We start from the raw sequence: 57,671 nt of genomic DNA on the forward strand, positions 1-57,671 counted from the left end.
CGGTAGAAAGCTATTCAGATTTCTCTTTGGAAGAACTTGAAGTTCATCTTGAATTTTTCCAGCGGATGAAAAACTATTATGTCGACGATAAAAACCGACTGTTTATTCACGCAGGCTATTCGTCCATGCACGGTCCCGAAAAAGAAGTGTATTCCAGCAATTACCGTTGGGACAGAACATTGTGGGAAACAGCCGTTGCAATGGACAAAACTTTGGCGAAAGACTCCGAATTCTATCCGAAAAGGCTGCTTTTATACCACGAAATTTTCATCGGCCATACACCAACGCTGCATTTGGGAAGTAAAGAACCCATCAACAAAGCGAATGTCTGGAATTTAGATACCGGAGCTGCCTTCACCGGAGCATTAACGATTATGGATGTCGATTCCAAAGAATTCTGGCAAAGCGATTCCCTTCCGTCATTATATCCCGATGAAAAAGGCAGAAATAACGATACTGTTAAACCGAAAAACCGATAAATATCTTCTCTAAATTGGGAAGATATTTTTTTTGATACTTAAAATCAGCGCCATCAGCAAAATCAGCGGGAGCAAAATACACATTGGTCATGTCATTAAGAATATAAACCGCATTTTTACGAGCGTAGTTCAGAAGGAGAGTGAAAAAGCTTATTCAGAGATAGATCCTTTCTTCATGAGATTTAGTAAAGTGAATGACAATTCTGGAAAGCAACATCTTTGCTGAGTAAAACGCCTTTGCGAACGAAGAATATTTTCAAATTTTTTAATAAAATCTTTACGGTCTCCGCGTTAAAAATAATAGTTTTCACAAACTTTAAGTAATTTTAAAGCCCAAAATACCACTCAATGAAACTGAAATATCTTTTCCTGCTGCTTACTTCTTCATTTCTTTTTGCCCAGAATCAATTTCAGACCCCTTTTGAAAAAGGAAATGGAAATCAGACCGTTACTTATGATGAAATGAACAGCTATTATCAGAATTTAGCTAAAAATTTCAACACCATTCAGTATCTTAAAAAAGGAGAAGACGACAACGGAAAAGCAATATATGTGGTCATTTACAATCCTTTTCCCGAAAAAGACCTTGATAAATTGAGAAAAAACAAAGCCGTTTTGTTCATCAATAACGGAATTCATCCCGGCGAACCGGACGGAATCGATGCGACTATGATGTTGATGAAAGATCTGGCAACTCAGAAAATCAAAACACCACAGAATTTCATTGTCGCAGCCATTTCAGCGTATAACGTAAGCGGAATGCTCAATCGCGGATCGTTTTCCAGAGCCAACCAGAATGGTCCGGAACAGTATGGTTTCAGAGGAAATGCCAGAAATTATGATCTGAACAGAGATTTCATTAAAGCTGATACTAAAAATGCCAGAAGTTTTCAGGAAATTTATCAGTGGCTGAAACCGGATGTTTTCATTGACAATCACGTAAGTAACGGAGCAGATTATCAATATACATTTACTTATATTTCTACCTTTAAAGAACGTCTGGGAAATATTTTGGGCGAATATTTTTATAACAGCTATCAGGCGAAAAATTTAAACGACTTAAAAAAACAGGGTTACGAAAGTACGCCTTATGTCAATATTCATGGTGATATTCCGGAAGTTGGCTTTGCTTCGTTCGAAGATTCTCCGAGATATTCTACAGGATATACTTCGCTGTTCAATTCCTTGGGAACCGTTCCTGAAACGCATATGCTGAAACCTTACGACAAAAGAGTGGATGCAACGTACAAATATATGCTGGTGAATCTTCAGAATTTAGATCAGGATTACCAGAAAATAAAGCAGCTCCGAATCGAAAACCTGAAACAGTACAAGGCCGGGAAACAGTACGGAATCCGCTGGAAAATCGATTCTGCAAAATACACGACCATGGATTTCAAAGGTTTTGAAGGCGTGTACAAACCCAGTGAAATTTCCGGAAAACCGAGACTCTATTACGACAGAAGTAGACCCTTCACGAAAAACATCAGGCTGTTTACAACTGCAGTTCCTACAGGTTACATCACCATTCCGAAATATTATGTCATTCCACAGTCGCAATATCTTGTTATTGAGGAATTTAAAAGAAATAAAATTGAGATGAAGCCGATTCAGAAAGACAGCACGATTGCAGTGGAATCTTACAGAATCAATGATTTTAAAACCGTTAAAAATCCTTACGAAGGTCATTATCTCCATTTTGAAACAACCGTAGATAAAGCGAATAAAAAGATAACTTTTTCAGCAGGTGATTATATGGTTTCGACCGATCAGGAAGGCGTAAAATATATTATTGAAACCCTTGAACCGGAAGCGCTGGATTCCTTTTTCAACTGGAATTTCTTCGACGGGATTTTAGCCCAGAAAGAATATTATTCTGCTTACATTTTCGAGGATACCGCCGCAGAATTGCTGAAAAAAGATAATGATTTAAAACAGAAATTCGAAGCCAGAAAAGCAGCCGATAAAAAGTTTGCGGACGACGGAACTGTCCAGCTCGACTGGATCTACAGAAATTCTCCCTACTTCGAAGAAAAAACATTCAGACAATATCCGGTTTACAGAATCTTATAAATTTCGAAAATTGATTTAATTTATTGATAATCAGTATCTAAATTCCGTATTTTTCCCATGTAAAATTGTTGTTTTTACGGACTGGATTTCATTTTTATAAATCGAAATTTGGTAAACAAAACCAATAAAAACGACAATTATGGCAACCAAAAAACAATTTTTCGTTTCTCTTGAAGGCGTAGACCTTACCGACGAACAATTAAAAAACATCGACAAGGGAATTCAGAATGTAGTGCTTTCCGAACTGTCTAAAGTAGACAACACTCAGGCTTTCGGCGCGCACAGAAATTTCAGAGAACTGACTAAACCCTTAAAAGTGAAAGACTGGTTTCCATGGGGAATCATTATTTTCAAACCAGGAATTGATATTACCAAGCAGGTTACAGACATCCATAATCAGATAAAAGCTTATGGAGGCTAGTTTTAACTCTTCAAAAAAGATGTGTCCCAGCTACGTTGGAAAAGTTGGGGCGCAGCTTTTCGGAGTCGTCAATAAAGACGGGAGAGTTCAGTTTATAACCCCTCTTACCGTTACAGAAGAATTTATCGAGCAGAATGAAAATCTGGAACAGCGATTCCGTTTCACCGGAAAATGTGTAGAAAAAGGATGCGGACAATGGAATAATGAGGAATCAAGATGTTCTTTATCCAAAAAAGTTCAGGATCTGAATTTTCCAAAAAATACAGAACTTAGCTTTTGCCCGATCCGTTCGCAGTGCCGATGGTTTTCTCAGGACGGCAAAGAAGCCTGTTTTTCCTGCAATGAAGTCACCCGAAATATGGAAGAATTGCTTGTTAACAGTTCAGCACAATAAAAAATCCAACGATAAAATTGGCGGCATATACTTTGAATAGTTGATTATTAAGATTTTATCTGAACATCAATTTTTCAAACTTACTATGAGGAAACTTCTAACCGCAGGTATCGCAGGAATTTCAGCATTTGTTGCTGTCGTTCTCCTTTCGGGACACGGATATATTTTTAAAGCTTTAGCCATCAATTTAAAAAAAGGACCTTTTACTCCTTCAATAGACGATGAGGAAAAATTTCCTTCACGGATTATTCGCAACAGACATCCGAAACGATGGAAGAAACACATCAGTTACAATAAAAAGGAACTTTCAGGACGAGTTTTGGACGAGCTAAAAAAGACAAGGGCATCTTCTCTTCTGATAATTCACGACGGAAAACTTCTTCACGAAGAATACTGGAAAGATCATGATGCTTCTTCTTTAATGAATTCCTTTTCAATGGCGAAAGGCGTTCTTTCAATCTTAACGGGTTGCGCGATTGATGAGGGATATATTGAATCTGAAAACCAGTTGATTTCCACCGTTTTTCCACAATACCAAAACAGCCGTTTCGGAAAATATCTCACCTTTAAACATTTGATGACGATGCAGGCGGGATTGGATTGGGAAGAAGAATACCATCATCCTTTTGCAGAGAATTCCAGACAGTATTTTGTAGACGATCTTGCGGAGCAGGCTTTCGGAATTGGGTTCAAGGAAATGCCAGGCGAAAAGTATGAATATCAAAGTGTTGCTGCGCAATTATTAGGACTTGCGTTAAGAGAAGCAACGGGAAAAGATCTTGCTGTTTATCTTTCAGAAAAAATATGGCAGCCTTTAGGAATGGAATTACCTGCAAAATGGAGCATCGACGAAAAAGGCGTTGAAAAAGCGTTCTGCTGTATCCATGCAATACCAAGAGATTTCGCAAAACTCGGACAGCTTATCATGCAGAAAGGAGAATGGGAAGGAAAACAGCTCATCAGTAAAGAATATTGTGAAAAACTTTTATCGCCCACAATAGAGAACGATGCATTTTGCTACACCATTTGGGCAGATGACGAAAGTGATCATCAATACAGATTTTTTTACGGCTTTTTAGGACAGTTCATTATCATGGTTCCCGAAAAAAAGATGGTGATCGTGAAAACCGGATTTTACAACAGGTTGGATGTCGATAAAAAGAAAAGACCGCTTCAGGTAAAGCTTTTAGTAGAAGAACTTACAAAACTGATATAAAAAATTAAGCTGCAGAATTTCTGCAGCTCATTTTTTTGATAGTAAACTTAGAATGAATCTCTGTAGTTTAGATTTCCTGTTGCTCCCTGTGGAAGAAAAACAACTTTTCTTTTGATGCTTTTTGCTTTTTCCAGAGCTTTAAGTGCTTTTTGACGTTCAACTTCCCTGTTGAAGTGAGAGTTGATGTTCTCAGATTGTGCAGTTGCTTTCATATATGTATATTTTTGGTGTGTTACAGTGAGCTAATCTAAAAATATGCCGTTTTTAGGGTAAATCTTCTAATGAGGTATCAAAAACAAAAAAAATATTTTTTTTCAGTTCTTTCTTATTCTTGGCATAGTAGTTGAATACCTAATTGCAACTATTAAAAAATAAACAAATAAGGGATCTTAAGTATTTCCCGGAGCAATTCGGGAATATTTTTTATCACTCTTCAAAGAGAAAACACCAATCACTATAAATATTAATACTTTTGACTAAATCCTTGGTTATTCCGGGGATTTTTTCTTATGCTTTTATTTGATACCTTTACAGAAAAATAGTTCATGGCTTATATAATTAAAACAACATCAGACGGTTTGATCTATGTGAAAGCGTCGAACGTTATCCACGTAAAAAAGCCAAATGCACTGGAAGGAGCAAAGGTTATGGGACAGCCATTGGTTATTAATGTGAATCATATTGGCTTTCTGAGCTACAATATCGAAGGTCATGTTACATTCTTTATGGCAAGCGGGTTTGAGATCTCAATGAAAATATTTTACGAAGAAGCAGAAGAAGCTTTTAACTGTGCAAAAGGAAATATTGAGAAAATAATCAGGTAATTTTAATCAATAAAAAAAACGTTTCAGCCGAAACGTCTTTTTTTATCTTGGTAAGCCTCTTTTCAGGGCGATTTCTGCTCTTTTTACAGCGACTTTTTCCTTCCAGTCCATGTATTTCTTCTTGAAGTTCTTCTTCATGATATCATCAAATTTACGCTGCACGGTAAGATTCCATAAAGAATGTGCCTTCACCGCCCAAGATTTGTCCCATGCTCTCAGCGAGATAGAAAAACTTCCGTCCAGATATTTCATCCAGTGCCACCATCCGGTTGGCATAAATAAAGTGTCTCCGTGCTCAAGATAGCATTCAATACCTTCTACGCCGTCTAAAGCAGGGAATTTTGTGAAGTCAGGATTTTCAATATCATAATCTTCCAGCGCATATGTTGCGTAAGGAATCTGGTATAGTCTTTCTTTCCATTTGTAATCGAAAAGGAGAATATGTTTTCTTCCGTTAAAGTGGGTATGGAAAATATGCGCCATATCAATATCAAAATGCAGGAACGTTACAGAACCTTTACCTCCGAAAAACATATTGGGATATTTGTCCAGAAATCCGCCCATGAGTTCTTTAGGAGAAATATAATCTTCAAGAAGTTTTGGAGCAAATTTTATAGGGTCAAAAAGAAAAATTCTAAGATCGGTAGGTTCTCTCTGGATAAGATCGATGTAATCTCCGAATTTCATCTTGGCTGCAGAAGCATTAATGGGAGCTGCAGGATCTGCCTTCGAACTGTCATACAACGGAACTTCCACATCTCCTACTACTTCTTTCATGTATTCCATAGTCCATTTCTGGTACGCGGGCCATTTTCTTGCCATGTTCTTAATGACAACAGGTTTTCTCGGCTTCAGATATTTTTCAATGAATTCTTCCTGAGTAATATCATCTACAATATCTATAGGCTTTAAATTAATTCCCATTTCTTAAAATTTAATGTTACAAAATTATTAAATAAAAATATATGTTAACAGATTTAAGCTTTTTTTAATCTATGATTCAAATCATTTTTAACTATTTAGACTAAGATAAAGTAATGCGAAATATTTCTATAAGCACAATTTTTTTAAAAAAACACCCTGCAAAAAAGAATTGCAGGGTAAAAACACAATTTGATGAATAAAAATTCATTTCTTCCGGCTAAAATAAAAAAATATTTATAACTGGTTTTTACCCTGAAGAGAATAATATAAGGGAAAAGATAGAATTTTTTCTATCTCATTCTAAAAAAGCAATGAAAGGTATTCAATTATAAAACGCAAAATAAATTTTAATGAATTTTATTAATTTTTAAAATAAAATTTTTTTTGTCATGCCTAAAAAATGAGGCTTAATTTGCCGATTTTCTTATGCAATAGTTTTACATTATTATTCATAGTTTTGTGATATGACACAAATGGAAATTCGCGAAACATTTTGTGATACGAGCGCAGAATGTATTTCTTTAAAGTCATAATGATGCATCATCCGAACTGTACATTTATTCTAGGCAAAATTGTATAGTTAGGGAAAAATTAATTATTAACGATTCTAAAAGAAAACAAATTTTATGAAAAAGAAAATTTTATTCAGCGCCATGATGGGTATTTCAGTGATGGCGTTTGCGAAAACACTTCAGGCTGTTTGGACTTCAACCTGCGGAGTGAAACATTATACAACATTTACCGGAGATTGGAGTCAATCTGATATGGCTTTATGGATTGCAGAAAAGAATGCAGACGAGTGTGGTAATTATCCTTCAAGTGTAACTTTTAATCCTTAAATTAAAAACTCTGTCTCAAATTATTATTTTGGGACAGAGTTTCCAAATTATTACATCATGAAATCAAAAAAAATATTTCTTTTACTTGCCATCTTTTTTAGTTTTTTTTCTTTTTCACAAAAAATTTCTTTTGTTCCTTCTATAAGAGTTACATATGACTCCGCTTTAAACTTAGGAGAAAATTTTAAAAAAGAACAAAGATTTGTTTTGATAGGAAATTCACAGGATTATTATTTTGGAGCAAATCAAAATTATTTAAATGATACAGGACAATACGAAAGTAAAGGTGTTGATCTGAGAGCAATCAGCGATTATTTTCAAGAAAGGATTATTGGGAAAAGCGGAATAATCAATACCTTTTTAACAGTTACCGAAAATAAAATAAGATATCAGGAGGCTTTAAAATTACAATGGGTTCTTTATTCTGATACAAAAGTGATAAATGGAGTCAAATGCCAAATGGCGGCAACAAACAAATTCGGAAGACGATGGATTGCGTATTTTTCTAAAGAATATTCTCAGTCTTTAGGTCCCTATAAATTTAATGGATTGCCGGGTTTAATTTTTGAATTGTATGATACCCGGGATGATTATCATTTTACAGCATCTAAAGTAGAGAAGTTTGATGATGAATTTAGTTTTAATATAGGTGCATTTAAAAGATATAACAAACAAGATTACTTAAAAGCTTCTTTTAATCTCAGGTTTACATCAGCTTCTTTACCTGTTTTGCAGGGAGAAATGAGAAAGGAGTTTGATGATATGATGAAAAGAAAGCAAAAAAGATTTAACAATCCTCTCGAATTAAAACCTTTTGAATAATACTTTACATTCCTACAAAAGATAAAAAGAAAAGAGCCCTAAAACTAATGCTCAAAACACAAATGTACCGACTTATCTTTTCAAAATTTTTATCAGTTCTTCAAGCTGAGAACTGATTACTCTTGCTGCTTCAGAATCTGTGATATTGATAATAATTCCCTGTTGAAAATCTTTTTGACCAATCGAATTATCGTGCATTTCAAAATTGTCCTGTGAATTTGAAACTGTTGATTTTTGACCATCTTCAAAAAGGTCTTGAATTTTCACCTGAAAAATTTCAGCAAGTTTCGGAATATATTGAGACTTAATATCGGTAATTTCATTTTCCCAGTTGGTGTATGTATTTCTGTCTAATCCCAACATATCGGCAATTTGCTGTTGAGAAAATTTGGTTTTGCTTCTCAGCCTTTTAAGATTAGTTCCCACTCCCATAAGTGAAATTGTTTTTACGAATGTATAGATTTAGCCAAAGAATTAATAATAAAAAACCTCAAAAAGTCAGTTCTTTCGTGAAATATGGCTTGATAACAAAATCCAAAGAAAATTTTTCATTCGGGAAAAATTTTTCCTTTAAAAAATAAAGCTCAACACATCAAAAATATCACTATGTTTGTAGTGATAAAAAAGAGGTTTAACTTTTGGGCTTAAATACAATCTTTATACTCGTGTAACAAAACGCTTTAACCATTAACTAATTAAGCAAATAATAAATTATGAAAAAGAGAATATCTTTATTCCTGATGATTTTTTTCTCTGTGATCGTTTTTGCACAGAAAACGGTTTCGGGGAAGATCACGGATGAAGACGGGGTTGGAATCCCAAGTGCAAGTGTAACGGTGGAAGAGCCGGGAAAAGATGCCATTCTTGCCTATGGAATTACCAACTCGAAAGGAGAATACAAAGTCACCTTCACTTCAGGAGAATCCAATGTAGACCTTAAAGTAAAGGCTTTTAACCAAAGACCTTTAACGAAGCAGATCAGCAACAGCGATCAGACGCTCAACTTCAAAATGGATTCTGAGGCTACGGAAATTAAGGAAGTGAAACTTAAAACAAAAATGGTTACGGCAAGAGGAGACACCATTTCCTACGATCTTAAAGCGTTCGACAGCAAGAGCGACAGAACATTAGCCGATGTTTTGAAAAAAATGCCGGGAATTGAAGTTAATACAGATGGAACGATTCTTTATCAGGGAAATGCGATCAATAAATTCTACGTCAACGGAAAAGATTTAATGGAAGGAGGATATGGAACCATCAACAACTCACTTCCGAAAGATGCAGTACAGAAAGTTGAGGTACTGGAAAATCACCAACCCGTAAAAATCTTACAGGATAAAGTGCCTTCCGATCAGGCAGCCATCAATATCAAGCTGAAAAATTCTGTTACCATGACGGGAAGAGGAGAAGTAGGAGTAGGAGGAAGTCCGCTTTTATGGAATGTAAAACTTACGCCGATGTTCTTCGGGCAGAAAAGTCAGTGGGTAGTTAACTACAAATCGAATAGCGAACAGGTAGAAAACGAAGGGAATATTCTGTCTTTTGGAAACAGATTCGAAGGAAGAAGAATCAACGCAACCCAAAACGACTGGCTGAATGTAGAAAATGCAAGTACCCCGAATCTTCCGGTAAAAAGATATCTGATGAACAGCGTTCACTACGTATCTGCAAATTACCTGACCAATATCGACAAGAAAAAAGAATGGGAACTGAAAGCCAACGCCAATTATACGAATAATGCGGTGGAAAGAGAATCTTATAATGAGCAGGAGCTTTTTGCAACTCCCAACAGACAGGCATCTACTATATTGCAGAATATCCACAATAATTTTTATACAGATAAAGCAAAAGGAGAATTAATCTTTACCAAAAATGCAAAAAAAGGATTCTTTAAAAATACCACAAGTTTTTCTCAGTACTGGAATGCAGACAGAGGGATTGTAGACAGAACCGTTAGAGGCTCTGCAAGTAGTTATACCGCACATGGAGATGAAGCGGTGGAATCGCCTACAACATCTTTCCAAAACTCATTGAGTACTATAGTTCCCTGGAAAGAAAAAATGGTAAATGTATTATCGTATATCAGTTATCAGACAGACAGACAGACTTTGGATGTTTCACCGGCTTCCTATCTCGCAATTCCTGGCTTTCTTCCTACTTCTACAGATTTTGTGAGACAGAATTTAAGACTTAAAACTTTTGAGGCGAATCATTCTGCCAATATTGGTTTTTCTACAAAAGGATGGACGTTTACTCCGGAAGTTGGATTTAATTTTAAATCGACCGATTTAGTTTCTGGTTTGTCAAATATTATAACAAATCCTTTTACCAGTCCAAATCCTACACCCGCTTCACAGTATAGTAATGATTTGAAGTATACTACCGCAACACCTTATGGAAGTTTAGGGGTAAATTATAAAAGTGATTCGTGGATGTTGTATGCTAATTTCCCGGTGAACTCGAATAATATTAAAGCAGATGATCCGATAAGACTGGTTTCGAAAGAAGTAAATAAAGTGACATTTGAGCCAAGTATTTTTGCGCAATATACCTTTGCTTCTTTCTGGAAAGCTTCCGTAAATGCTAATGTTAATAATAATTTTGGAGAAATAAACACAGCCTATTCAGGGTTTTTAATGACTTCTCCGGCGGGAATCAGTGCGATGGATATTAATAATCCGATTCCTCAGAACAATAATAAATCTGCCGGAACGAGAATAGAATACAGAAATCCGTTAAATAATTTATTCTTTAACATCAACTACAGATTTTCTGATGCAAAAAGAAACTTAATTTCTAATCCTACGATCAATGAAGCAGGATATACTATCATGCAGTATAAAGAGCAGGACAACCATGTTTTAAATAATGGATATAACCTGGAAGTAGGAAAATATTTTCCGAAGTTTAAAACGAATGCTTCCGTCAGCTACAGCAATAATACAGCAAAATCTGATGCTTTTCTGGATAATGCTTCCTACACGAACAAGAATAACAGTCAGTCATTTGGCGTGAAATTTAACAATACCTATTTCAGTTGGATGAGCATTGATTATAATGCAAGTTTCTCAAGAACAAAGCAGACAAGTACAGGAAGAGTGGTTTCTGATGCTGCAAGAAAAGGATTCACCCATAATTTAGGACTTTTCTTCTATCCGATAGAAAACCATACCATCGGCTTCAACTGGGATCAGGTGAACACCAATGCAGTAGATCAGAAATACCACAACGGATTCTACGATCTTTCTTATCAGTTCACATGGGCTAAAAAGAAAATTGATTTTGAATTAAAATGGATGAATATCGCGAATAAAAGAGTATTTGAAACCTATGAAATTAATGCAACAAATACCAATTACACAAGAATTCAGCTTCGACCAAGTCAGGTCATGTTTACTGTAAAGTTCAACTTTAAATAAAATCAAAACCAGTCTTCAAAGGCTGGTTTTTTTATTTGATAAAAGAAAATTCAGAAACAAATTAAAAAAAATATGTAACAAAAATCTGAAACCGCTAACTAATTGTATAAACATTCTATTTAAAATGAAAAAACTATTTTCAATATTTCTGGTTGCATTTTTTGCATTGGTAAGTGCACAGGATAAAGACTCTAAAGAAACTGCCAACCGTTTTTTTTATGAACTTACTTTCAAGCCGAAAAGCGATTCTGCAAAACTGGAAAAAGTAATGACGGTTTTAGACATCGTTAAAGACAGATCCGTTTACAGAGATTATACCATGCTTGCTCAGGATTCTATCATGAAAGTTCAGATTGAAGCAATGCAGAAGTCGGGAGTATTCAAAGATATGTCGAAATCTATCAGAATGCCGAAATTCTCAGAAAAAGTGGTTAAAACATATCCTGATATGAAAATCCAGTACATCGAAAGAATAGCAAGCGGATTTTCACCAATGGGAATTGCCTACACAGAAACTCCGAAATTCGACTGGAAAATTTCTAACGAAAAAGAAAAAATAGGAGTTTACAATGCTCAGAAAGCTACGGCTGAATTCGGAGGAAGAAAATGGACAGCATGGTTCACCACAGAACTGCCTTTTCAGGATGGTCCGTATAAGTTTTCTGGACTTCCGGGCTTGATCGTTAAAATAGAAGACGATGCAAAAAACTATTCTTGGGTGCTTCAGGGAAACAGAAAGGTACAGAACTGGGAAGAACTTTCTTATGCAGAAAAAATTTCCAACATGAGCTTAAAAGTAACAGAAATGCCGCGGGAGAAATTCGAGAAAACATTTAACGAATTCAAGAAAGATCCTTTCGCCACGGCAAGACCAATGATGACGCAGGAGATTATGTCTAAAACAATTCCGGGAATGGACGGAACGATCGGTGATATGATGAAAAAGCAGGAGAAAATGTATAAAGATTTCTTCAACGCAAACAACAACCCGATCGAACTTACCCAGTCTGCTTCTACAGACAAAAAGAAAAAGTAACATTCATATTTACTAAATTATATTTGAATCAACCCAAATGCTATCACGCATTTGGGTTGATTTTTTTCATAGAATACGTTATTTAGATTAAATTTAAATAGCGTATATTTGCAGGTACAAAAATATCGGCTTTGAAACATAAGGATTTACATAAGTTGAGCGGATTTCCCAAAAACAGACTGGGGAAAATAGTAGGATATGATAACGACAGCCTGAAAATGCCCAACAAGATCATCGAAATGGGGCTTCTTCCGGAAACTTTCTTCAGGATTTTGTATCAGGCGCCGTTCAGTGGTCCGATGTATGTGGAATTTGGTGATGAAAAAAGCCGTATTGCTCTTCGTGAAGAAGAAGGAGATTATATCATCGTTGAAGAATTGAATTAATGCAGAGCGCTCACAAAAAACAGATCCTTTTAGTCGGGAATCCAAACGTCGGAAAATCTACGGTTTTCAATGCTTTAAGCAATAAAAAGCAAAAGACCGGAAATTACGCGGGAGTTACCGTAGCAAGCCATTCCGGAACATACAGTTATAAGAACGAAGAAGTTGAAATTATTGATTTACCGGGTTCTTACAGTATTTATCCAAGTTCGGAAGATGAGGCGATTTTTTCCAAATTTCTTATTGATGAACAGCAAAATTATGCCGGAGTTATCTATATTCTCGAAGCATTAAGCTTAAAAAGAGGATTGCTTTTATTTCAGCAGATTCAGGATCTGGGAATTCCAATGATTTTGGTCGTCAATCAGATTGATCAGGCAGAAAGAAGAGGAATCACGATCAATATCAATAAATTATCTGAGTCTTTAGGGATAAAAGTTTTTCAGACCAATGCCAAAGAACAGATCGGGATTGAAGAAATAAAAGAAGCCGTTCATCTTAATCAATTTGTAACAACCGAGAAAATTTCTTTTGAAACCCCTCCCGAACACAAAGATTTCATCAGAAAATTATCCCTTCATAAAGGATTTGAAAACGAATATAAAGCATGGATGAGCCTTTCTCTGGGAACAGATCTGGAGAAGCTGGAATCTATTGTAGGACTCATCAACGAGCCGGACTCAAAAAGTCTGGTTCCGAAAAGACTGCAGGTTCAGGAAACGGTAAGAAGATATCAGCATGCAGATAAAATTCTGTCTGATGTTATTTCTAAAAAACCGCAGTTCAAAGAACTTTTAACAGAAAAATTAGACAAAGTTCTGGTTCATAAATTCTGGGGATACGTCGTTTTCCTTTTGATTTTATTAATTATTTTCCAAAGTGTATTTTTCTTAGCCGAATATCCGATGAACTGGATCGACAGTTTCTTTTCTTGGTTAGCAGCTTTCACTTCAGAACATTTACCGGAAGGACCTGTCAATTCATTGGTTTCGAACGGAATTATTCCGGGAATCGGCGGAATTGTAGTGTTTGCACCACAGATCGGAATTTTACTGTACTTCCTTTATCTTTTGGAAGATTCGGGATATATGGCGAGAGTGGTTTTCCTGATGGACCGTATTTTAAGACCTTTCGGACTGAACGGTAAAAGTATTGTTCCTTTAGTTTCCGGAACAGCGTGTGCAATTCCGGCAGTTATCTCAACAAGAAATATCGAAAATTTAAAAGAAAGGCTGCTTACCATTTTGGTTACGCCTTTTATGACGTGTTCTGCGAGACTTCCGGTGTACAGCATCATTATCGGGCTTATTATTTCAGACGGAACGTTTTTAGGAATAAAATACAAAGCTTTGGTTTTAATGGGAATGTATTTACTTGGATTTTTAGTCGCATTATTTTCCGCAGCCATTCTCAAAAGATTTATCAAAAATAAAGGGAAAACCTATCTTGTGATGGATTTACCGACATACAAAAAACCGCTCTTTGCCTACGATTTTAAAATGGTTTTAGGCAAAGTATGGGAATTCATTACTGGAGCCGGAAAGATTATCTTCATTGTAAGCATCATCATCTGGTTTTTAAGCTATTTCGGTCCAAAACAGAAGCCGGATCAGTTTGTGGCAACCAATGTGGAACTGGATCATTCCTACCTTGCCAAAATGGGAAAAGGAATTGAGCCGGTAATTGCTCCTTTAGGCTACGACTGGAAAATGGGCGTCGGAATTCTGACAAGTTTCGTGGCAAGAGAAGTGTTTGTAGGAACTATGTCTACCTTGTACAGTCTTGAAGATGATGCTCCTGAAGTAAAAGTAATCGATAAAATGAGACGCGATGTAAAACCGAACGGTGAGAAAGTATTCAGCTTTGCAACCGGAGTTTCCGTCCTCTTATTTTACGCATTTGCAATGCAGTGCGTTTCTACACTTGCAGTAGTCTACAGAGAAACCAAAAGCTGGAAATGGACCGGCTTACAGGTGGCAATGATGACCGGTTTGGCATATTTTGTGTCGATGATAGCCTATCAGATTTTAAAATAATGGATACTTCCTTACTTTTACAATATGTCATTGTCTTACTGATCGTTGCATTCGCGTGCTACTCTTTATTCAAAATATTGAAAAAGAATTTTGCACCGAAAAAGTTCAGTTCCAAAAGAAACGGATGTGATAAAGATTGCGGGTGTTCGTAAAAAATAATGTTCTTTGTGGAAAATTAAATATTTTCTAAATTCAAAAATTACTTAATTTTGTGATAGTTGATACCACAATTAGTATGAAAAAAGAATTAATACAAGAGCTTTTTCTAAAATTCGAAAATGCATCACATTTATACAATGATATTGAATGTTGGAGCGCTAGAAACTTACAAGAAATTCTAAATTACAGTAAATGGGATAACTTTTTAAAAGTTATTGAAAAAGCAAAAAAGGCATGCCAAAACGCTGGGGGAGATGTATCTGATCATTTTGCCGATATCAGCAAAATGATCGATTTAGCAAAAGGAGCACAACGAGAAATATCGGATATAGCTTTAACTCGATATGGATGTTATTTGGTTGCTCAAAATGGAGATCCTTCAAAATCTGAAATTGCTTTTGCTCAAACATATTTTGCGGTTCAAACAAGAAAACAAGAAATTATTGAAAAAAGATTATTGGAAGTTGAGCGAGTAACTGCTCGAGAAAAATTATCAAAAACTGAAAAAAAGCTTTCAGGGATTATTTATGAAAGAGGAGTTGATGAAAAAAGTTTTTCAATAATTCGTTCTAAAGGTGATCAAGCTTTGTTTGGTGGCTTTACTACAAATGACATGAAAAAAAGATTAGGAGTTCCACAAACACGTCCCTTAGCTGATTTTTTACCAACATTAGCAATAAAAGCAAAAGATTTTGCAACTGAATTAACCAGTCATAATGTGGTTGAAAAAGATTTAAACGGAGATTCTCAAATTACTAATGAACATATTGAAAACAATTTAGCGGTAAGAAAAATTTTGGGAGAGAGAGGGATTAAACCTGAAAACCTTCCTGCATTAGAAGATATTAAAAAGGTTCAGAGAAAATTGGAAGGCGATGAAAAGAAAATATTAAAGCAAACAAAGAAAAAATAAAATGTCACTAATAAAAAGCATTTCAGGAATCCGAGGAACCATTGGCGGAAAAGTAAACGATAATTTAACGCCGCTTGATGTGGTAAAATTCGCTTCCGCATTCGGAACCTGGCTTCAGAACAATAAAAATAAAAAAGATTTAACCCTGGTTATCGGAAGAGATGCAAGAATCTCCGGACAAATGGTGTCTTCTCTGGTAACGGCAACTTTACAGGGACTTGGAATTAACGTAGTAGATTTAGGTCTTTCCACAACACCCACCGTTGAAATTATGGTTCCCGAACTGAAAGCAGACGGAGGAATTATTCTCACTGCTTCTCACAATCCAAAACAATGGAATGCTCTGAAATTATTAAATGATAAAGGAGAATTCATCAGCGGAGAAAACGGAGCTGAGGTTTTGGCTTTGGCAGAAAGCGAAGATTTCAACTATGCAGAAGTAGACGATTTAGGAAAATATGAGACAAGAGAAGATGCTTTTGATATTCATATTCAGCAGATTTTAGACTTGCCGATGGTAGCTGCAGAAGCTATTAAAGCTAAAAATTTCAAAGTAGTTTTGGATGCGGTTAACTCTACGGGAGGAATTGCAATTCCGATGCTTTTGGATAAATTAGGATGCGAAACAGTAAAATTATACTGCGAACCGACCGGGCATTTTCCCCACAATCCGGAACCGTTAAAAGAACATTTGGGAGACATTTGTGAGTTGGTAAAAAAAGAAGGCGCAGATTTCGGAATCGTTGTTGATCCGGATGTAGACAGATTAGCTTTAATAGATGAAAAAGGCGAAATGTTTGGCGAAGAATACACATTGGTTGCCGTTGCAGATTATTTGCTGAAAAATAAAAACGGAGTGGCGATTTCCAACCTTTCTTCAAGCCGTGCTTTAAGAGATGTTGCAAAAACCCACAATTCAGAATATTTTGCCAGTGCAGTAGGAGAGGTGAATGTGGTCACTTTAATGAAAGAAAAAAATGCAGTGATTGGAGGAGAAGGAAACGGAGGAATTATTTATCCGGATCTTCACTACGGAAGAGACTCTTTGGTAGGAGTTGCTTTATTTTTAACCCATTTGGCAAAAGAAAATAAAACCGTTTCTGAACTGAGAGCAGGCTATCCAAGCTACTTCATGGGTAAAAAGAAAATCGAATTAACGCCGGAAATCAATGTAGATGATATTTTATCCAAAATGGAGAAAGAATATCAGAATGAAGAAGTTTCTATCGTTGATGGCGTGAAAATCGACTTTGAAAATAACTGGGTTCACCTCAGAAAATCAAATACAGAGCCGATCATCAGAATTTATACAGAAGCTAAATCTCAGGAAGAAGCTGATAAATTGGGAGACGATATCATTGCAAAAATTAAAAGTTTAATTTAATCTGAAATAATAGCGGAGCTTTTTAGCTCCGTTTTTTTTGATGGAATGCTAAGAAATGGTAAATATCAGAAGAGAAGTTCAATTCCTCTAAAATGCTTCCACTATTATGTTAAATTAACAATAACTCCTCCTTTTTTATCCACAATTCTTTGATGATAATGATCTTTTCACTATCTTTCAGATAGAAATTTACGAAAATAAATGTCAAAAAAATTTCGCAACTTTGCATACATTTTGAATCATAAATTTCAGAAGTAATATTAATTTAAAAAGTTTGTCGAGGTTTGCAAGTAGATTCAGACATTGGCCGACGAAGGATGTGAGTATTGGAAGAGTATTTTGGAAATGAACTTGTGAAGAAGTTCGAAGAAATGATGGAAAATAATGATGAATTCTACTTTGATACAGAAGAATTGGAAGACATCATTGTTTATTACCTGGAGCTGGGAGACTTTAATTACGCCGATATGGCAGTGAATTACGGTTTAAAGCTTCATCCCAATTCTTTGGACATTAAGATTAAAAAACTTGAAGTTCTTTTGGAATGGGAAGATTATAATGCGGCGAAAGATCTTATCGATGAGCTGAAAGGTTCTTCAATGGAAAATACTGACTTTTTGGTATGCTACGCAAAGTATTATTCGAATCTGGGAAATCCTAAAAAATCTATAGAAATTTGTAAAAAAGCACTGGAGCTGAAGGAAGAAGAAAATTTCCTTCACAACTTTATTGCAGACGAATATGTGAATTTAGGAGACCCCTTTAACGCTCTTAAACATTACAGGAAAGCACTGAAAGAAGATCCTACGGATGAATATTCGCTGGAAAACTGTATGGTGTGCTTTGCGGATCTTAATAAGAGCGAAGAGGCAATTGCCTTTCTGAATGAATATCTGGACGAGTTTGCCTATTCTGAAGTAGCATGGTTCGAATACGGACAGTTCTACTTCAACAGGAAAAACTACGAAGAAGCGATAAAAGGATACGATTATTTATTGGCGATCAATTCCAACTCTGTAGGAGTTTATGCCAATAAAGCGGCATGTTATGAAGCTTTAGGACAGTATAAAAAAGCAATCGAAGTTTACGAAGAAATGCTGGAACTGGAATATACCAAAGCGTTTACCTTCTATAAAATCGGATTGTGTTATAAAGCTTTAAAGCAGCCTATTGTTGCCTTAAACTTTTTTCAGAAATCGTTAAGAGAAGATCCTCAGTTTTATCTTGCCATGATGGAACAATCGTATCTTTACGAAGAGATGGGCGGAATGACGGAAGCATTGCATTTTGCAAGAGAAGCGACTTATCTTAACGAAAATAACCTTGATTACCAGAAAAGATTGGCTTTTCTCTTCATCGATTCCGGAAAGTTTGAAGAAAGCCTTTCCTGCCTGAAAAAGCTGGTGGATGTAGAACCTTCAAGATTTTACAACTGGTACGCTTATTCGGAGGTTTTGATGCTTCTGGGAGAATATGAAGAAGCGATTATTGTTTTAAAAGAGGCTTTAAAATCGCATAACAGAGCAGAATTGTATTATCAGCTCAGCAATTGCTATCTCAACCTTAAAGAACAGGAAAAAGGCGTTGAATCCCTTCATAATGCATTAGAACTTGATCCTTCATTAGTAACGGATATGCAGAAAAAATATCCTTTCATTAAGGATGAGGTTAAAAAAGTAAAGGCAAAAGTTAAAAAGAAAAATTAGTCATTTGATTTTTTGATGACGAAATAAAAATCCTGCAGCAATGCAGGATTTATTTTTTGATCATATTTGTTTTTGTCCTTAAAAAAATAAGTCCGGCAATAATGATACTCGCACCCACAAACTGTAAAGCAGAAAGCTTTTCCCCATCCAGGATTCCCCAGATAATCGCGACAATCGGCATCAGTAAAGTTACCGTTGATGCAAATAATGGCGTTGAAACTTTTAACAGGCGGTAATTCATCATCATAGCTAATCCGGTTCCGAAAATTGATAGAAGACTTACAAAAAAAAGTCCGGTCAGATTGCTTTCATCAAAACTGAATGTCGAAAAAAATCCTGTAAAAGATAAAGCAATTAAGGAAGGAAAAAATAAAACAAATCCAAACACAAAAGCTGATAAAACGGTAGAAGAAACATCCATAAGCTTGGATTTAACCGTTGTTGTGCTCAAAGCGTAGCAAAAAGTCGCAAGCAGAAGCAGCAAAATAGGAATCAGTTTAAATTTTCCGTCTTCTCCGTCTCCGCCAAAAGCCAGTAAACAGACTCCGCTGAAACTTATTAAAGTCCCGATAAGCTGTTTTTTTGTTGTTTCAAACTTCCAGATCAAAGCGCCCACAATAATTACAAAAATGGGCATCATTGAGTTGATGATTCCCGCAATGCTGCTGCTTACTTCTGTTTCAGCAATCGGAAACAGAAACATCGGGAAAAAGTTGCCCGTGAAAGCCGCCAAAAGCAGCCATTTCAAATGTTTCTTGGGAAACAGCTTGTATTTTGAAATTGCAACAGGCATCAGAATAATTCCTGCAATGAGTACTCGTAAAGCGCCCACCTGATAAGGACTGAAATGCTCTAAAGATTTTTTGATCAGAATAAATGACGATCCCCAAATAATACTGAGTACAATCAGGAGGATCCATTTTTCTTTATCTGCGTTCATTATTTTTGTATAAAATTTTTAAAAAATCCTTTTTGGGAATCATTCTTGCTCCCAGACTTTCAAGGTGGTCTGTGTGAGACTGACAATCGATAAGTTCAAGGCTGTTTTGATATTTTTTGGCAAAATAAATAAATCCGGCTTTGGAAGCATTGCTCACTTTGGCAAACATGCTTTCGCCGCAGAAAACATTCCCAATCTGTAAACCATAAAAACCACCAACCAATTCTTCATCCTGCCATACTTCAATGCTTTTTGCCAGTCCGTAATCATGAAGTTTGATGAAAACGTCCATCAACTCGTCCGAAAGCCACGTTCCGGTCTGTCCTTTCCTGCTAATTTCCTGACAGTTTCTGATAACCTCTCTGAAATTTTTGTTTTCCGAAAAAGTAAAAATATTCCTGTTGAGAATTTTTCTCATCGACTTTGAAACCTTAATCTCTTTCGGGAACATTACAAATCTTGGATCAGGACACCACCAGAGAATTTCCTCATCGGGATTATACCATGGAAAAATTCCCAGCTGATAAGCAAACCATACCCTGTCTATTGAAAGATCTCCTCCAAAAGCGATAACTCCCTCGTGTCCGTCATAAACCTGCGGATCGGGAAATGAAATTTCGTTTTCGTCTAATCGAACCATTTTCAAAAAAAATCCCACTTGATAAAGCAGGATTTGTATTTTCAGTGTTATCTCTTAATTAGAAAGGCAGATCGTCGTCATCGTCATCTGCGAAAGGATTCTCGTTAGAAACCGGAGATGCAGACTGAGATGGTGCTGCCTGTGTAGGTTCTGAAGCGTTTTCAAAAACTTTTTCTACTCTCCATCCTGTAATGGAATTGAAGTATTTCGTTTCTCCTTGTGGAGAAACCCACTCTCTTCCTCTGATGTTGATTCCTACTTTCACATTCTCTCCTTCTCTTAAATTATCCAATAAACTGATCTTATCAGACAAAAATTCTATGTTTATCGGTTGTGGATACTGCTCCTGCGTCAGAATCACCATTTCTCTCTTTTGGAAACCGCTCGCAAAAGTCTGAGCATCAAATATTTTCTTTACCGTTCCTTGTAATTCCATATCATATTAATTAACGCTGTAAAAGTAAGAAAATCAATCGTAATAAAGGCTACGTGAAAAAAAAAATGTAAAAATTTTAATTTTTTTTCCTGAAAAGTTTGGAGGTAAAAGAATTTATCCTATCTTTGCACCACTGAAAACGACAAAACGAAACAAGTTCTTTTAAAAATAAGTTTTCTTTAATAAACAACGCGGATGTGGTGTAATTGGTAGCCACGCCAGACTTAGGATCTGGTGCCGAGAGGCGTGGGGGTTCGAGTCCCTTCATCCGCACAGTATGCGAAAATAGCTCAGCTGGTAGAGCACAACCTTGCCAAGGTTGGGGTCGCGGGTTCGAATCCCGTTTTTCGCTCCACGCCTGCCCTGGTGGTGGAACTGGTAGACACGCAGGACTTAAAATCCTGTGCCTCTTTTGGCGTGCGGGTTCAAGTCCCGCCTGGGGTACTAAAACCTCTGAAGTTTTTTGATTTCAGAGGTTTTTTCTTTTTAGGGTGGTCAAAAGGTTGGATATTTATTTTGAGGTATAATATCTAACAGTAAACATTGCTGTCCATCGTTATGTTGGATCAATCGCAAAAGTTGGGGGCTATGCAAAAAGTTTAGTTAATCTGAATAGAAAGAAAGTTCTGTCTTTTACTCCCCGCAGCTGCATTCTGAAGCTTTTTATTTTGGCATTGAAGGATTCCGCAGCGGCATTGGTGCTTCTTTGATGAAAATAGTTTAAAATATCCCTGTAATTATTCATTATTGTTTTTCTTAAGATAGAAAAAGATTTAAAATCTGCTTCTTCCACCTCTTTGAACCAATGCGCCAGTTTAGTCATCGCCAATGATTTTGGAATATTCTGATTATAAATCTTTCGCAGTCCATCGGTCAATTGATATGCTTTCTCCAAATCGGGATACTGAGCAAAAAGAATAGCAGCTCTTTGTTTTTGGGAAAGTGTCCATTTTTCACGGCTTTTATAAAGCAAATACAAGCTTCTTGCTAAAAGCTGTTTGCGTGAATCACCGTTTTCAAATATTTCTGTGCCTGAGTTTTTTTCTTCCCCCAGTCCTTGCGTTACCGTATTTTCCATTTCAATAGCATCCCAACGATGTCTGATCCTGATTTCCTGAAGGGCTTCTGTAGCCAGCTTCTGAACATGAAAGCGGTCAATTACCGGTGTTGCACCAGGGAAGCAGCGTTGGGCAATACGCTTCATGGAACCCGCCATATCCAAAGTAATTTCATTTACCTTCATCCGAAGTTTTCTGCTGATCTTTAAAAGATGTGTGATGACAAAATCACTTCGGGTACCTTTTATGATGGCAACAATGCTTCCTTTCCTGCCTCGTGCAGTCTTGGAGGTAAGCAGCGTGTAGAGTTCTCCGTCAGAGAGTGCCACTTCATCTAAGGATAAAGATGATGAGAGATTTTCAGGGTAAATGATCCAGTCTTCTGCGTGTCGTTTCTGTTCCCAGCTATGATACCCGCTGAGTTTATTCTTGTATTGCCTCTGAAAGGTCTTGCCTTTGATCCCGAAAAATTCTGCTATGACTTTTAGGGGAAGAGCTTTAGTGTCGGCTAATTTTTTTAAGAAGCCTGCTAAATCCTTTGTCATGCGTGTTCCTTTCGCTACCAGCTGCCAGTCTCTTTGAAGGATTTCACCAGAGGATTTATCAGTCCATCTTCTTCTTTTCACATGAAGTTTTACGATTTTACCCCGTAATGGATAATCATCTATAATGATTTCAGGTAAAAAGCCCTTCGATTCCAGCTGTCTTTCTTTAAATTCATGAGGAATACTGCTTTTTTCTTCAAAATAAAGATGAAGTTCTGCATCATGAGTTTCTGCTTTGAGGATATCAAAGTGTTCAACTAAAAATTCAGGAAGTAACAATTTAAGAAGTTCTTGTTCGCTTAGCATTAGGCAAAGATAAAACTACTTAACATTCCCCCCAACTTTTGAGCCTGATCCGTTATGTTTTTCTCAAACTTAAAGAAAAGATCTTCATAATTCCATTCTCTAATATATTTACTTTCAATACCCATTCCTTTTCTAAGATCATAATCATAGTAGATTTTATTGTAAGTATCTGCACCAAAAAAATCTATTAACTTTCTTATCAAAACTTCTATTTCCAGATAAATTATAAAATTAAAGCTTTGATGTCTTTGGCAATAAAGTTTAGTTTTTTCATTTGAAATACTAATTCGATTAAAATAGCTGATTTTAGGACAGGTTGATGAATGAATAAATTTTGAGCAAAGGAACAATCAATGACAAGCGTTTTGAAGAAACAAACAGTATGAGGAAGTGCGAATGAAAAATTTATTTTAGAATTCAATACTTTCAGAAAATACTAGAGGCGAACATTACTTTTAAGCCAAAACATAAAACTTATTTTCTTTTAAAGTCTTTCTTATACTTTTATTGTCACAAAAATTATATCTAAATCAAAATCAGACTGTACAGCAGATTTAGGCAAAACTCTTTTGGAAAAAAATGGTTTTTCTGGCATTCTATGGATGCTGATCCTTTACATTGAAAAGCCGAAAGATCAGCTATAACATCTCATGAATTTTTTCTGCTGATTATCAGAAAACTGCAAAATTTTCTCAAAAATATCTGAAAACGAATTTAATACGACGAGTTTTGTCGCTTTCCAGATGGATATTTGCAGTATAAAAATAAAACAGAAATGAAAATCGACTTTAAAACTCAGGGTGGACATATCTTAGCCTGAAGACCACCTAAAAAAATAAGGCTAAAACCTGAAGTAATTCTACTAAAAAGAAGCTTCAAATCTTAACCTTTATAAAACCAAAACAAATTTACAAAAAAATGTCGACAAACAATTTAAATACTAATAATAACGCATCGCAGACGCTTTTTAGATTCGCGACCAGTAGAAATGCGGAGTTATCTGATCCTAAAAATTTGGAAAGAAGATTTATCTTTAGAAAAGATACTCAGAAAGGAGTATTTGACCAAAAGCTGAACGCATCTACTTCCTTGCAAAAACTTTGTGAAGATCCATCTTCTCTTCCGTTAACTGTAGAAACAGAACAAACCTTAAAAGCAAAAGATACTGTATTTTATGATCTGGCAGTGTGGGTAGCGAGAAATAAAGCAACTGCATCTAAGGCAGAATTTGATGCTAAAATCAAGGAATATAGAAACTATTTGGTAACAACTAATACATCAATGCTTGCAATATATTCAGGGCTTTGGGATAATTTAGTTTATCAGGTGGTTACCCAGAAAGATTTCTATGCAAAAGAAACACTAGTTCATTTTTTGCATCTTAATCATATTCTCTCTGTTTACACCGATGGAGTTGAAGATGTATATAATGATGTCATCAAAGCAAAAGTAGTCCTTCCTAAAGAACTCTTCAAAGTAAATAGTGCTGTATCATCAACTACTTCAGGAACTTCAAGAATGGCAGATCAGCCTGTTGTTGCGGCTCCAAAAGTAGCCTATAATGATAAGAATATGAAGTTTGCAGAAGCTAAAATGCGACTGATGGAAAACCAAAAGCTTTCAGAAGCTTTAAATAGGCAGGAAAGAGCTTATCTTAATGAATATCAGGAAAATTATCAAAGAGCGTATGATAGCTACCAGGCAGAAATAAACCCGATTCAAAAAGAATATCAGAACAGAATTTCTGCTGCTGAAAACAGAAAGAAGTATCTGGAAGGAAGAATTCAGTATCTTACAAAATTCAGTATTGCCAGACCTGACTTTTTTATTAAAGACGAGCGAGCTCAAGAAGAATTAAGAGCCTTAAACGAAGAATTGTCAACTTTGTATGTTTCCTTGCCGGAATTGCCGGAATTTAAGTTTGAATTCCGCCCGGAAATATCTGTAGATACTTTGGTGAGAAATTTAAACCAAGAAAATGCATCAACTTTAGCTAAGATTTTCGGGACAGCTTCTTTTGCTTCAGAAATGTCCGGAATCACAACTTTTAACGATCTCAACGAAATTATTTCTCAAAATAATCAAAATCTTCAACAGCAGGTTCTTAACAATACTATTGTTACTCCTCAGGTTTCTACATCCGTAGGGGGTGTTGTTGTTCCGGTAAATAATTCTCTTAACACAAACGGATCTATTCCTTATAGCGTAAAAACATATAACCGAGGAAATTCTGATTGGTTTATTATGCTGACAGTAGAAAATTATACCCATAATATTGTTTCCGGATCCTACAAAGTAACAATTAACGGTACAGATATCCAGTCAACAAACGTTTTTTCAATGGTAAACGGTGTTAATGCCCTTTTCTATAATGGAACAACAATTCCAGCATCTCAAACGGCAAATACATCAGGATTTGTTTTACAAGGGGAAGTGGTATTAGATGATGGAAAAACCTATTCGCTCAGCGTAACGCTCACCAGAGATTCGTCAGAAATCGATAGAATTCTAAAACAGGGAGTTTTCAAAGGAAGCGCAGTATTTACACCGGTACAAAAACCTGTAGAACCTGAGAATCCAGAAAACCCGACAACACCTACCGTTACTCCTGTAAATTCCGGCGCATTTATTCCTTCAGGATTTGGAATGAAAAATATTGGGGTTGCTGATTATCTTAAGGTAGAACAATCATTACAGGGATATATTGAAGGAGAAGTTGCTCATATTGAAAACGTAATGGCAAGAGAACGTCGAGAGAAGTCTACAAAAAAAACTTCAAAAAGTGAGATCACGACAATGGAATCTTCTGATACCGAAAAAGAACAATTGCGTGATACATCTTCTACCGATCGTTTTGAATTGCAGAATGAAATCTCCAAAGCTATACAGGATGTAAAAGACGCCAATGTTTCAGCCTATGTAAACGGAGAAAATACTTATCCAAGCGGATCTATCAATTATGGTGTTGCCGGAGGATTCTCCACTCACAATTCAAAAGAAGAAAATGTGAGACAAGCAATGACCCAGGCAAAGGAAATTACTCAGAAAGCCACAGACAGAGTCGTAACCAAAGTGCATAAAGAACGTACTGAAAAAATGATTGAAGAATTTGAAGAAACCAACATTCATGAGTTTGATAACAGAAAAGGTGATAAGCATGTGGTAGGAGTTTATCGTTGGGTAGATAAGGTTTACAAAAACCAGATCTACAATTACGGTAAGAGAATGATGTTTGAATTTATGATTCCCGAACCGGCTAAGCTTCACAGTCTTGGAATGAAAATTTCAAAAAATGCAGAAAATATGCTGGTAAAACCTATTGATCCTCGAGAGTCTGCTGTTCATCAGCTTAAAGACTTTACTTCTCTAAATGATAGTGTTGCATTGAAATATTGGTTAAGCAAATACAATGTAATTGTTGATGACGAGATCAAACCGGATTTTACCTATACAGGAAAGTCATTTGCATTTAAAGCAAATGAAGTTATTGCTAATAATTATGAGAGATATGGTGAGAGTTTCGAATTAGAAATAGAAGAAGGGTATGAAACAGTTTCAGTAACAGCCGGATTTGAAGAAAGTTGGGATGATCCATTTAATGATACAATAAAAATTGTTGTTGGAGATCAAAGGGTTTTCAAAAATGCTAGTCCTAAAGATATCTCAGGATTCAGAAAGACCGTACCTATTTCTTATTCAGCATTAGGACATCTTTCCGGGAGTTTAGCGGTTAAAATTTTACTTAAGTTAACAGACGATGAAAAGATAAAACAAAAACAGGCATTATTCAACAAAATTATTGCAGCATACGAAAAAGCAAAAGCAAAATACGACCAGGATCTGGCAGCAGTACAAGCTCAAGGAGTAGAAATAAAAGGTTCAAATCCAGGATTCTACAGACAAATTGAGAATACAATTCTACGAAGAAACTGTATTTCTTATATGATTGACCAAAATCCTTCGACAGCACTTACTTTCGGTAAAAACAAGTATTATAAAACAGATAATGCAGAAGAAAGTTTCCTGAATACGGAAGTGAAACTGGATTCAACACTCGATCAGTATGCTTCTTTTGTGAAGTTTATGGAACAGGCTTTTGAATGGGAAATCATGAGTTATTATTTCTATCCTTACTACTGGGGGAATAGAAATAACTGGGATAAAATGTATCAGTTTGATGATAATGATCCTACTTTCCGTGCCTTTATGCAATCCGGAATGGCAAGGGTAATTGTTACCGTGAGACCAGGATTTGAAGAGGCTGTAAGACATTATCTTGCTACAGGACAGATCTGGAATGGTGGTGAAGTTCCGGTAATTGATGATCCATTATTCTTATCTATTGTAGATGAGATGCGTAAAACAGAAGGAGAGAAATACGGTAAAGCTTGGGCAACACGTTTACCGACAGCCCTTACTCTACTTCAGGCACAGTCTATTGGTTTAAATGTAACCAAGGCTCTTCCTTTTGACGATAATCTTTCAGATTATGAAGATCCTACCAAAGTACCACAATCTTCTCAGATTGTACCTACCGATGCACAAATGGGAGGCGAAACCGAATCTCTAAAAGTTGGTTCTGTAGCAGGACACATTGAAGGATTGAAAGGCTTTGCACCGGAAATTATGCTTAAAAATAAGGATAAATCACCTGTAGATTTTACCAATCCTAATGATAAAGGAGATTTCTGGCTGGAAAATATTCCGGTGGGTAAGTATGAAATCTGTCTGGATGAGAATGATGATTTTGATAATCAGTTTGATGTTCTGGAAGGGAAGGTAACAAGAGTGGTTGAAGTAAAAGAAAATGCAACCACAGAAGTAAACCTTGTTGTGAAAAAAATCTAAGTGTTTAATCTGCCTTTGGCAACTGGCGGTTGGCTTTTGCTAACCGCCAAAGCCAAAAGCCAAAAAACAATTATAAATGAAACCAGCAACCATAACCGCTATAGAAATAAAAACAACTCCCGGAAATCTAGTTTCCCAAAGAGTGTTTGTAGCCAGACAAAACTTTGATCCAGGTAGATACCGCATTATATTACGCATCAACGGAAAGTTCTATGATCAATTGAAAAGCTATTTTATGCAGGATGTTATTTTAGCTCCTGAAAATCCGGCCAAAAACAACCCGTTTGCTTTGTTCCTGCCCAATCTCAGCGAGCACATAGAAATATATGCACAACTGTACGACTACAAAGAAGATAAAATAGTACACACCAAAAGACAGAGATTTAGATTTGTTAAAAACCTGCTCTCATGGCAAAAAGAAGGAATATTGGATAAAGTAGGTGATGCTTATTTCAATCTTTTTTGGAACAACAGCCGAAGAGTAGCCAAAGTGGAAGGTCCTTTTGATAAAGATGGAAAGCTGCAAACGGAGGTAAAACCCGGTGAAAGATATTACTTTACTGCACTACCCAACCAAAAATTACACAATGTAGAACTCTTATCAGTAAAATGGTCATACCGCTATGATGATGGAGAAATTATCCGTTTCAAAAACCATAATGAAACGACCAAGAATGGATCTAATATCATGGATTGTACTTTTCACAATGAGCCAAAAAAAATAAAAGTATATGCTCATTTCTTTGGTCCCAGTGAAAAAGTAATGGTAGATTTTGCTAATTTTGAGAAAACAGAAAATGCAGAACAGGAGGAAAACCAAATAGAAGAAAAACCTGTAGAAAATGTAGAGGAGAAATCTAAGAAAGAAGAAGAAAAAAATTCTACACCCTCTTTAATTTGGAGCAATAAAGTTACATCTGAGTTTTGTGATAAAGTAGTAGAAATAAGTAAAAGACAAAATTTTGATCCAAATGATTTAATGGCTGTAATGAAAGTAGAAACTTCTGGAACATTCTCTTCGTCAAAAATTGAGTTAAAACCAACCAAGGAAAAGCGTAAAGACGGCAGATTTAAAAAAGACTATCGAGGTTTAACACGGTCTGAAATCATGCAATTACCAGAAAACTTTACCGGTGCTGTTGGGCTTATTCAATTTACGCCAGTTGCAATAAGTTCTTTAAACAAGAACTATAATTTGTCTTTGACAAAAAGAAAATTAGCACTGATGACTCAATTAGAACAGTTAGATTATGTTGAAAAGTATATTGAACTATGGAGAAAAATAAAAAGTATAACAAATAAAATTTCTATTTCTGATCTTTATGTTTTAGTTTTTGCTCCAAACTATTTTGGGGCGAGTGATAATACAACGTTATATACAGAAGACTCAGATTATTATGAGGCAAACAAAAGTGTTGATACCGATGGTAAAAACGGAATTACGAAAAAAGAGATTGCGGCAAGAGCAATTTTAGCAAGAAAGGAGGGATTAGAAAGTAAAGAAAATTTTAAAAACAAACAACCAAACACAAATTCAAGTGATACAAAAGTTATCTCAGATGCAGATATTGAATTCCATATTTTCAGTAATGGAGGTGAGATTCAATACAAAATAAAGAATGAGAAAAGAAGAATTGCAGAATACTTTTATCATGATGAGAAAGGCGTTATGCATAATATCGGAAAGCAAACATTAAAGAAAATTTCCAATAAATATGGAACCAAATACAAAGATCGAATTAAAGGCAATTCTGTTTATTTAGTAGATATAAGACATTTAAAGAACTATAACAATGGAATTACTAAATTTACTTTAAAAATGAACCCTAAAACAAATAGATTTTTCATGAATGATGTAACATTAGCAGCTTTAATTGGCGCAATGTTAGATTGTGGCTTTGATGACTTTATGTTTAATGGATTTAGTGATTCCGAAGGTAGATCAATAGGAGGAAGCGAATCTCATAAAAATGGCATGAATGGTGATTTAAGATACTTAAGAAAAGATAAATCGGGTCAAAACATCCACTTATCTTTTTCGTCAGAAACAGGTGATCCATGCGGTTGGAAAGGCTTGGACGAGATAAGACAAAATCAATTTAATGATGCTTTATATAAATTTGGCTGGAAAAGCATGCTTTCGTGGCAGTTTAACGGTCGATTATTAAGACACTGTATTCAATATGATGATCATTATCACCATTTGCACGTACAATCATTCAGACCAAAATTAAAAGAAATTCAGCAATGAGAATAACGAACTTATATTACATTTTTTTTATTTTTTTCTACTGTCTTGCTTCATGCAAAGATTTTGAAAAATACCGGCATATTAGAATGAATCATAAATCATTATCTGATACAATAATTGTAGTTAATAAAATAGATTCATCTATGATTCAAGAAAAATTAAATGTAAACAAGGAAAAAATAGTAAATTTATTTTTTAATTGTTTTTCTAAAGACGATCATCCAAGTTATGTTGTTTTTGATCAAGTTAAAAACAATCATCATCTTATTGATATTAAAAAATATAAAGATTTAGAAATATCTGGAATTAATTATCCAACTTATTTAATTTCTTTTTCTTACGAAAATGATGTTCTTTATCAATCCTTACTTTTAACAAATATAAAAAATACTGATGGTTTAGTCTTGTTTGAAAAAGTAATAAATGAAGGGGAGTATTTACGAATATCAAAGATTAATAAAGACAAAATCACAAATGTTCAGTACAAAATAGAGTATTATGAATATGATAATGATGGAAATATAATCAAGGAAAAGGGTAAGAGAGATTCATTGGCTATTCTTTCAAATGTTTTCGAAGTTAATAATGAAATGATCTTGAACTCTCTTTTTAAAAATCTAAATGCAACAAAATCAATTTCAAAAAAATGGTTAGGTATTTATAAAGCAAGGTTTAATTATGGAAAAATTGGAGGAGTAAATGCTGGCTGGGATTTAGAAATAAATGTGAATAAAGCAACTATAACCGCATCAGGGAATGGCTATCAAATAGGTTTTATGGATGAACTAAATGCAGTAGAGAAAGATAATAAACTAGTTTTAAATTATAAAAAAAATATAGATGGTCTTTCCCTTGGTGAAAATATGAATCCTGAATTTATTATTACAGAAGAAAATGGGAAATATTATATTCAGTCAGAATGGATTGATGTGGATGTTCTTACAAAACCGAAAAAAAATGGTTATGAAATTTATAAAAAATAGTGTTTTTGGAATTGAATATCAAGAATAAGTTATAGAAGCATCGTAATCAATAATAATATTGTTGCTACAGTTAAGGTTTAAAAATCTGAATAGTTTTTTATTTTAAGTTAAAAATAAACTTGCAAAATCCATCTCTAAAATTTTAGAGATGGATTTCTTACCTTAAGTTGTTGGAGATAAGTATTTTCCTTTTAGGAAAATGAAGCAGGTTATCCTATAATGGTGGGAGTTGATCATACTTTAAACTATGGATACAATGAATCAACTAATACTAGTGATCATTATGTAATAATAGTTGGAAGATTTTGGGATCAAAACATTTTAAAGTATAGATTTTGGGACGTAGCAACAAAGAGAGGTGCAGAGGGTGATTTTAAATTCATTTTGTTATCTGATAAACTTTACTCTAATGAAGTATGGAAACCAAACAGAAGCTATACCTTAACACAAGTTAGAAGAAATTTAAATAAAAAAGGAAAACTAATACAATTTTAAAATGAAGAATCACTTTTATTTAGTATTTGCATTTATGATGTTAATAAACTGCAAAGATCAAAAAGAAGAAAAATTACCTTTCTCTGAAAATAAAAATTCTATTTTAGATAAGACCTTTCTTGGAATAACGATGAAAGGCAATAAGTATAATGTAATTGATAAATGTGATGGAGGTTATCCTTCTTTGAAAATTTCGAAGGAAACTCTATATTTCTATTATCCTCAAGAAGGAGCTTTATCATACAATAAAGAATATATACACAACTAAAAATGGTGAATTTAAAATCATCACGGACGGCTACTATTATTTCAAGGGGGATCTGCCAATACCAGAAAACAAAAAATGGACGTTTCTTAAAAAGAATGATTTAATATGGGAGCTATCAGCCCCAAACGATACTAGGAAAATTTTATTTTCTGACAGCTTAAATTTGATTAATAAAAAAATTAATTATATAAAATATCCTTGTGATGAAGATGAGCAAACAGAAAAAAAACGTATAGAAAAAGCATATAATTATTCTGGTGATGGAAATTGGAAAGTTAACTGTGAAAATGGAATTGCCAATTTAAGCATAGAAGGTAAGAATGCATTTTTAGCAGTTCTATTCAATGAAATTTATATTGATATGGTTGAAATTAAAAGAGATGATTTTGAAAAAGGAATAGCATATAAACTTAAAAATATTCCCGAGGATTTAGGATCAATGGGAAGTAACCTCAATTGGAAGGAGTATTTGAATGATGAACCTATTGCTTACATAAAAATTATTGATGATAATACAATAAACTTCTATTGGTATGGATTTTATAATAAAAAAACAAAAAAAAGAGAATTTAAAGATAACAGTTTTTACCAAGAAACACCGATAAAAGATATTATATTAAAAAAATGTAATTAAAAAATAAGCTACAGATAGCGCAGGTAGTGTTCTAGATGTGTTGGTTTTATGTTTTCAATACAGTGGAGAAGCAATTGGAAAAGTTGGAGATGTCAGAGAGAAAAAACAGGTTACTAATAGTAGATATCGTGGAACGCGTTGTTCAAGAATAGCAAAGTATAATTGTTTAGGGAGTGCTCTTTATTGGCACAAAGGCTGGGCAGGATACTTCAGTCCAAAAATAATTACAAAAAAATGATATTATAATGAAGCTATTTTTTATGGCGGTAATACTAGAGTTGACCCTGAACAATTTATGAAAACGAAATTTGATGAAACAATAAAAGGAAACCCTATAAAATAATGAAAAATATAATTTTTTTTGTATTATTATTGACAGCTACTATTTGTCAAGGACAAACAAATGAACAAAAAAGTAGTATTGCTGTAAGAGAAGTAGTTTTTGAAAAAGACAAAAAAGACCAATGTTTAAAAATAGATTTTTTAGATAAAAAATATCAAAAGAATGGTTACTCTGTCAATGATGATATTAATGGGAATTTGTATCCTTCATATAGCTATTATGATAAAAAAATAGGCTCTTTTAGTGTGAATTATATATCTAAAAGCCTCATTAAACAAAATTTTTGGAATGTTGATAACAAAAAAGGTTTTTTTTCAAAATATAAAAATCCAGAAGATGGATCACATGATTCTAAAAACATCCTAAAATATTTAAATCCAAGTGATTATTATATTATAGTGGAATACTTGCCATCAAAATATATTAAATTTATTGGTGGTACAGATGAAGAGTTTGATGTTAAAGTAAATGCAATGACACAGTTTTATCTTTATGAAAATAAGCAATGGATTAATTTAGGAACAATTGAAACAAAAAAGATTCCTGAAAAAGAATATCAATATTATATTACACTCATACAACATCATAATAAAGATCGAGAACTACCAGTCCTGTATCTAGGGAATTTTTCAACGTCTGTAAATACAGAATCAACGACAACAGGAATGGCAAATATTACATATAATTTTAAAATCACTCTAAAAAATATAATATTAACTGAAAATACATACCACGAGCCTATAATATGTGAAGGTTTTTATAGCTCTGTAAAAGAAGAAAATATTTTGAAATTGTATTATTCGGGAAATGATATGGATTGTGTCTCTATAGAACCAAAATTTAGAATAAAATATGAAAAAGGCAAGTATTATATCGAGGGAATAGGAAGTTTATCTACTAGTGATGAGTGGATTGAACTGATAAAAAAATAATATTATGAATTAGTCAATACTTGGCTGACATTTATGGGTAAAAAAACCAGAATAATTTTTGCATTCTGAGTTAAAAAACTTCTGAAAAACCATCTCTAAAATTTTAGAGATGGTTTTTTTGTCTTTTAAGATTACATTCACATGATTAATTAACTATAAATTCAGGGATTAAGTTGATGTTTATTGTAAATTTATTGGTGAGAAAATTTTTTGCAAGAATCCAAAGACAAAATATCTTGGATGACATGGGCAAGGAAATAATTTAGAAGATATGCAAATTGACGATTGAATTAATGGACAATGGGAAATCGCCAGACAGTATTATTGGTTACAAGAAGAGTATGTAGTTAAAGAGAGACCGCTTGTTAACTTAAAAGGATTTAATCACAAACAAAGAAATGTTTCAACTTGTATATATGACATGAATAAAATTCTTACATACTTTAGAAAACATCCCGAACAGTTCAAATCTCCTGTTAAAAAAATTCTATATTACGAGGATAAGCTATAACGTATTAGAAAATGAAAAAAAGATTTTGGAATAGTCACAGCTTAATAATAGTTTTTCAAAATTTTATTAATACATGAAATTATTTTTCATTTTCTAAAAAATAACTTTCTATTCTTCAATTTTTTATTTCATTACGCTTAAAATACAATCAAAAATTTTCAGGGAAAATAAAATAATGCAGATAATATTTGGTGAAACTGTAATTTTTAATATATTTGAAAAAGATAGATCCTTGCTTTCTTTTTTAAGAAAAGATGATGTTTCGTCATCACTGTAAATTTGCTTAGCTTACGGCACTACATACTATCTTTAATGGGGAAAATGGTACTAGTGGGTACCTTTTCAGTTCATTTTCCGGGAAAATAAAGGTACCCACTAGTACCATTTTCTGGGAGTTGATAGATATAGTCCTTGGAAAATACGAAGGTTTATCCAAACAAGCCCTATAAACGATAGGGCTTTTTATTTATAAAAAACACAACCATGTCACAAAACCTGAGCAGGCAACAAATTTATGACCGTATAAAAGCTTCTTCCAAAGACAGCTATATTTTAGAAGAAATGAAAAGGCTTGGTTTCTGGCAGGAAACTTCTACGCCTTCCCTGCCTGAGCAGCTTATCCAAAAAGAGGTCGTTTTACAAAAAGAACTGCAGGAATTACTTGCGAAAGACCGGAAATACGGCAATCAGGAAGCAATGCTTCGCGAAATGCGCAAAAAGCGGATGCAGGAAGCAAAAGCTAAAAGGGAAGTAACCAGGCAGAAAAACGAAAAAAAACGTCAGGAAAAAGCAGATCGCTGGAAAGAATTGCAGCAGCAGCAGATTATTTATCTGGGCGAAAATGTTTCCAAAGGGCTTCATCAAATGCAGTCTGATACGGAAAAACTGCATCAGTTTTCACTTCCCGTTTTCGAAAATATATTAGATTTTAGCCAGAAATCGGGATTTAGTCTTTCCCAGATCAGATATCTTGCTTTTAACAGAAACGTTTCGGAAAAATCACACTACCATACTTTTGAAGTTTCAAAAAAATCGGGAGGGAAGAGAAAAATATCAGCTCCAAAACCAAAGCTCAAATTATTTCAGCAATGGATTTTAGAAAATATTTTAAACAGAATCTCAGTAGGAGAGGTTGTTCATGGGTTTACGCCTAACAAATCAATTGTTACCAATGCAGAACCCCATCTTGGGAAAGATATTGTGATTAATATTGATCTGCAGGATTTTTTTCCTTCAATAAGTTATAAACGGGTAAAAGGACTGTTCTCAAAATTCGGATATTCTGAACAATTATCTACTGTTTTTGCGTTGATCTGCACACAGGCTAACACAGAAGAAGTTTTGCTGGACGGGGTTAAATATTTTGTTCACAAAGGAGAGCGGTTTTTACCGCAAGGTTCCCCTGCAAGTCCGGCAATCAGCAATAGTATTGCCTATAAATTAGATAAAAGATTACAGGGGCTTGCTAAAAAATTCGGATTTGCATACACGCGTTACGCAGACGATCTTACCTTTTCTGCTGGTCAGAATTCAGAACAGAATATTAACAGGCTTTTATACTTTGTAAAGAAGATTATTAAAGATGAAAATTTCACGATTCATCCGGATAAACTTCACATTATGAGACGGAAGCATCAGCAAAAAGTAACAGGAATTGTAGTTAACGAAAAGCTGAATGTGGAACGGACAAAGCTCAGAAAATTCAGGGCATTGCTGCATAATATTGAAATCAATGGATGGCAAAACCAAACGTGGGGAAAAGCCTATCATCTTATCAATGCTATTGAAGGATATATTAATTTCGTTAATATGGTAAATCCTTCCAAAGCATCAGTTTTTAAAGAAAAATTAAAAACAATTGTAGCAAAACACAGAGTGCCTTTTGTTGAAGTTCAAAAAGTGATCCCAGACGTGGTAGAATTGCCTGAAGTTTTAGAACCGGAACAAGATGCGGTTACACCAAAAGAGGAAAAAACAGATTGGTGGAATATCTTTTAATCTGAACCGAAACACATAAATATCAACATCTTAATTCATAAGATAGATGAAAATCATTAAACAGACCAAACTTTTTTTCCACGAAGGAAAATCTGATAAAGTTTACGAAATAGACCTTTGTGAAGTAAATCCCGATGCCTTCATCGTCAATTTCCGTTACGGAAGACGCGGTGCAGCATTGAAGGAAGGCAGCAAAACGCCCACTTTCGTTTCCAGGGAAAAAGCAGAAAATATTTTTGACCAGCTCGAAAAAGAAAAAAGAAATAAAGGCTATCAGTCTGAAATCGAAGTTTTTGTAGAGCTTCCTTCATTGGATGCACTGAATATGAATTCCGCAGAAGGCGTTATTTTAAAACGTCTGGAAGATGCGACACAAGGAATTAATTCTTTTAAAACCGAATGGAAAACTTCGCGGGTTATTTGGAAAGCCGCTCAGATGAAAATCAACGAAGCCGTTCCTTATATATTAAAACTGGCAACAAAAGGCAGTGAAATGCAATTGTATGCTTCTGTTTTTGCCATCAGAACCTTAAAAATTACTCAGGCTTCGGAACTTCTTTACAGTATTGCGCGCAGTTCCAGACACAAAAAGTACATCAGAAATGTTGCTTTTGATGCGCTTTTAGCAATAAGTGACACTTCCGGCTTGGAAAAAATTGTTTCAGAATTACTGGAGAGTCTGCCCTCTGAAATAAAAGATTTTATTGATCAGGGAAATTATGATGGTTTAAAACAGTATTATTTCCAAAAATTTAAGAAAAAAGAGAAAGCAGACGAGTTGGTTTATCTTTATCTTTTATCAAAAGCGTATCCTTCTTTGGTTCGGATGATGGAAGAAATAATATGGAAAATTCCGTTCGCATCGCCGTATTTCAGAAATATTCGTGCAATTTATAAATTAGCCCGCTTTCGGGATGATGCCCAGATTTTAGGAATGCTTTCCTATTTATTCGAAAAAAAATCTCCGATGTTCAAAAGAACAGCCAGTCTGGATAAAGAAGCATGGAATCAGAACCAGTATTTTTACCAGATCGGAACTTCTGTGAATGTAAGAAAAGAGCTTTCCGGAGAAGAAAGCAGAATTGCATTTTCAAATTTTACCAAGCTTTATTTTCAGAAAAACAGTTTTTATTATTTAAAAGAACTGGGAGAACAGAACAAAGGAAAAGAATATCTGAGATTTGCTGTTAATGCGCTTATCCAATATACCGATGACAGTTATCTTCCGGCTCGCAAAAGCCCTTTAACTCATTATGGAACTTATAATTGGAAGGAACGAAGATATTATTATACCGTTGTAGAATCTCCGGAATGTTACCGTTCTCCACTTCTTACAATCATACTTTTCGGAAGAGATAAGAATCGCAAAATGGATTCAAATCTTGAATTCTACATAAAAAAAGAACAATTCTGGAGCACAGAATACTATTATCAGGCAAATAAGATCAACAAAGTGGAGCAGGAAAATTCAGCAACATCTGAAACCGCTTCAGATAACAAACAGTCGGGATCTTTACATCAGATAATCAATACATTTAAAAATATTTTTGGCTCAAATAAAGAAAAGCCGACACCTTCTCCTCAAAAACAGGAAGAATCTGTTATAAAATCTGAGGAAAATCTTGCAAGACTGGAGCTTTATCCTGAATTTTGGGATGAAATGCCCGAAGCTTACCTGCAGCTTCTGATGCAGGCAAAAATGGATCTGGTAATGAAATTTGCATACGAAAACGTTTCTGTTCACTCTAAATACAGAGATTTGCTACAAAAAATAGATCCTGAAATGATGGTTTCGCTGCTTAATAAATCCTCTGAATATCCTCAGAAATTAGGACTCGAAGTGCTATCTGAAAAACAGGAGGAGCTGAAAAGAAACGAAAGTTTTGTGGCAAAACTGTTGGTGTGCGAGACCGAAGAAGCAAGAAATTGGGCAAAAACAGCAATCGATAATAATACAGGATATTTTCTGGCTTCCACAGATTTTATGATGCATTTAATCATGAATTCACGAAAAGAATCTAATGAATTTATCAATAATCTGCTTCAGAGTGCATCTTTATCCGAAGAAAGACAGAAAACACTGCTTGGAAAAGTAATTATAGAGCTGCTTTCGATGGAAAATAGCGATAACAATAATGCTGTCGCGGAATCTGCAACGAAAAAGCTTAAAATAACCACTTTAGATAATTTTTCCGAGATCAGTTGGGAAATCGTTGCCCAGTTATTGACTTCTCCTTTAAACAACAACAGGTTTCTGGCAAGTGAAATCCTGCTTTCAAAGTCTGAAAAATATTCTGTAACGGAAATTCCTGTTTCAATTATTGAGCTCTTGCTGAATAACACCAACGAATCCATCAGACAAAACGGGATCAGTCTTTTAGCACAGTATCCGAAAGAAGAAATCACAAGAAACTGGCAGGAAATTCTCCCCCTGCTTTCTTCTGAATATAAAGAAGTTGTGGAATGTATTTTTTCACAAAACGACCGATTGGATTCTCAGTCTGAATCTCAGATGGAAACGTTTGAAAAGCTGTTTGATCTTCTGATGAAAGAACAGAGATTTGAAAATTCTCATCAGTTGTTTAGAGAGTATCTTGAAAAAACAGCATCAATATATATTAATGAAATTCCGGTAAAATGGATTCTCAGATTACTGTTTGCGGACAGCGTGAAAAATCAGCTTTTTAGCTTCGAACTTCTTAAAAAGGTAGAAGACAATAGTAAATTCACCTTAAAACAGGTCATTGCTCTTGCCAATCATGAATTTTTAGCCGTAAGACAATGGGCTTGGAATTTTTATAAAAAGAATGTTGAAAGGATAAAATCCGACCGTAATCATGCGCTTGGCATTTTGGATGCAAAATGGGACGACAGCCGCGAATTTGCCTTTCATTTCTTCAGCACTGAATTTACAGACGAAGACTGGGATACAGATTGCTTGGTAGGAATTGCAGATTCTGTGCGTTCTGATGTAGAAAATTTCGGTAAAAATCTTATCATGAAATTTTTCAGAAAAGAACACGGATTGGAGTACCTTACAAAACTCAGTCAACATCCAAGCCAGAATATGCAGCTTTTTGTAACCTCTTATCTTGAAGAATATGCAAGTGATAAACCGGAAAAGCTTAAAGAGTTGGAGTTTTACTTTAGATCTGTGCTTTCAAGGGTTAATAAATCCCGTACGGCCAAAAACAGGATTTTGGATTTTCTGGAAAAAGAAGGACGAAAGAATAAGGAATCTGCCGAAATCGTAAGCAAAATTCTGGACGATTTGTCGGCAACCAGCGCTGTTCAGGATAAAGCAAAATGCATTGATGTCATTTCCGAACTGAAAATGATTTATCCTCAGCTTAATGTTCATCTTCAATTAATCTCTTAAGCCATGTTATTCGATTATAAATTTCACAAAGATACTGCCGTTACCAATTCCGCAACGAGCACACAAATGAGTTTTTCGCCGGATCTGCAGAGAGATCCCACATTTTTTGTAGGAAAGCTGAATAAAAAGATCCCGTTTCGGGAAGCCATCTCTGCACTACATGATGTGGTGGTTTCTGATCTTCGTTTCAAACCGAAAGACAGGACAGAATACAAAGAATGGGTTTCTGAGCAGGAAAAGCTCTGGCTGAGCGATTATATGGCTGAATTTCAGGTGGAAGAGATCCGGAAAAGAATGGCAGAAGTGAGAGGAGAGCTGGATTTGGTATATAAAGAAAAGAACAGAGTTTTAGGTCCTTTCAATACAGCCAAAAAAGCTTATTTTGATTATCTGTACCAAAAAGACAAAGACGCGTGGTTTGTTCTGGATCCTGTGATCACGGTTCATCCCGATGAAGTTTTCTTTGAATGTTTCAGCCAGGACGAATCCACTTACGGAAAACTGAGCAGCAGTTATAATGTTTTCACAGAGATTAACGAGTTTAAATGTGGAACTACAAATATCGATTACTCGGCTGCGCTTTATAATGAATTCCAAAAAATAAGAGATTATAAAGATACGGAATTTAAAATTGATCCTTCAGGTTTTGAGGCACTTACCACCAATGAAGAAGTGTACAAAGAAGAGAAGATAGATTTGCCGGATTCCTGGGTCAGAGGATTTTTACAGGTAAGTTCAGCTATGACTTTACCCGCGACGACTTTTGATCTTCATCCGATGGATATTTTCAGTATCTGTCAGTTTTTAAGAAGATTTAAAGAAAAAAAAGGACCGAGAGCTTTGCGTTTTATCCTTGAACCCGGAAAACCTGTTCAGGCGGTTTTCGAACCGTGGTACGAAACTCTAACATTTCACCGTTCAGTTTATACGGGATCAGAAAGTAAAACTATCAGGATTTGGGGAAGAAGAAGATTGTTGATTCTGGAAAGACTAATCCCGATTGCTAAAAATTTCAGAGTGGTTTTATTAGGAAACGGATTGCCTTCGTTTTATATTGCAGATTTGGGAGATATGGCTTTCACTCTGGGACTTTCAGGATGGACTACGAATGACTGGAGCAGAGCAGGAAATTTTGATCTTATGGCGCCGAGAGGAAATGTGGATCTGCTTACTCAGGAAAAAGTTTTTAATGCATTAAAAGAAACCTGGTTTGGAACTCCCGCCGAACTTTCAAAAAAATTAAATCTCGATACGGCAACAATTTCTTCTTCGCTTACATCTTATACACAGGCAGGAAGAGTGATTTATGATCTTAATCTCGGATTATACAGGGTTCGTGAGCTCACTCAGGAGCCTTTGGATATGAAACAGTTGCGGTTCTCCAGTCCGCAGGAAGAAAAAGCTAACCAACTGATTGCAGAAGATAAAGTAAAAATAAGTTACATCGCTGAAAATGATATTCTTAAAATTCAGGGAACCATTCAGGAAAGCTATGTAACCTATCAGACGGAAGCTTTTATTGATAAAGACCAGCGACTGACCGACGGAAACTGCCAGTGCGGTTTTTACAGGGCAAACGGATTGAGACAGGGACCCTGCGAACATATTCTGGCTTCAAGGATGATGATTAACAGAAAATAATAGAACATAATTTTTTTTAAAATTTGATAAAGGAGGATTTTTTATTTTTAAATTTCCTCCTTTATTCATGTCCCATCTTTTCCCTATTTTTGTCTAATTCCAAATTTCAAATGAAAAGAATAATCCTTATCGAAGATGAAACCAGTGTGGTGTCCTTTATCAAAAAAGGGCTGCAGGAAAGCGGATATGAAGTTTCTGTGGCTTTTGACGGTAAAACCGGCGTTCAATTGGTGCAGTCGAATGATTTTGATCTGGTGATCCTCGATATTATGCTGCCGGAAATGAATGGGCTGGATGTCTGCAAAGAAATCCGGAAAACCAATCAGAATGTTCCGATTCTCTTCCTAACCGCTTTGGGAACTTCCGAGAACATTGTTTTGGGCTTGGAAAGCGGAGGGGACGATTATCTCGTAAAGCCGTTTAAATTCATAGAACTTGTTGCAAGGATCAAATCTTTACTGAGAAGGAGCAATAGCGGAAATCAGCATGAAAGTACTGAAGATGAAGAAAATAATGAATATGTGTATCAGTTTTCAGATTTGGTTTTAAATGATTATACCAAAAAAGTGACGCGTGCGGGCGAAGAAATTTCACTTACTTCCACAGAATACAAGCTGCTTTTGTACTTTTTAAACAATCCTGAAAAAGTAATTTCGAGAACAGAAGTTTTAGAAGCGGTTTGGGGCGTGAATTATGAACTGGGAACCAATGTTGTAGATGTGTATGTAAATTATTTGCGAAAGAAGCTCGACAATCAGGAAGATAATAAACTGATTCATACAGTAATAGGAATGGGATATGTGCTGAAAAAATCTTAAAAATGTTTAATAAAGTTGTCACAAATCAGACCAAAACGATGGTGCTTCTGATGTTGGTTTTTACCGCCATCATATTGCTGTTCAGTGGGTTGGTATATTTTTCAATTGTCAACTTTTCACATCAGAGATTTTATGAACTGCTGAAAATCCGTACTACGACCATTATTCAGATTGAAAAAGGCAAAGATAATCTGGATCTTCCGGAAAATTATATTCTGAACGGATTAAACGATGAAGAGCTTCCGATGGAGCGGGATTATGTTTTTGCAATTCCGGCAGATTCAAACTTTAAGAAAATTTCGGATGAGGTTCATATTCCCGACTATTTTTTTAAAAGCATTGTAAAAAAAGGCGAGGCGAATTTTAATGACAAGGAATTTTACTACATCGGGCAGACTTTTAAGCATGATGATAAAAATTATATTGCCATCGCATCCGCCAAAAACCATTATGTGGTTTACTATCTCGGTTTTTTAAAAAGAACCCTCATTACCTGTATCGTTCTTTCGCTCTTTTTCAGTATGATTTTTTCTTTTTATTTATCGAAAACGTTATTTAAGCCCATCCTTAAAATTACAGGAAAAGTAAAGGAAATCAGCTCAGAAAATCTTCATTTGCGTCTGGAGCCACAACCCGATAATAAGGAATTAAACGAACTCATCGACACTTTCAACGGAATGCTGAACCGCATCGAAACCTCTTTTGAAACCCAGAATCACCTGATCGGAAATGTTTCCCACGAGCTGAGAACACCGTTAACGTCGATTATGGGTGAAGCAGATGTTGCACTTTCGATTTCCAGAACCAACGAAGAGTATAAAGAAACTTTGGGAATCATTCTGAACGAAGCCGAAAAATTAGACAAAAAAATCAAGGCTTTGCTGATGATCGCACAGACCGGATTTGACGGCAAAATCCAGAAAATGGATAAAGTGCGGATCGATCAGTTGCTTTGGGATGTAATTGAAACCCTCCGAAGGATAGATTCAAGAAACAATATCTATCTCGATATCAGTATGTTGCCCGACAATCCTAAAAAACTGAAAGTTCAGGGAAATGAACAGTTACTGCATCTTGCGGTTGCCAATATTATTCAGAATGGTTGCAAATATTCTAATTTTCAGCAGGTTAAAGTCTCTTTGGGAGCTACGGATTCGGATGTCTACATTATTGTAAAAGACAGCGGCATCGGAATTCCCGGACAGGAAATGAATAAAATTTACGATCCTTTCTTCAGAGCTTCCAATACCAAAAATTATGAAGGCTACGGAATCGGACTTCCATTGGCAAGAAATATCGTGAGAATACATCGCGGAGAACTAATCGTAAGCTCGCACGAAAATCAGGGAACGACCGTTCAGTTGCGTTTCCCGAATTTCTACAGTATGCAGACAGACGGAAAAGAGATCTAATATAATCATCGTTAATTTTTTTAACTGTTAATTCTTTTTAACAGATTCTAATCGTATTTTAATCTCTTTAATCACATTTTAATTCCGTTCCAAAGACGTTCTAATTTGGTCGTTTTAGTTTTGTATTATCAAAAAAGATAAATACAAACCTAAATCTCATTAATATGAACAAGACGATTTTAATAGCCACTGATTATTCTCTTGAATCTTTGAACATTCTGAAAAAAGTAATGAGAGAAAAAGACGCTTCGGAAGACCAGAATCAATATAACATTCTTTTGGTTTCGGGGTATGATATGGGAGATTCCATCAGAGATCTTCTTTTTAATACGAAAAGTACCATTTTCAATAAAATCAGACCGCAGGAATTCTGCGATGCGTATGAAATTATCAGGAATAAATATCCTCACCTGATCAATAAGATTGTGTGCGATATTTTCACCGGAAGTTTCCAGAGAACATTCAATAATTATGTGAAAGCGGAAAATATTGAAGAAGCTTACTATTCTTCTTCTATTAAAAGCAGAGGAAATGGTAAGTTCGATCTTATTCCTTACATCAAAAAATGTAAAGACCTGAAATCTCAGGAAATTTCAGTTGAAGTTCGCAAAAGCCTTCCGGAAAAAGGAAGACTGGCGGAAATCTTTGTGGAAGCTTAACACCGAAGAACTTTAAAAATTTAGAAAAATGCTAAGGAATTATAGTAACAGCAGAACGTTGGGAGACAACATCAGATTAGGAACGCTGACTGCCTTTACGGCAGGTACTATAAACATTGCTTCCCTGTTGATATTTCTCTCTTTTACCTCCAATGTAACGGGACATTATGCTATTCTTGCGGCAGAAATCAGCAAGGCAAACTGGTCGCAGGTTGCGGTGGTGGGAATGTGGATCTTCCTGTTCTTTTTCGGGGGATTTGTGTCGAATTTTATTGTGATTACATTCAATCAGAAAAGTAAATATTTCGCCCATGCAATGCCATTGGTTCTTGAAATTGCCTGTTTATTGTTTGTGGGAATCTACGGACAGTTTTATTACCGGAAAACGCTAGAAGAAACAGAATATCTGGTCGCTTTAATGCTTTTTGCAACGGGTCTGCAGAATGGTTTAACGGCAAGTATTTCTAATTTCTCGGTAAAAACCACCCACCTTACAGGTACCACTACCGATCTCGGGATTTTATTCTCCATGTTTACGCAGAAAAAATTCAGAAAGAACGGTGAACTGGTCGGAAGAGCAAAACTGTTGATGAGCATCATGATTTCCTATGTTTTGGGTGCGGTTTTTTCAGGGTTAACCTATTATTACCTCGAATTCAGGGTGTTTTATGTAATCAGTCTGTGTTTGCTGGTCGTAATCGGGTACGATGCGTACAAAATTCATATCAGACATTTCAATACGAAATACCGGTACAGCAAAATTTATAAGAAACCGAATCTGATGGCGTATTTTTATGATAAAATCCACGGAATTCCGGTGATTAAAGAACAGAAAAGAGACAAGAAAAGGAAGCTTGTGTTTGATGAATGAAAAGGGTAAAAGTTTACTGTAAAAGATCAAAATTCTTGATAACATTTTGAATACTTTTCGTAAAACGGACCTGAATAAACAGACAATGTTAAATAAGAGATATAAATATCAGTATTAATTTTGTGTAAACTAGCTGTGAATCAATCCTCTAATTGTATAACGCAATTGGGGGATTGTGTTTTTAGGAAAACACCGATAACGAGACATTTTGTCTGAATCTGAAGCATGGCTAGAATGTTGATATGTTGATAAATTAATTTTAATTCAGAAGTTTATAGTTTTAATTCTTATTTTGAATGACTATTTTTGTAAGTTGATTTACGTTTTTTATGTCAGATATTATTCAGCTTTTACCCGATCATGTAGCCAACCAAATTGCGGCAGGAGAAGTAGTGCAGAGACCGGCTTCCATTGTGAAAGAACTTTTGGAAAACGCCATCGATGCAGATGCCACAAAAATTGAGTTGATTATCCGGGATGCCGGAAAAAATCTGATTCAGGTTGTAGACGACGGAAAAGGAATGTCTGAAACAGATGCGAGAATGGCTTTCGAAAGACATGCCACATCAAAAATCCGCGGAACGGAAGATATTTTTAAAATCTCTACCAAAGGTTTTCGCGGCGAAGCGCTGGCTTCGATTGCAGCCGTTTCTCAGGTGGAATTGAAAACCAAACAGAAAGACGCTACCATCGGAACAAATATTTACATCGAAGGAGGGGTTTTCCAGTTTCAGGATCCCGTTCAGACGGCGGAAGGTTCTAATTTTCTGGTTAAAAACTTATTTTATAACGTTCCGGCAAGAAGAAAATTCCTGAAAAACAACAACGTAGAATTCAGACACGTTATCGATGAATTTCAAAGAGTTGCTTTAGCGCACGAAACACTTGAGTTTTCCCTGTTTCATGATGATGAGCCGATTTTCAGGTTAAGAAAAGGAAGCCAGATGCAGCGTATCGTGGATGTTTTCGGAAGAAAACTGCAGCCGCAGCTTATTCCCATCAAAGAAGATATTATCTGGTGTAAACTTCACGGGTATGTTGCCAAACCGGAAGGAGCCAAAAAAACTAGAGGAGAACAGTTTCTGTTTGTCAACGGAAGGTATTTTAAAAGTCCATACTTCAATAAAGCCGTTCAGGAAGCTTTTGAAGGATTGTTGTTGCCGGGTTATGTGCCTACGTTTTTCCTTTTCTTAGATATTGATCCTGAAAAAATAGACGTTAATATCCATCCTCAGAAAACAGAAGTAAAATTTGAAGACGAACATCTGATCTTTGCTCTGTTGCGTTCCACCATCAAACGCTCTCTGGGAATTTATAATGTTTCTCCGAGTCTGGATTTCGAAAAAGATCCTCACTTTGATGAAATTATGCACAAAACGTTCCCGAGTAAAGGTAACAGTGGAGGAGGTACAACGCTGAAAATGCCGGAAATAATCGTAGATAAAGACTACAATCCTTTTATTGAAGAACGTGAAGTTGCGCAGGCGGAAATTCAGAATCTTACGGAAATGTACCATCAGAATATTACCGCAGAACCTTCCAAGATCAATCTGTTTGAAGATGAAGATTTTGATGAAGATCTGATGAGGTTACCGAACGGATACTGGCTGTTCAACAAAGGGGATGAAACTTTAATGCTCGATTTGGGAAGAATGCACAGACTCGTGGTTTCTGAAAATACAAAACCTGTAAAAAAAGGAACAACCAACGGTCATGCTTTACTCTTTTCTCTCGAATATCATATGAATGAGATTGAAAAGGCGAAATACAATTCCATTAAAAAATATCTTCCGGAGCTTGGTTTTGAAATGAGCATTGCCCACGAAAGTGTGTTAAGAATAGATGCGGTTCCGGAAGGACTGAAAGAAACGCAGGTTATGAAGTTTCTTGAAAACCTTTTTGAAATTCTGGAATATAAGTCTGAGGAAGAATTTATGCAGTATTATCAGAATCAGTGGAGTAAGCTTCAGTCGAAATCACGATTCGATTTCATATACAAAAAAGATGCGGAGCAGCTTATCAAGGATTTTACCGCTTTAGGCTTTCCGGAATTTTTACCCAACGGAAAGAGATGTTTCTACGAAGTTCCGTTTAATGATTTTAAAAACAAATTTTAGAAACTATGTTTAACAGTATACCTCCGGTAACAAGAAATATCATTATCATCAATGTTGCTGTATTTGTTATAGCCAATTTGCTGTTTCAGGATAGATTTGTAGGATATCTTGCTGCTTTTTATCCTTTCTCGCCATTTTTCAAATCCTGGCAGATTGTTACGCATATGTTTATGCATGGAAGCTTCATGCATATCCTTTTCAATATGTTTACTTTATTCAGTTTCGGACCTATACTGGAAAATAGCTTAGGAGAAAAAAAATATTTAATTCTTTACTTTTTAAGTGGTTTGGGAGCCTTTTTCCTGTTCAATCTGTGGAATTTTGTTGAAGTTCAGCAAATTTCCAACGAATTGCAGCAATTAGGATTTAATCTGAATGAATATCTTTCAGGTTCCTCTGTGCAGTACTCAGGTTCTTCTCAGTCTGTGCTTCGACAACAGGAATTGGTTGGAGAACTCAACGGAATTATGGGAACTCCGATGGTAGGAGCTTCCGGAGCGATATTTGGTGTTGTGGCAGCATTTGCAACACTTTATCCGGATGCAAAAATCGGAATTATGTTTATTCCGATCCCGATGAAAGTTAAATATGTATTGCCGGTAGTCGTTATTGGTTCTATTTATCTGGGTGTTTCCGGAAATGGAGGCGGAATTGCGCATTTAGCTCACGTCGGAGGTGCGATCGTAGGTTTTATTCTGGCAAGAATTTGGAGAAAGCATTTGTACAGATTTAATTAAAACCTCTTGAAAATCCTTCGCCTTATTTTTCTCATCCTTCATACCGGAATATTTCTTTTATTATCCGGGATGTTAATGAATGCTTATGTTTCGCCAAAAATATTTCCTTGGCTGAATTTACTTTCTTTAGGTTTTCCCCTATTGATAATTGCTTACATTTTGCTTACTATTTTCTGGATCATCAGTTGGAAGAAAAGAGCGTTTGTCTTTTTTTTTGCAGGACTGCTGTTTTTCAATCCTGTTTTACGATGGATCAATTTTTCTCAGCCAAAAGATGACAAAACAGATTTAAAAATCGTTACTTTCAATGTTAAAAACGGTGTTTTAGGAAAAGAAAATATCGAAAATTTTATCAACAGTCAGGATGCGGATGTTGTTCTGTTTCAGGAGATGGTTAATAAAAAATATGATTTTAAAGGTCTGAAGCAAAGCAGCAAAACCCTCCTTACAAGCGTTTTTACAAAACATAAAGTCGTTGCTGAGAAAAATTTGCTTGATGGCGAATATGAAAACGGCAATGCAACCCAGACAGATATTGAGATCAATGGAAAAACCTTCCGGATCATCAATGTGTATCTGCAGCCCTTCAGATTTGATAAAAATATGGTAAAACTGAACGGCGACAGTGAAGAAGATGAGCAGAAACTGAAAGATATCGTTAGAAAACTGATTCCCACATTTAAAATACATCAGGAGCAGATTGTTCCGATCAGAGAAAGCATCGAAAGTTCGCCTTATCCGGTTATTGTGGCTGGAGATTTTAATGCAGTTCCTAATTCGTATGAATATTATGAATTGTCAAAAGATCTTGAAGATGCTTTTATGAAAGCAGGAAGCGGAAGCGCAACCAGTTTCCATGATTATAAATTCCCGATCAGGATCGATTATATTTTTACTTCAAAATCCGTTAAAGCATTGAGCTATAAGGTCGACCGTTCTGCAAAATTATCAGACCATTATCCTGTTGTATCGACATTTAAGCTCAGTAATTAAATCATAAAAACCGTTAATTTTTCTCGTGTGGTAGGATTTTTGCTGAAAAGCTCTATATCCCTTAGACTGTTTTCATGAAGCCGCGTCAAGTATTGTTATTTTTCCATATTATTGTTGGTATTTTACTCCTGTGTACATTGGGGAACGCATGGATTCCGCCTAATCTGTTCGGAAATCTGAATCTTCTTTCTCTGGGTTTTCCCTATCTTATTTCATTACATATTATTTTTACACTGATCTGGATTTTCAGAAAAGAAAAAATTGCCATTGCATTCGTTTTGGGAACATTTTTATTTTATAATCCTATCCGAAGGTGGATCAATTTTACGCCCAAAGCAGAAAGTCAGAAATCAATAAGAGATATAAAAGTCATTACTTTTAATGTAAAATATGGCGATTTTGGCTGGGATAAAGTGAAAAAATATATTCAGGATCAGAATGCAGATATCATTCTGGTTCAGGAAAAAGATACCAACCGTGCCTTGAGACAGGATCTGGTGAAATATCCTTCGGTTATTTTAAAAACCAAACATAAAATTGTAAGACAGGAAGAATTAATCACAGATAAATCGCGAGGAAATTCTTTCTATGCAGATGTAGATATCAATGGCAAAATCGTTCGGATTGTGAATGTTTATCTTGAGCCTTTCAGACTGCATAAATCGATGCTTCAGTTCGATGGGCTTAAAAAGGAAGGCGGAAAAATCAATACATTGTTATCGCACATGATTCCTACCTTTAAAGCACACGAAGATCAGATAAAAAAAATCCGAAAAGCGGTAGATCTTTCGCCGTATCCTGTAATTCTGGCGGGAGATTTCAACTCTGTTCCCAATTCTTATGAATATTATAATCTGGGAAAAGATCTTCAGGATGCTTTCTTAGCGGCGGGAAACGGAAGTTCTTCAAGTTTTCACGATTATAAAGTTCCATTGAGAATCGATTATATTTTCAGCTCAAAATCAATTATTCCTTTAAGCTATAAAGTGGATAATTCTGTAAGATTATCGGATCATTATCCTGTAATTGCAGAATTTCTGTTAAATTAGTTCCATGAAAAATTTATCTTTTGCCGCTATTATTTTTTCAGCCTTTGTGATGTCCTGTTCAAAAAAGAGCTTAAGCAGATTTTTATCCCGCAGACAGCCCGAAAGCAAGTTATGATACTACCGCAATCGATTCTTTCTCGAATGGCGCGATTTCTGTAGATGTTGCAAGGCAGATCAGAATGTCTTCAAAACAGTATCAGGATTCGGTAAAAGAGGCATTAAAACTTCAGGAGCAGGAAAAGAAACTGAAAGAAGAACTTGAAAAGGAAAATAAAAAGAAGGCGGAAGAAGAAAAGAAAAAAGCAGACGAGGAGAAAAAGAAAACATCTGGGCCTTCTGCAGAGGTAAAATCTGCATAATATAAATCACAAAAAAACGTTTTTAAAAAAATTATAAAGTATGAAAAAAAGCATTTTATCTGTACTGATGATCGCAGCCGTGGTTGTGTCATGTACAAAGTCAACATCAAAAACAGAAACTGTTGAAAATCCTGACGGATCAACTACTACCACAACTACTGTTTCTGAAAACGGAGTCGGAGTGGATACTGCAAAGATTAATGATGTGAAGGAAAATACTCAGGCAAAAATTGATGCTGCCGGACAAAAGATTGATAACGCTGCAGAAGATGCAAAAAATAAAATAGACGCCACTGCAGACAAAACAAAACAGGATCTTCAGAAAGCAGGGCAGGACATCAAAGAAGGCGCTGATAAAGTAGGAAAAGATGTGAAAAATGCCGCAGCAAAAGGAGCTTCCAAAGTAGAGGAAGGCGCTAAAAAATTAAAAGAAGATTTAAGCAAGTAAATTAAATTCTTCTGATAAAAATGAAACCGCAGTTTTTCTGCGGTTTTTCTATTTATTCAGTTCCAGTAAAGGATCAATATATTCTCGGTCGTTGCTTAGCCTCGGAACCTTATTCTGTCCGCCAAGTTTGCCTTTGGATTCAAGCCAGCCATAAAAAAGATTAGGCTTTGCAATATGTACAATCGGTCTTTTCAGGGTCATATTGTTGTAACGTTTCGCTTCGTAGTCGGAATTAATCGATTTGAGATGATTGTCAAAAACGTCTATAAAACGCTCTAAATTGTCAGGTTTTTCACAGAATTCAAAAATCCACTCATGAGCTCCGCCTTCGTTCTCTTTCATGAAAACAGGGGCTCCTGTGAAGTCGGAAACAGATGCATTGGTTTCTTCGCAGGCCTTGGTGAGCGCAGACTCAACGTTAGTAATCATCAGTTCTTCCCCAAACGCATTAATGTAATGTTTCGTTCTTCCGGTAATTTTTATTCTGAACGGATTGGTGGATGTAAAAACAACGGTATCGCCAATGAGATATCTCCACAATCCGCCATTTGTCGTAATTACCATGGCGTAGTTTTTCCCGATTTCCACATCTTCCAGACTCACGACTTTCGGATTGGAAAAATGGAACTGATCCATCGGAATAAACTCGTAAAAAATACCGTAATCAAGCATCAGAAGCATTTCATCACTGTTGGATCTGTCCTGAATTCCGAAAAAGCCTTCGGAAGCGTTATAGATCTCGTAGTAATTGATATTTTTCCCGATAATCTGTTTGTACTGTTCTCTGTAGGGTTTAAAGCTGATTCCTCCATGGAAAAACACTTCAAGATTAGGCCAGAGTTCTGAAATGTTTTTAACATCTGTTTCCTTCAGCACTCTTTGCAAAAGCACCATCATCCAGCTTGGAACCCCCAGAATACTTCCCACATCTTCATTCTTCACTTCGGAAGTAATGGCTCTGAGTTTGCTTTCCCATTCTCCCATCAGAGAAACTTTCTTGCTGGGAGTCGTTGTTATTTCTACCCAGAAAGGGAGATTGTCTATTAAAATCGCGGATAAATCGCCGAATTTGGTGTTGAAATCCGCATACAGCTCTGAACTTCCGCCCAGACGCAGATTCTTATAATTAAAAAGCTGATTTTCGGGGTGGTTGTTGGCGTAAATGGAAACCATATCTTTTCCGGCTTTCATGTGGCAGTATTCAAGGCTTTCTGCAGAAATCGGGATGAATTTGCTTTTGGCGTTCGTGGTTCCCGAAGATTTTGCAAAATGTTTGATGTAACCGGGCCAGCTTACATCTTTCTGTCCCTGTCTTGCTTTTTCAATATAAGGCTCCATTTCTTCGTAGGTAACAACCGGAACTTTGTTCTTAAAGTCCTGATAACTCGAAATGGAATTAAAACCATATTTTCTCCCATACTCCGTATCTTCTGCATGAAATAACTGGGAAAATAAGATACCTTTCTGTGTTTCAATAGGATGATCCATGAAATTCTGAATCTGATCTATCCTTTGGCGGATAAACCAATTGACCACAGTATTGAAAAGTGCTTTTGTTGCCATTTCAACAAATATAATAATAATTGGATTTTTAAAGAATTTTTTGTGAGGATAAAAACAAAAAAACCGCTACAAAATTGTAACGGTTTTATATCTGAAATTATTATTTCCTAGCAATACTCGTCGTAAGCAGCCTGAAGGTTTGCAGCGATTGCTCCTGCAGGATTTCCTTCAATGTGGTGTCTTTCCAGCATATGAACCAGCTCTCCGTCTTTAAACAGCGCTACGCAAGGTGAGCTTGGAGGGAACGGTGCTAAATGTTTTCTTGCTTCAACAACAGCTTCGGTATCGAAACCTGCGAAAACGGTGGTTAAATGATCAGGCTTTTTGTCTCCTGTTAAAGAATATACAACTCCCGGTCTTGCAGCTCCTGCAGCACATCCGCATACAGAGTTGATGACCAAAAGGGTAGTTCCTGATTGTTTTAATGCTTCTTCTACCTGAGCCGGAGTTGTCAAGTCTTCGAAACCTTTATCTGTAAGTTCAGCCTTCATAGGCATTACTAAATCTTGTGGATACATATTTTTGTTTTTTGTAAAGTACAAATTTAAGCAATTCTTTACTTTTCATCAATATATAAAAACTATCAGTTGTTTTAGAAAACAAAATGTAATGAATATTAATAGTTTAACAATAATTATAAAATTTTACATTAAATATGTTAATTATCAAAAATAATTACTAAATTTGAAATGATTCTGAAAACAGTTGACCATGAAAAAATATTTACACTGATCCCTCTCACTTAAATTTCTTTCAGTTTTTGCTTTTATCTAAGCAGAAATTGATGTCACTCAGAAAAGAATAAATGAAGCCCGGAACTGAAAAGTTCCGGGCTTCTTTAATCAAATCGATATGCAAAGGTTGAATATCCTTATAAAATAGCTGATGTTTTTTGGTTGCTAATTGTAGTTGATGGATAGAAGAGCAATCAACTAAAAATTACCAACGATCAGCAATTATGAAAGCAGCTTTTTCGCCATCTCGGAAATGCTTTTTCCGTCCGATTTTCCGGCTAAAGATTTTGAAGCAATTCCCATTACCTTTCCTAAATCTTTCATAGATTCAGCGCCTGTTTCTGCGATAATGTTTTTCATTTCTGCTTCCAGTTCTTCTGCTGAAAGCTGTTTTGGCAAAAACTGCTCAATCACTTTCATCTGAGCTTCCTCCACTTCGGCAAGATCATTTCTTCCTTGCGCAGTAAACTGTTCGGCAGAATCTTTACGCTGTTTTACCATTCTCTGAAGAATAGCAATTTCCTGTTCTGCACTAACTTCTGCTCCTCTTGCTTCCGTTTTAAGCAGTAATATCTGAGATTTTACAGCACGAAGAGAATCCAAAGCCACTTTGTCTTTGGCTCTCATTGCTGTTTTTATAGCTTCGTTTATTGTATTTTCTAAACTCATGGTTTTTAATTTGATAATTTGAAAAATGAGACAATTTGAAAATGTAATTATTTTAGAATTGAGAATGTATAATTTTCAAATTCTCAAATTGCCACATTTTCAAATTAAATTTTAGTCTACATCTTTATTTAAAAATCTGTTTTCTCTGACCTGCATATTTCCGTTGTTATCAGACAAGTAAGTATTGATGTTCTGGTCGGATGCATTGGTACCTTCAATGGAAATATTTTTTCTCTTGAATGCAGGCACAGATTCAAACTCGCTGGAGCTGTCGAAACTCTGGTAACGGGAGTTAAACTCCTTCAGTTTGTTTCTTCTTTCCATTACTCTTTCCTGATCCACTGTTTTATTCACGAAGGTGAATTCTTCTTCCGCCGGTTTCGGAGCTTCGGTTTCTGTCTTATTTTCAACAACAGGTTCTTCTTTCAGATGCTGAAAGAAATGTTCCACTTTCTGAAACGGCTCTTCTGTAAGCTGATTCACTTCGTTGATTGCTGCAAGTTCTGCTTTTGGCTGTCCGAAATCAGATTTAGGCTCATTCTTTACGGGCTCATTCACGAAGAAGCTGAATTCAACAGGTTTTTCCTCAGAAAATGTGTTATTGAAAGCAGTATTAGACTGTGTTTCTTCTTTTTTATGATCAAAATCAAACTTAAAAGATTCTATTTCCAGATCATTCGGATCTTCTGCTTCTTCGTCTAATGTGAACAAGCTGAAAGATTCTTCCTCATTGTCTTCGTTTCTCCAGTCCTGAGTGTTATTAACCGTATCTTCCTCTTTATCAAAGAATTTTATTTCAGTTTTAGTCTCTTCGTTGCCAATAGTCATTTTTTTTTCAGTAGACGTAACCCCAAACTGTGGATGGTCGTGGTCTTCGTCGTCCAATCTGAAAAGGTTTTTACCTCCGAAATCATAATCCTGCTCCGCATGAGAATGTCTTTCCTCTCTTGTTTTAAAAGGAGACTCTTTTGGGGTATCAAAGCTGTCGTTCAGGCTAATTTTAATTTTCTCTGTTGGTCCTGCAAATTTTTTGTTATCGTTAGAAAAACCTGTTGCGATTACAAGAACGCTTACAGAATCTCCCAGTTCTTCGTCTGCTCCCACCCCGAAAATAATATCTGCGGTGTTTCCTGCTTCTTTCTGTATATGGTCCATGATGACACCGATCTCGTCCATGGTCACTTCTTCCACGCCACTTCGGATCAATAACAGAACGTTTTTCGCACCTGTAATTTTGTTATCATTCAATAGTGGGGAATCAAGTGCTTTTTTAACCGCTTCTTCGGCTTTATTTTCACCGGAAGCAATTCCCGTAGACATCAATGCCGTTCCTGAATTCTGAAGCACAGATTTAGCATCTCTAAAGTCAATGTTTACATCAAAGTAACCTGTAATAACTTCCGCCATTCCTTTGGCTGCGTTCGTTAAAACTTCATCGGCTTTTGAGAATCCCTGCTTGAATCCAAGGTTTCCGAATTGCTGTCTTAATTTATCGTTGTTGATGACAATTAATGAGTCAACATTATTTCTTAATTTATCCAGACCGTTTTCAGCCTGTTCCAGTCTTCTTTTCCCTTCAAAACTGAAAGGGACGGTAACGATTCCTACCGTTAAGATTCCCATATCTTTGGCTACTTTAGCAATAACGGGAGCGGCTCCGGTTCCTGTACCACCACCCATTCCGGCAGTGATGAAAACCATTTTGGTATTCTGTCCCATTGCAGCTTTAATATCTTCGATGCTTTCGATCGCAGATTTTTCTCCCACTTCAGGATCGGCTCCTGCGCCAAGACCTTCCGTAATGGTAGTTCCCAGCTGTACTTTGTTGGCAACCGGGTTATTATCTAAAGTCTGGGCATCTGTATTGCAAATCACGAAATCCACTCCGTGAATACCTTTTTCGTACATGTGTTTCAGCGCATTGTTTCCACCGCCTCCAACACCGATTACTTTTATGATTGATGAATTTCCTTTTGGCAAATCAAATGAAAATCCTTGTGTACCTATGTTTTCCATAATTAGTTTCTTTTAATAATTATAATTGATAAGCGATAAATGAATAATGATTTTGTTTTAATTAAAAATAAATCATCAATTATCACTGATCTTTTATCATTTATATTTTATTCTACTTCTTCAAAGAATTTTTTTACTTTTTCCATCAGCGACTGCCCGAAAGTGAGTTTCGCCGCCTTTTTATTCTCATGCTGTTCTTCTCTAGGCTGTTGTTCCTGTATCGGTGCAACTTCCTGCGGAGCGGATTGTGAAGTTTCAATCGCAGCTTGTGCAGCAGCATTTTCCGGCTGCTCTTTTTCCAAAACAGGAGTGTCTTCCACCGTGTTCAGCTTTTTATCCCTGATTTTTAAACTTTCCATTAACAAACCAATGGAAGTCGCAAATTCGGGACCTTTAAGATACTGATTTTTATCATTCGCCACATACTCATTTGCAAATCCTATTCTGCTGTCGAATCCTGTTGTATAATTGGCAAGCTGACGAAGGTGTTTCAGATTGGATCCACCACCTGTTAATACGATTCCTGCAATCAGTTTTTTCTTTTGTTCAAAAGCTCCGTAAGCCTTTAATTCTGTATTTACCATCTCCAGAATTTCCTCTACTCGAGCATTGATGATCTGTGCTAAAGTTTTCAGGGAAATTTCTTTATCCGGTCTTCCGTGAAGCCCGGGAATGGTAACGTACGTGCTGTCTTTTTCAAGCTCAGGAACCGCAGAACCGAATTTTACTTTCAGTTGTTCCGCGTGTTTCTCGATGATGGAACAGCCTTCCTTGATGTCTTCCGTAATAATTCCTCCTCCGTAAGGGATAACACAGGTATGACGGATGATATTATCTTTAAAGATGGCAATGTCTGTAGTACCGCCTCCGATATCTACAATGGCAACTCCTGCCTCTTTTTCTTCTTTTGTAAGAACCGCTTCAGAGGATGCCAAAGGTTCAAGGGTAAGAGCTTCCATTTCAAGCCCTGCTTCTCTCACGCATCTCGCGATATTGCGAATGCTTCCCATCTGTCCTACAACCACATGGAAGTTGGCCTCTAAACGCTTACCGTGCATCCCGACCGGTTCCTGAATTTCACCTTCGGAATCTACTTTGTATTCCTGCGGTAAAACGTGAATGATTTCTTCTCCAGGAAGCATCACCAGTTTTTTTACCTGATCTTTTAATGCTTCAATGTCGTCGTCTGTGATGAATTTATCCGGATGTTCACGCATAATATAATCGGAGTGCTGCAGAGAACGGATGTGTTTCCCTGCGATTCCTACCGTTACTTTACGGATAGGAACTCCTGCGCTGGACTGTGCTTCAGACACAGCAGCTTTGATTGAATTAATGGTCTGCGAAATATTATTCACAATACCTTTGTGAACACCAAGACTTTTCGCCTTTCCTACACCGAGAACTTCTATTTTCCCGTGTGCATTCCTCCTTCCGACAATCGCAACAATCTTTGTTGTCCCGATGTCCAGACCTACTGAATACTCTTGATTTTCCATTTTTATACCGATTTGATTTTTTCGTTTTTCAGTTCCTGTTTTAATAAGGATCATAGGTTTTCGCCTATGGATATTGATGTTTTTTTATTTTTATTCTATCTTAACTTTTGCTTTAGTTTTCGGTTTTGACGCCGTAGGTTTCTCAGTTTTTTTTGCTTGGGTTACCTTCGGTTTTGAAGGATTCCCCGTTTTCTTAATTTCTTTTTTAACTTCGGCTTTAGGCTTTGGTTCCACACTTTTGGCGACGGCAACCGGAGCTTTTGCCAGTTCTATATTGGCTGCTTTTAAAATACTGTCGTTTTCTTTGTAATTAGGATTTAAGGTGGTTACAATCTGGTTCTGATATTTAATAGAAACCATACTGTACTTTTCCGGATCCTGATACACAAGATATTTTTCTACAAAGGCTTTAAATCCTTTTACTTTAAAATCGATATTATCTAAATCCCCGATCTCGACTTTGTAGTTTCCTTCACTGGTAAGAAGATTAT

At 35.7% G+C, this 57,671-nt stretch carries 48 protein-coding genes and 3 tRNA genes (2 of these 51 cut by a window edge); 37 read left to right on the forward strand and 14 right to left on the reverse strand.

The annotated features are described in order from the left end of the window. From PFY09_RS13090 to PFY09_RS13110, 5 genes are all read left to right on the forward strand, one after another. A protein-coding gene (locus tag PFY09_RS13090; protein ID WP_271159999.1) for a metallophosphoesterase crosses the window boundary here: on the forward strand, positions 1-479 show its 3' portion. Its footprint begins 277 nt before the window's first position; only the last 479 of its 756 coding nucleotides appear in the window; the start codon falls outside the window, past its left edge; it ends in the stop codon at positions 477-479. Between the two features lie 348 nt (positions 480-827). Continuing rightward, entirely contained in the window at positions 828-2,552 is a 1,725-nt protein-coding gene (locus PFY09_RS13095; RefSeq protein WP_271160000.1) for a M14 family metallopeptidase, read from the forward strand. A 139-nt stretch (positions 2,553-2,691) separates the two neighbouring features. Then, on the forward strand, positions 2,692-2,973 hold the full coding sequence (locus PFY09_RS13100) for a hypothetical protein (protein WP_123891980.1): 282 nt from the start codon (positions 2,692-2,694) through the stop codon (positions 2,971-2,973). Between the two features lie 19 nt (positions 2,974-2,992). Continuing rightward, positions 2,993-3,367: a hypothetical protein gene (locus PFY09_RS13105; RefSeq protein WP_271160001.1), complete on the forward strand. Its 375-nt coding sequence runs from the start codon at positions 2,993-2,995 to the stop codon at positions 3,365-3,367. Positions 3,368-3,452: 85 nt separating this feature from the next. After that, positions 3,453-4,583: a serine hydrolase domain-containing protein gene (locus PFY09_RS13110; protein ID WP_271160002.1), complete on the forward strand. Its 1,131-nt coding sequence runs from the start codon at positions 3,453-3,455 to the stop codon at positions 4,581-4,583. 47 nt (positions 4,584-4,630) lie between these two features. On the opposite strand, the gene PFY09_RS13115 is transcribed toward PFY09_RS13110, so the two are convergent. Next, the gene (locus tag PFY09_RS13115) at positions 4,631-4,795 is read right to left on the reverse strand and encodes a hypothetical protein (RefSeq protein WP_157967254.1); all 165 of its coding nucleotides are present in this window, start codon (positions 4,793-4,795) and stop codon (positions 4,631-4,633) included. A gap of 333 nt (positions 4,796-5,128) precedes the next feature. Between PFY09_RS13115 and PFY09_RS13120 the strand changes: the two genes are divergently transcribed. Next, entirely contained in the window at positions 5,129-5,407 is a 279-nt protein-coding gene (locus PFY09_RS13120; protein WP_271160003.1) for a hypothetical protein, read from the forward strand. A gap of 42 nt (positions 5,408-5,449) precedes the next feature. Here the strand turns inward: PFY09_RS13120 and PFY09_RS13125 are convergent, their stop codons facing one another. Continuing rightward, a complete protein-coding gene (locus PFY09_RS13125; protein ID WP_087706597.1) occupies positions 5,450-6,331 on the reverse strand; it encodes a cupin-like domain-containing protein in 882 nt (293 codons plus the stop codon). Between the two features lie 626 nt (positions 6,332-6,957). Between PFY09_RS13125 and PFY09_RS13130 the strand changes: the two genes are divergently transcribed. Both PFY09_RS13130 and PFY09_RS13135 read left to right on the forward strand, forming a co-directional pair. Next, entirely contained in the window at positions 6,958-7,170 is a 213-nt protein-coding gene (locus PFY09_RS13130) for a hypothetical protein (RefSeq protein WP_076391109.1), read from the forward strand. A gap of 57 nt (positions 7,171-7,227) precedes the next feature. After that, the gene (locus PFY09_RS13135) at positions 7,228-7,992 is read left to right on the forward strand and encodes a GLPGLI family protein (protein ID WP_271160004.1); all 765 of its coding nucleotides are present in this window, start codon (positions 7,228-7,230) and stop codon (positions 7,990-7,992) included. 72 nt (positions 7,993-8,064) lie between these two features. Here the strand turns inward: PFY09_RS13135 and PFY09_RS13140 are convergent, their stop codons facing one another. Beyond that, on the reverse strand, positions 8,065-8,424 hold the full coding sequence (locus PFY09_RS13140) for a helix-turn-helix domain-containing protein (protein ID WP_271160005.1): 360 nt from the start codon (positions 8,422-8,424) through the stop codon (positions 8,065-8,067). 281 nt (positions 8,425-8,705) lie between these two features. On the opposite strand from PFY09_RS13140, the gene PFY09_RS13145 reads away from it, so the two are divergent. The 7 genes from PFY09_RS13145 to PFY09_RS13175 all read left to right on the forward strand — a co-directional run bounded on the left by PFY09_RS13145 (position 8,706) and on the right by PFY09_RS13175 (position 19,028). Further along, a complete protein-coding gene (locus PFY09_RS13145) occupies positions 8,706-11,411 on the forward strand; it encodes a hypothetical protein (protein ID WP_271160006.1) in 2,706 nt (901 codons plus the stop codon). A 124-nt stretch (positions 11,412-11,535) separates the two neighbouring features. Continuing rightward, positions 11,536-12,447, forward strand: coding sequence for a GLPGLI family protein (locus tag PFY09_RS13150; protein ID WP_271160007.1), 912 nt, complete (start codon positions 11,536-11,538; stop codon positions 12,445-12,447). Between the two features lie 131 nt (positions 12,448-12,578). Continuing rightward, positions 12,579-12,833: a FeoA family protein gene (locus PFY09_RS13155; protein WP_076391119.1), complete on the forward strand. Its 255-nt coding sequence runs from the start codon at positions 12,579-12,581 to the stop codon at positions 12,831-12,833. Next, on the forward strand, positions 12,833-14,866 hold the full coding sequence (feoB, locus tag PFY09_RS13160; protein WP_271160008.1) for a ferrous iron transport protein B: 2,034 nt from the start codon (positions 12,833-12,835) through the stop codon (positions 14,864-14,866). The genes PFY09_RS13155 and feoB overlap by 1 nt, the downstream gene beginning before the upstream one ends. Positions 14,867-15,101: 235 nt before the next feature. Continuing rightward, a complete protein-coding gene (dinD, locus tag PFY09_RS13165) occupies positions 15,102-15,938 on the forward strand; it encodes a DNA damage-inducible protein D (protein ID WP_271160009.1) in 837 nt (278 codons plus the stop codon). Between the two features lies 1 nt (position 15,939). Further along, the gene (gene glmM / locus PFY09_RS13170) at positions 15,940-17,322 is read left to right on the forward strand and encodes a phosphoglucosamine mutase (protein ID WP_271160010.1); all 1,383 of its coding nucleotides are present in this window, start codon (positions 15,940-15,942) and stop codon (positions 17,320-17,322) included. A 326-nt stretch (positions 17,323-17,648) separates the two neighbouring features. After that, entirely contained in the window at positions 17,649-19,028 is a 1,380-nt protein-coding gene (locus tag PFY09_RS13175) for a tetratricopeptide repeat protein (protein WP_108411150.1), read from the forward strand. Between the two features lie 49 nt (positions 19,029-19,077). Here PFY09_RS13175 and PFY09_RS13180 read toward each other — a convergent pair whose 3' ends face one another. The 3 genes from PFY09_RS13180 to PFY09_RS13190 are packed head-to-tail and all read right to left on the reverse strand — an operon-like array spanning position 19,078 to position 21,044. Next, the gene (locus PFY09_RS13180) at positions 19,078-19,968 is read right to left on the reverse strand and encodes a DMT family transporter (protein WP_108411149.1); all 891 of its coding nucleotides are present in this window, start codon (positions 19,966-19,968) and stop codon (positions 19,078-19,080) included. Further along, the gene (gene aat, locus PFY09_RS13185) at positions 19,955-20,608 is read right to left on the reverse strand and encodes a leucyl/phenylalanyl-tRNA--protein transferase (protein ID WP_271160011.1); all 654 of its coding nucleotides are present in this window, start codon (positions 20,606-20,608) and stop codon (positions 19,955-19,957) included. The genes PFY09_RS13180 and aat overlap by 14 nt, the downstream gene beginning before the upstream one ends. Positions 20,609-20,666: 58 nt before the next feature. Next, positions 20,667-21,044, reverse strand: coding sequence for a DUF3127 domain-containing protein (locus PFY09_RS13190; protein WP_108411147.1), 378 nt, complete (start codon positions 21,042-21,044; stop codon positions 20,667-20,669). A 191-nt stretch (positions 21,045-21,235) separates the two neighbouring features. On the opposite strand from PFY09_RS13190, the gene PFY09_RS13195 reads away from it, so the two are divergent. From PFY09_RS13195 to PFY09_RS13205, 3 genes are all read left to right on the forward strand, one after another. Further along, positions 21,236-21,317: transfer RNA gene (locus PFY09_RS13195), tRNA-Leu, on the forward strand. Between the two features lie 6 nt (positions 21,318-21,323). After that, positions 21,324-21,399, forward strand: a tRNA-Gly gene (locus PFY09_RS13200). 5 nt (positions 21,400-21,404) lie between these two features. Next, positions 21,405-21,488: transfer RNA gene (locus PFY09_RS13205), tRNA-Leu, on the forward strand. A 142-nt stretch (positions 21,489-21,630) separates the two neighbouring features. Here PFY09_RS13205 and PFY09_RS13210 read toward each other — a convergent pair. Together PFY09_RS13210 and PFY09_RS13220 are read right to left on the reverse strand one after the other, a co-directional pair. Next, positions 21,631-22,953, reverse strand: a complete 1,323-nt coding sequence (locus tag PFY09_RS13210; RefSeq protein ID WP_456298843.1) for an ISAon1 family transposase — start codon at positions 22,951-22,953, stop codon at positions 21,631-21,633. Then, positions 22,953-23,156, reverse strand: a complete 204-nt coding sequence (locus tag PFY09_RS13220) for a hypothetical protein (protein ID WP_271160012.1) — start codon at positions 23,154-23,156, stop codon at positions 22,953-22,955. Before PFY09_RS13220 ends, PFY09_RS13210 begins: the two co-directional genes overlap by 1 nt. Positions 23,157-23,871: 715 nt before the next feature. Here PFY09_RS13220 and PFY09_RS13225 point away from each other — a divergent pair. From PFY09_RS13225 to PFY09_RS13315, 19 genes are all read left to right on the forward strand, one after another. Next, a complete protein-coding gene (locus PFY09_RS13225; RefSeq protein WP_271160013.1) occupies positions 23,872-27,801 on the forward strand; it encodes a hypothetical protein in 3,930 nt (1,309 codons plus the stop codon). 76 nt (positions 27,802-27,877) lie between these two features. Then, positions 27,878-30,052: a hypothetical protein gene (locus PFY09_RS13230; RefSeq protein WP_271160014.1), complete on the forward strand. Its 2,175-nt coding sequence runs from the start codon at positions 27,878-27,880 to the stop codon at positions 30,050-30,052. 86 nt (positions 30,053-30,138) lie between these two features. Continuing rightward, positions 30,139-31,035, forward strand: a complete 897-nt coding sequence (locus tag PFY09_RS13235) for a hypothetical protein (protein WP_271160015.1) — start codon at positions 30,139-30,141, stop codon at positions 31,033-31,035. A 496-nt stretch (positions 31,036-31,531) separates the two neighbouring features. After that, positions 31,532-31,798, forward strand: a complete 267-nt coding sequence (locus PFY09_RS13240) for a hypothetical protein (RefSeq protein WP_271160016.1) — start codon at positions 31,532-31,534, stop codon at positions 31,796-31,798. Positions 31,799-31,961: 163 nt separating this feature from the next. Further along, on the forward strand, positions 31,962-32,432 hold the full coding sequence (locus PFY09_RS13245; RefSeq protein WP_271160017.1) for a hypothetical protein: 471 nt from the start codon (positions 31,962-31,964) through the stop codon (positions 32,430-32,432). A gap of 342 nt (positions 32,433-32,774) precedes the next feature. Next, positions 32,775-33,707, forward strand: coding sequence for a hypothetical protein (locus PFY09_RS13250; RefSeq protein WP_271160018.1), 933 nt, complete (start codon positions 32,775-32,777; stop codon positions 33,705-33,707). A gap of 994 nt (positions 33,708-34,701) precedes the next feature. Next, a complete protein-coding gene (locus PFY09_RS13255; protein WP_271160019.1) occupies positions 34,702-36,216 on the forward strand; it encodes a retron St85 family RNA-directed DNA polymerase in 1,515 nt (504 codons plus the stop codon). Between the two features lie 46 nt (positions 36,217-36,262). Then, a complete protein-coding gene (locus PFY09_RS13260) occupies positions 36,263-39,595 on the forward strand; it encodes a WGR domain-containing protein (protein WP_271160020.1) in 3,333 nt (1,110 codons plus the stop codon). A 3-nt stretch (positions 39,596-39,598) separates the two neighbouring features. Next, a complete protein-coding gene (locus PFY09_RS13265) occupies positions 39,599-41,236 on the forward strand; it encodes an SWIM zinc finger family protein (protein WP_271160021.1) in 1,638 nt (545 codons plus the stop codon). Positions 41,237-41,346: 110 nt separating this feature from the next. Continuing rightward, positions 41,347-42,054, forward strand: coding sequence for a response regulator transcription factor (locus PFY09_RS13270; RefSeq protein WP_256039162.1), 708 nt, complete (start codon positions 41,347-41,349; stop codon positions 42,052-42,054). A gap of 2 nt (positions 42,055-42,056) precedes the next feature. Then, the gene (locus PFY09_RS13275; protein ID WP_087707028.1) at positions 42,057-43,466 is read left to right on the forward strand and encodes a sensor histidine kinase; all 1,410 of its coding nucleotides are present in this window, start codon (positions 42,057-42,059) and stop codon (positions 43,464-43,466) included. Positions 43,467-43,630: 164 nt separating this feature from the next. Then, positions 43,631-44,125 (forward strand): hypothetical protein, encoded by a 495-nt coding sequence (locus tag PFY09_RS13280; RefSeq protein ID WP_271160022.1) that lies wholly within the window; start codon positions 43,631-43,633, stop codon positions 44,123-44,125. Positions 44,126-44,153: 28 nt separating this feature from the next. Beyond that, positions 44,154-44,996: a YoaK family protein gene (locus PFY09_RS13285; RefSeq protein ID WP_076391144.1), complete on the forward strand. Its 843-nt coding sequence runs from the start codon at positions 44,154-44,156 to the stop codon at positions 44,994-44,996. Positions 44,997-45,325: 329 nt separating this feature from the next. Next, positions 45,326-47,113 (forward strand): DNA mismatch repair endonuclease MutL, encoded by a 1,788-nt coding sequence (gene mutL, locus PFY09_RS13290; protein ID WP_087707024.1) that lies wholly within the window; start codon positions 45,326-45,328, stop codon positions 47,111-47,113. A gap of 5 nt (positions 47,114-47,118) precedes the next feature. After that, positions 47,119-47,850 (forward strand): rhomboid family intramembrane serine protease, encoded by a 732-nt coding sequence (locus PFY09_RS13295; RefSeq protein WP_271160023.1) that lies wholly within the window; start codon positions 47,119-47,121, stop codon positions 47,848-47,850. A 6-nt stretch (positions 47,851-47,856) separates the two neighbouring features. Then, on the forward strand, positions 47,857-48,843 hold the full coding sequence (locus PFY09_RS13300; RefSeq protein WP_271160024.1) for an endonuclease/exonuclease/phosphatase family protein: 987 nt from the start codon (positions 47,857-47,859) through the stop codon (positions 48,841-48,843). Between the two features lie 74 nt (positions 48,844-48,917). Further along, the gene (locus tag PFY09_RS13305; RefSeq protein WP_185207521.1) at positions 48,918-49,892 is read left to right on the forward strand and encodes an endonuclease/exonuclease/phosphatase family protein; all 975 of its coding nucleotides are present in this window, start codon (positions 48,918-48,920) and stop codon (positions 49,890-49,892) included. Between the two features lie 179 nt (positions 49,893-50,071). Next, complete coding sequence (locus tag PFY09_RS13310) at positions 50,072-50,251, forward strand: hypothetical protein (RefSeq protein ID WP_271160025.1); 180 nt, start codon at positions 50,072-50,074, stop codon at positions 50,249-50,251. 40 nt (positions 50,252-50,291) lie between these two features. Beyond that, the gene (locus PFY09_RS13315; RefSeq protein ID WP_076391156.1) at positions 50,292-50,699 is read left to right on the forward strand and encodes a hypothetical protein; all 408 of its coding nucleotides are present in this window, start codon (positions 50,292-50,294) and stop codon (positions 50,697-50,699) included. Positions 50,700-50,747: 48 nt separating this feature from the next. On the opposite strand, the gene PFY09_RS13320 is transcribed toward PFY09_RS13315, so the two are convergent. The 6 genes from PFY09_RS13320 to PFY09_RS13345 form a co-directional block, all read right to left on the reverse strand. Then, positions 50,748-52,262, reverse strand: coding sequence for a GH3 auxin-responsive promoter family protein (locus PFY09_RS13320; protein WP_076391158.1), 1,515 nt, complete (start codon positions 52,260-52,262; stop codon positions 50,748-50,750). Positions 52,263-52,369: 107 nt separating this feature from the next. Next, positions 52,370-52,780 (reverse strand): BrxA/BrxB family bacilliredoxin, encoded by a 411-nt coding sequence (locus tag PFY09_RS13325; protein WP_076391160.1) that lies wholly within the window; start codon positions 52,778-52,780, stop codon positions 52,370-52,372. 438 nt (positions 52,781-53,218) lie between these two features. Next, a complete protein-coding gene (locus tag PFY09_RS13330; RefSeq protein ID WP_076391162.1) occupies positions 53,219-53,665 on the reverse strand; it encodes a GatB/YqeY domain-containing protein in 447 nt (148 codons plus the stop codon). 111 nt (positions 53,666-53,776) lie between these two features. Beyond that, on the reverse strand, positions 53,777-55,681 hold the full coding sequence (gene ftsZ / locus PFY09_RS13335; protein WP_271160026.1) for a cell division protein FtsZ: 1,905 nt from the start codon (positions 55,679-55,681) through the stop codon (positions 53,777-53,779). 107 nt (positions 55,682-55,788) lie between these two features. Beyond that, a complete protein-coding gene (ftsA, locus tag PFY09_RS13340) occupies positions 55,789-57,180 on the reverse strand; it encodes a cell division protein FtsA (protein ID WP_108410062.1) in 1,392 nt (463 codons plus the stop codon). A gap of 90 nt (positions 57,181-57,270) precedes the next feature. Beyond that, a protein-coding gene (locus tag PFY09_RS13345) for a cell division protein FtsQ/DivIB (RefSeq protein ID WP_271160027.1) crosses the window boundary here: on the reverse strand, positions 57,271-57,671 show its 3' portion. The gene runs 544 nt beyond the window's last position; only the last 401 of its 945 coding nucleotides appear in the window; the start codon falls outside the window, past its right edge; the stop codon is at positions 57,271-57,273.

Origin of the sequence: Chryseobacterium gambrini (genome assembly GCF_027920505.1) — a bacterium.
Classification (GTDB): Bacteria; Bacteroidota; Bacteroidia; order Flavobacteriales; family Weeksellaceae; genus Chryseobacterium; species Chryseobacterium gambrini.

Coding starts and splice junctions, on each gene's coding strand:
- PFY09_RS13260 (WP_271160020.1), top strand. CDS start 36,263: ATGAAAATCATTAAACAGACCAAACTTTTTTTCCACGAAGGAAAATCT.
- feoB (WP_271160008.1), top strand. CDS start 12,833: ATGCAGAGCGCTCACAAAAAACAGATCCTTTTAGTCGGGAATCCAAAC.
- PFY09_RS13315 (WP_076391156.1), top strand. CDS start 50,292: ATGAAAAAAAGCATTTTATCTGTACTGATGATCGCAGCCGTGGTTGTG.
- PFY09_RS13115 (WP_157967254.1), bottom strand. CDS start 4,795: ATGAAAGCAACTGCACAATCTGAGAACATCAACTCTCACTTCAACAGG.
- PFY09_RS13275 (WP_087707028.1), top strand. CDS start 42,057: ATGTTTAATAAAGTTGTCACAAATCAGACCAAAACGATGGTGCTTCTG.
- PFY09_RS13235 (WP_271160015.1), top strand. CDS start 30,139: ATGAATCATAAATCATTATCTGATACAATAATTGTAGTTAATAAAATA.
- PFY09_RS13270 (WP_256039162.1), top strand. CDS start 41,347: ATGAAAAGAATAATCCTTATCGAAGATGAAACCAGTGTGGTGTCCTTT.
- PFY09_RS13120 (WP_271160003.1), top strand. CDS start 5,129: ATGGCTTATATAATTAAAACAACATCAGACGGTTTGATCTATGTGAAA.
- PFY09_RS13320 (WP_076391158.1), bottom strand. CDS start 52,262: ATGGCAACAAAAGCACTTTTCAATACTGTGGTCAATTGGTTTATCCGC.
- PFY09_RS13310 (WP_271160025.1), top strand. CDS start 50,072: ATGTCTTCAAAACAGTATCAGGATTCGGTAAAAGAGGCATTAAAACTT.
- PFY09_RS13095 (WP_271160000.1), top strand. CDS start 828: ATGAAACTGAAATATCTTTTCCTGCTGCTTACTTCTTCATTTCTTTTT.
- PFY09_RS13180 (WP_108411149.1), bottom strand. CDS start 19,968: ATGAACGCAGATAAAGAAAAATGGATCCTCCTGATTGTACTCAGTATT.
- aat (WP_271160011.1), bottom strand. CDS start 20,608: ATGGTTCGATTAGACGAAAACGAAATTTCATTTCCCGATCCGCAGGTT.
- PFY09_RS13265 (WP_271160021.1), top strand. CDS start 39,599: ATGTTATTCGATTATAAATTTCACAAAGATACTGCCGTTACCAATTCC.
- PFY09_RS13280 (WP_271160022.1), top strand. CDS start 43,631: ATGAACAAGACGATTTTAATAGCCACTGATTATTCTCTTGAATCTTTG.
- PFY09_RS13225 (WP_271160013.1), top strand. CDS start 23,872: ATGTCGACAAACAATTTAAATACTAATAATAACGCATCGCAGACGCTT.
- PFY09_RS13140 (WP_271160005.1), bottom strand. CDS start 8,424: ATGGGAGTGGGAACTAATCTTAAAAGGCTGAGAAGCAAAACCAAATTT.
- PFY09_RS13135 (WP_271160004.1), top strand. CDS start 7,228: ATGAAATCAAAAAAAATATTTCTTTTACTTGCCATCTTTTTTAGTTTT.
- PFY09_RS13190 (WP_108411147.1), bottom strand. CDS start 21,044: ATGGAATTACAAGGAACGGTAAAGAAAATATTTGATGCTCAGACTTTT.
- PFY09_RS13255 (WP_271160019.1), top strand. CDS start 34,702: ATGTCACAAAACCTGAGCAGGCAACAAATTTATGACCGTATAAAAGCT.
- PFY09_RS13210 (WP_456298843.1), bottom strand. CDS start 22,953: ATGCTAAGCGAACAAGAACTTCTTAAATTGTTACTTCCTGAATTTTTA.
- PFY09_RS13230 (WP_271160014.1), top strand. CDS start 27,878: ATGAAACCAGCAACCATAACCGCTATAGAAATAAAAACAACTCCCGGA.
- PFY09_RS13330 (WP_076391162.1), bottom strand. CDS start 53,665: ATGAGTTTAGAAAATACAATAAACGAAGCTATAAAAACAGCAATGAGA.
- PFY09_RS13145 (WP_271160006.1), top strand. CDS start 8,706: ATGAAAAAGAGAATATCTTTATTCCTGATGATTTTTTTCTCTGTGATC.
- ftsA (WP_108410062.1), bottom strand. CDS start 57,180: ATGGAAAATCAAGAGTATTCAGTAGGTCTGGACATCGGGACAACAAAG.
- PFY09_RS13125 (WP_087706597.1), bottom strand. CDS start 6,331: ATGGGAATTAATTTAAAGCCTATAGATATTGTAGATGATATTACTCAG.
- PFY09_RS13285 (WP_076391144.1), top strand. CDS start 44,154: ATGCTAAGGAATTATAGTAACAGCAGAACGTTGGGAGACAACATCAGA.
- PFY09_RS13130 (WP_076391109.1), top strand. CDS start 6,958: ATGAAAAAGAAAATTTTATTCAGCGCCATGATGGGTATTTCAGTGATG.
- PFY09_RS13110 (WP_271160002.1), top strand. CDS start 3,453: ATGAGGAAACTTCTAACCGCAGGTATCGCAGGAATTTCAGCATTTGTT.
- PFY09_RS13305 (WP_185207521.1), top strand. CDS start 48,918: ATGAAGCCGCGTCAAGTATTGTTATTTTTCCATATTATTGTTGGTATT.
- PFY09_RS13325 (WP_076391160.1), bottom strand. CDS start 52,780: ATGTATCCACAAGATTTAGTAATGCCTATGAAGGCTGAACTTACAGAT.
- PFY09_RS13250 (WP_271160018.1), top strand. CDS start 32,775: ATGAAAAATATAATTTTTTTTGTATTATTATTGACAGCTACTATTTGT.
- PFY09_RS13105 (WP_271160001.1), top strand. CDS start 2,993: ATGTGTCCCAGCTACGTTGGAAAAGTTGGGGCGCAGCTTTTCGGAGTC.
- ftsZ (WP_271160026.1), bottom strand. CDS start 55,681: ATGGAAAACATAGGTACACAAGGATTTTCATTTGATTTGCCAAAAGGA.
- PFY09_RS13100 (WP_123891980.1), top strand. CDS start 2,692: ATGGCAACCAAAAAACAATTTTTCGTTTCTCTTGAAGGCGTAGACCTT.
- mutL (WP_087707024.1), top strand. CDS start 45,326: ATGTCAGATATTATTCAGCTTTTACCCGATCATGTAGCCAACCAAATT.
- PFY09_RS13150 (WP_271160007.1), top strand. CDS start 11,536: ATGAAAAAACTATTTTCAATATTTCTGGTTGCATTTTTTGCATTGGTA.
- PFY09_RS13295 (WP_271160023.1), top strand. CDS start 47,119: ATGTTTAACAGTATACCTCCGGTAACAAGAAATATCATTATCATCAAT.
- dinD (WP_271160009.1), top strand. CDS start 15,102: ATGAAAAAAGAATTAATACAAGAGCTTTTTCTAAAATTCGAAAATGCA.
- PFY09_RS13240 (WP_271160016.1), top strand. CDS start 31,532: ATGAAGAATCACTTTTATTTAGTATTTGCATTTATGATGTTAATAAAC.
- glmM (WP_271160010.1), top strand. CDS start 15,940: ATGTCACTAATAAAAAGCATTTCAGGAATCCGAGGAACCATTGGCGGA.